Below are 42,543 nucleotides of genomic sequence, written 5' to 3'. Positions count from 1 at the left end.
GGCTGGAACGCCCTGAACTATCTCTGACCTCGGTAGACCGGTCAGCTCTTCCCGGTCCCTTGGTCTTCGACAGCTCCGGCCGGCGGCGTTTCGACCACGAAGTCCTTGTCATGCTCACTGAAGTCGATGCGCATGGAGAACTTCGCATTCTCGTCGTCCGGATCGAATACCAGAGTGACAGGCCGACCCTCGTCGTCCGTCCAGAAGTACACTTCCAGGAACTCCGGCAGCTCAGCCTTCCCCATCTCAGCGACACCAACGAACGACTCACCCAGTGCGCTACTAGGGAGCTTCACTCGATACCTGGGACCGACGGGAGCAGCTTTCCACGGATCGTCGTCCTCGTAGACGGCGCTCTCGACACCCTCTGCAATGTCCTCCACCAGGCCCAACGGGTAGACGAACCCGTCACGCAACCCGAGCCCCTCGACGTCGGCAGACCTGACCCACGTCCCCTCGCTTCCGTAATCGGCCAGATTGAGGTAGGCATCACCACGACCGGGGAGCCTGACTTCGATCGTCTTTGCACCGATGCCGTGGCCGGCGATGCTCCACGCTGCTTGCGAGGAAGTGCGAGATCCGGTTCTGCTGTCAGCCTCGACATCGATCTTGACCATGTCTGACGTCGTGCCGGCCGTCATCGAAAGCTCCATGTGGGTCGACTCGATCCGGTCCAGCGAGGCGGTGATGACATCACCAGAAACCTCGGCCCCCGGGCTCGGCACAGCGTACGGAGACGCGGCCATGTCGACGACCGGGTTCGTGGTTCCCTGGCCGCATCCTGTCAGGAATGCAGCGTAGGAAGGTACGAGCACAAGCATCGTCAGCTTGCGCACCGACCAGCATGAGGGGTTCACCTACGGACCTTTCTGACGAACCGGCGAGTCCCGGCTGAGAGGGCCGAATGGTCGCACACCACCGTCTGATGTTCTCGCTGAGTGTCTGAACCGTTGTCCGGCCAGCACCTCACCCCGAACGGCGTGCCCGGATCGCGTAGAGCAACGGGATCCGGGGCGCCTGCTCGGGCAGCCTGAACCATCCGTCCTCCCCCGCCACCATCGACGGGAAGCGGGGCCACGGCAGCCGCGCATCCTCGCGGACGACCTCGATCCGCAGGCCCGCGCCGGCGAGGGCGGTGACGACCTCGCCGACCCCGTGGCGCCATTCGTACGCCGTCGTGGCCCTGCTCAGCGCCGGGCCGTCGGTGTAGGTGTGGGTCGAGTCCTTGGTGATCGCGCCCCGGCCCGAGAGGTAGTCGTGGCGCAGCTCGAGGGAGTCCTCCAGCCCCGGCTCCGGCACCTCGCCCAGAGCGTCCAGGAGCGGATGGAACTCGGCCAGGTAGACAAACCCGCCGGGCTTGAGCAGATCGTGGACGACCCGCGCCCACAGGTCGATGTCGGGTAGGTAGCAGACCGCGCCCTTGCCGGTGTAGACGACGTCGAACCGGCCGGCGCCCAGGACCTCGACGGCGTCGTGGACGTCGGCCTCGTGGTAGTCGACGGCCAGCCCGCGCTCGGCGGCGATCCGGCGCGCTGCGGCCACCGCCTCGGCCGAGATGTCCAGTCCGTACGTCACCGCACCCCGCTGCGCGAACGCCACGGTCTCGGTGCCGAGATGACACTGCAGATGCACGACCTCGCGGCCGACGAGGTCGCCGAGGTCGGTCCACTCGTAGTCGGCGAACCACGACTCGGCCGGCCGGGACCCGTCGATGCCGTAGAACGCGCTGGCGACGTGGACGGGTGTCCGGGCGTCCCAGTTGGCTCGGTTGGCCTCGATCTGGCGGGTGCTTTCGGCGTCGAGAGTCATGCGACCACAGTGCCACGAACGATGCAGGGCCGGTCCCCGTTCGGGGACCGGCCCTGCTGCGTACGAACTGGCTGTCAGCCGGCCATGCTCGGCATGTCGGTGACCTGGTCCGCCGGCGGCGCCTCGATGGTCACGTCCTCGCCGTGCTTGGAGAGCACCATCTCGACGGTGCCCATGTCGCCCATGCCGACCTCGGCCTTGCGGAGCAGGCCGTCGCCGTCGACCCAGATGTCCTGGTCGATCGTCTCGGGCAGGCCGCTGGTGCTGTCGGAGCCGAGGCTCTTGGCGAGCCCGGCGGAGTCCACGGTGAAGCTGTAGTGCTTGGTGTCGACGCCGTCGACCGTCTCCTCGCCCTCGAACTTGGAGGACTTGATCGACTCCTCCATGCCTTCGAAGAACGCGAGCGGGTTGCTCATCGACTCCAGGCTGGTGCCGCCCATCTTGGCGAGATCATCGGCGCTCGCGGTCATCCACGAGTCGCCCATCATGCCCTTGATGTAGATCTTCTCGTCGACAAGGATCGTCTCCAGATCCATGTTCATCGAGCCGCCACTCATCTTCATGGTGGAGTGCTGCGCCGGCGGCTCCTTCTGGATGTCGCCCTCGCCGGTCATCGAGACCGTCTGACCCGACGCCTTCGCCTCCATCTTCGTGGTGAAGTGGGCGGTGTCGATGTCGGTCGCCTTCTTCATCACCTCGGTCATCTCCTCGGCCGAGACCGAGTCACCCTCGCTGGCGCCGCCGGCCCCACCACCGCCGCCGCAGGCCACCAGGCCCGAGAGCGATACGGCCAGCACGCCTGCCACAGCAGCACGGCGCCAGAGGCCACGCGGCCCGAGAGTACGGTTGAGCGTCATTGAGCTTCCCTTCGTGTTTGCCGCTGCTTGCGGCTGACCGGTCCAACCTACCCCTGGACGCCTATCAACCCACCCGGCGAAACACGTGTCGATAGGTCTGAAGCGTGACGGTCGCGGTGCCGGCCGCCAGGTCGTGCAGCCCGCGCCTGTCGGGGCGGAAGACGAGCGGCGGAACGACGAGGACGACCAGGATCTGACGGGCGATGCTCCGCAGCGGATCGAGCGGGCGCACGTCCGGCTCCCCCGGAGACACCCGCACCGTACGCAGTCGCGTGACGAGCTTGCCGAAGGAGCCTCCACCGAGCGTCGTGAAGACCGCCGTCTGCACGATGAAGACGACCAGGATCCACAGGTTGTCGGTCGGCCGTGGGTCGACACCGGCGAGGAGCGACCCGAACGGCAGCGCCCGTACGCCGAGGAAGACCGACGCCACCAGCGACGACGCGAGCCAGTCGATGAAGAGCGCCAGGACGCGCCTGCCCCAGCTCGCGGTGTCATAGGGCAGAGTGGGCGTCGCAGGAGTGGCGGAACTGGTCACGTCGGTAAGCCTAGGCGGCGACGTCTTGAGGAGTGAGATCCGGGATGGTTGCCGATCAAATCACACAACCTGTTACACGCCTGAAACATTTGCGACACTCCTGTGCAACCGTCCCTTCGTAATTTGCGTGGCACGGTCGGATCCATGAGGGTCCGGCCTCGATCGCGAGAGACCTATCTGGCTCTGCCCGACCGGGTGAGCCAAGGAGGATTGATGTTCAGCACTGACGACGAGCTCTTGAAGTTCATCTCTGACGAGGGGGTCGAGTTCGTCGACATCCGTTTCGTCGACCTGCCTGGCGTCCAGCAGCACTTCACGGTGCCGGTGTCGTCGTTCAACCTGGAGCCGATGGCCTTCGACGGTTCGTCGATCCGTGGTTTCCAGACGATCCACGAGTCCGACATGGCGCTCTACCCGGACGTCACGACTGCGTACATCGACCCGTTCCGCACCGCGAAGACCCTCGCGCTGATGTACTTCGTGCACGACCCGATCACCGGGGAGGCCTACTCTCGCGACCCGCGCAACATCGCGCGCAAGGCCCTGGCGTACCTCGCCTCGACCGGCATCGGCGACACCGCCTTCTTCGCCCCCGAGGCCGAGTTCTTCATCTTCGACAAGGTCGCCTACAACACCTCCGAGGGCGAGTCGTTCTACAAGATCGACTCCGTCGAGGCCTGGTGGAACTCGGGCGCCGACAAGAACCCCGACGGCTCGAACAACCTGGGCTACAAGACGCGCTACAAGGGCGGCTACTTCCCGGTCTCCCCCACCGACCACTTCGCCGACCTGCGCGACACGATGGTCAAGAACCTCGAGGCGTCGGGCCTGCTCGTCGAGCGCGCCCACCACGAGGTCGGCACCGCCGGCCAGGCCGAGATCAACTACAAGTTCGACACGCTGCTCAAGGCTGCCGACGATGTCATGAAGTTCAAGTACATCGTCAAGAACACCGCCTGGGAGGCCGGCAAGACAGTCACCTTCATGCCGAAGCCCGTCTTCGGTGACAACGGCTCGGGCATGCACGTCCACCAGTCGATCTGGAACGCCGGCGAGCCGCTGTTCTACGACGAGACCGGCTACGGCGGCCTCTCCGACATGGCCCGCTGGTACATCGGCGGCGTCCTCAAGCACGCCCCCGCGGTGCTCGCGTTCACCAACCCGACCGTGAACTCCTACCACCGCCTGGTGCCGGGCTTCGAGGCTCCGATCTCGCTGGTCTACTCCTCGCGCAACCGCTCCGCCGCGGTCCGCATCCCGATCACCGGCACCAACCCGAAGGCCAAGCGCGTCGAGACCCGGTTCCCGGACCCGTCCTCGAACCCGTACCTCGCCTTCTCGGCCCTGCTCCTGGCCGGCATCGACGGTATCCAGAACAAGATCGAGCCGCCGGCTCCGATCGACAAGGACATCTACGAGCTTCCGCCGGACGAGATGGCCGAGATCAACCAGGTGCCGACCTCCCTCGGCGCCGTCCTGTCGGCCCTGGAGAACGACCACGACTTCCTCACCGTGGGCGACGTCTTCACCCCCGACCTGATCGAGACCTGGATCGACTACAAGACCAACGACGAGATCCTCCCGATCCAGGTGCGCCCGCACCCGCACGAGTTCGAGCTCTACTACGACATCTAGGCCACAGAGCTCTGACCCGACCTGAGCCCCTCTTCCGTTTCATCGGGAGAGGGGCTCAGTCGCGTTGTTCGTCGAGCGCCTCGCGCGCCGCGTAGCCGCCACAGCGAGAAGTACCCATCGGCTAGCTCGAATATGGGCGAGCCAGCGCAACACATGTTCTCGTTGGCGCGTCTTGAAGACACACATCGCCCGGACTCGGAGGGTTCACATGAAGCAGCTCGTCGTCTTCTTTCTCATCGGCGCGCTCACGCCCGTGTTGGGGCCGGTCCTCAGCGCGCAGGCACTGCCGCCCGACCTCGTCTGCAACGGCAGCTACCACCACCGCACGTTCCGGCACGTAGTCATCCCGGACGACGCCCGCTGCGTGATCACCGATTCCAGGATCACCGGCAATGTTCGCACCACGGGTGCACCGACGGTGGTCAGCATCACCGACACGCACATCGGCCGGAACATCCACGTCCGCAATGTCGTCCAGCGCGTCACCATCGGGGCCGCGGGGTGCCGCGTGGACCCTGTGGCCGGGCGAAACCTCATGGTCCGTAACTCCCGCAACGTGGCGATCTGCGAGATGTCGATCGCCAACAATCTGGTGGTACGCAACAACCGGGGCACCTTGATGGTCCGGGACAACAAGGCGTGCAACAACCTCCGCGTCGTCCGCAATGACGTGCGGTCCATGCGAGTGGTCAGGAACTCCTACGCCGGCAACTTCTCGGTTGCCCGCAACACCTGGGTCGACCGCAGGATCGTGAGGGACAACGTGGGGCTGCGTCAGAACCCCTCGGCATGCCGTCGGGCTGGATGAGTGCTTTGGCCCTTCGCTTGAGGCGACATCTGAGAACGACGCCGACGGCGCAGCCCCGGACGAGGCAGCTCAGGCGACGCGGTCGATCGGGTTGTTGGTGAAGCGCTCAGAGAGGCGGACGCTTCGTTCGAGCTTGGCGAATGATCCCTTGGGCTGACGCTGAGCCTCATCCAGGTAGGCGGCACGCATCTGGCGGGCGAAGTCCAGCCGTGGGTAGGCCCGCAGAATGCCGGTGAGCGCTTGCTCGTCGAGCTTCTTCATGCCGCGGCCGGCTACATCGATCTGGGCGCCCAGCTGCACGACCCGCGCAGTGGGGCTGCCGTCAGGGATGAGCCTGGTGTGCCGGAGGATCGCCCGCTCCACCAGCTTGATGTGCTCCCGATCCCATCCGCGCTCCCCCAGGAACCTCGCGGCGAGCTCGGCGCCGACCTCTCCGAAGTCCGCGTCTCCGCGGTGGGCGTCGGTCAGGCCGAGGTCGTGGATCATCGCTGCGACGAATCCCGCTTCGTGGTCGACGTCCTTCTTGACGAGGGCGGCCCCGAACAGGTAGGTCCGGTAGCTGTGGTTCACCAGAAATGCCGGCGCTGCGTCACGGGCGAGCGCTGCAGCAGCCTGTGCCGTCGGAGTATCAGGGGTGGTAGGTGACATCGCGTTCCTTCCTCAGGGTGGAGAACCGATCGTCACCCAGCCGTACGATGTCTGCAATGACCTTCCTATCTCAGATTCGGACATGCCGGCCGGTCCTCGCCGGCCAGCAACGAAAGGCCGCTGCAGGTGAGTGACCGACGCAGCGCTGGGAAGCGCGTCGTGGCGATCGCCGTCTTCGACGGGGTCGAGATGCTCGATGTGGCAGGGCCCGTCCAGGTATTCAGCACCGCGTCACGAACAACGGAAGCCGTCGATTACGACGTGGTGATCGTTGCCGCCGAGCCCGGGCCGGTGCGAACGTCGAGCGGTGTGCCGCTCATCGCTGAGCGCGGCTGGGGTCAGCTCGGGGCCGACACCCACACGCTGGTGGTTCCCGGCGGCCTCCGCGATGACGGCCGAGGGCCACTGGTCGACCAGAAGCTCGTCGAATGGCTGCGCTCCGGTGCGCCGATGCCCGGTCGCGTCGTATCCGTCTGCACCGGCGCGCACACGCTCGCCGCCGCCGGACTGCTCGCCGGACGGTCGGCCACCACACACTGGTCGACCGCCGACCTGCTCGCCGCCGAGCATCCCGACATCACGGTCGCTTCCGATGCCATCTTCGTCAACGACGGGCCGGTGTGGACGTCAGCCGGCGTCTCCGCCGGTATCGATCTCGCTCTCGCACTCGTCGCCGCCGACAACGGCGAAGCGGTCGCGCGGCTTGTCGCACAATGGCTCGTGGTCCACCTGCGACGCACGGGCGGCCAGCACCAGTTCAGCGCACTGCTCGGACCCAGGCGGTCGACCTCCGAGCGCATAGCGCAGCTGCTCGCCTGGATTCCCGAGCACCTCCGTGGTGACCTGTCCGTCGACGCGCTCGCCATGCGCATCAACGTCAGCCCTCGTCACCTGTCCCGCCTGCTCCGCGACGAGCTCGACACCACGCCGGCCGCCCTCGTGGAACGTATGCGGGTCCAGGCCGCCGTCGACCAGCTCCTGCACACCGACGCCCCGATCGCTACGGTCGCGACGCAGGCTGGATTCGGCTCCGTCGCATCCCTGCACCGCGCTTTCGCCCGGGTCTACAAGGTCACCCCAGGGCAGTATCGTCGCCAGTTCTCCACCCGCGTCGACCTCGACGAGAGCACCGCGCGCTAGCGCCCTCTGCCCGGCACCGCAACCGACGGCCGCTCCACCCGTGTCCGCGTCATCTGGTCAACAACCGGGCAACATCGCCTGCCCGGAGCGCGGGGGTCGCATAGCCTCGGCCGGTGCCAATCTTCGCGACCCTGGCCGGCGCATCTCGGGCACGCCGCTCCACCCTCGTCCTCGTTCTCCCCCTCGTCGCCGCTGTCGCAGTAGCGGCGGCTGTCGTCATGGTCAGCCCCGGCAACGCCGCCACCGCCACGACGATCAAGCGGTGGGAGACCCGGCTGGCCGGCCTCGGCTGCAACGTCGGCCGCGTCGACGGGCGCGTGGACGACCACACCCGCACGGCCGTCGTACGCTTCCAGACCCGCCACCGCCTGAGCCCGAGCGGTCGCTTCACGACCACCACGCGGACACGGCTGATGTCGGCGACGGCGAAGCAGTGTGACGTACGGCCGGTGCCGGCGAGCACGGGGACCGGACGCCGCATCGTGATCAGCCAGCGTCAGGACTGGGTCTGGTTGGTGCGCGCCGACGGGTCCATCCGCGCGCAGGGCGGGATGATCGACGCGGAATGGCTGGACAAGCAGTGGTACAGAACCGGCTCCTACTGCGGCCGACCGGCACGCGGCAACCCGCGTACGAACTACAGCGGCACGCAGTGGCTCTACCACTTCGTCCGGTTCGCGCCCTGCGGCGTTGCCTTCCACCGGGTGCCGGTGAGCATGCGGACGGGTCGTCAGATCCACCCGAACTGGTATCTCGGCACCGACGAGAAGACCTCCGACGGCTGCATCCGCCTCAGCGCCACGATGGCGGCCGAGGTCTGGGACTTCACGAAGGTCAAGACCCGCGTACGCGTGGTGTGAGCCCAGGCCCCTCCCCGACGTCACTCACAAGGCCGTCGTAGGGCTGTCAGCCGAATAGAGCCACTCCGTCAGGACACAGGGTCGGCGCACGCGCCGACCGAGCAGTAGGTCAGCCATACTGGACCTCATGACCGGCGTCGAGCGGGGTGTGCTTTGACCGGTGCGCTCATCTGGGGACTTGTCGCCAGCTCCTCGCTGATCTTGGGCGGCGGGCTCGCCTACGTGGTCACACTGCCCCGGCGGGCAGTCGGGATCATCATGGCCTTCGGTGCCGGGGTGTTGATGAGCGCCATCGCCTACGAGCTCGTCGAGGTGGCCTTCGAGACAGCACACGGCACGGGCGCGCTCGCGATCGGGCTGCTTGCCGGCTCGTTGACGTTCTTCGGGGGCGACTGGTTGATCGATCGACTCGGGGGCGACGGCCGTAAGAGCACCTCGGGGATGCAGGCCACCGGTGTCGGCCTCGCGATCGTGCTGGGCATCGTGCTCGATGGGATCCCGGAGTCGATGACGCTCGGGCTCACCGTACTCTCGGAAGGCACGGTGAGCCTCGCGCTGCTCGCCGCCGTCTTCCTGTCCAACCTGCCCGAGGCGATCGCCGCCACCGTCGGCCTGTCGCAGGCAGGCTGGTCGCGCGCTCAGGTGATGGGGCTCTGGGTGCTCGTCACCGTGGTCAGCGGCATCGCCGCGCAGGTGGGCGCGACCGCGTTCGCCGACGCATCCGACACGGCGGTCGCCTTCGTGCTCGCCTTCGCGGCGGGGGCGATCCTGACCATGCTGGCGGACACGATGATGCCGGAGGCGTTCGAGCACGGTGGCAAGGTGGTCGGTCTCGTGACGACGGTGGGCTTCGCGGTGGCCTTCGCGATCAGTGCCCTGGAGTGACCAGGTGAGCGAGCGCCAGGAGCGAGCCACCCGAGTGCGCCAGGTGCCGCACTGCTGGATGGCCCGGTGACCTCGCCACGACGGTCTTATCCGCCGGTCTCGTCGAGTCGCTGCGTGAGGGTGGCTCTGATCTCGAGGTCGGCGTTGCCGACGACGGCGATGGCCTGCTGCCAGGCGCCGCGGGCGCGCGAGCGGTCGCCGAGGTCCTCGGACAGGTCGCCTGCTTGCAGACCGCTGCGGGCAGCGCTGACATGGTCGCCGAGGGCCTCGTACTGTTCCGCTGCCCGCTCGGCCGCCGCGAGCGCGTTCTCGAGCCGGCCGAGCCGCTGGTAGGCCAGCGCGAGGCTGTCCCAGGTGTCGGCCTCGCCCGGGAGGTCGCCACTGGCCTGCGCGTGCTCGAGCGCGTCCAGGCAGGTGGCGAGTGCCCGGTCGAGGTCGCCGAGGTGAACGAGATACCAGCCCATGGAGTTCATCGCGCGGCCCAGGCCGGCCTCGTCGCCGGTGCCGGTGAACAGCTCCAGGAGCTTCTCCATCCTGGTCACCGCCTCGGCGAACCGGCCTTCCCGGGCACAGGTCCAGGTGTCGTTGCGCAGCACGTACGACCGACCGACGTCGTCGCCGATCCGCTCGAAGCCCTCGGAGGCGAGAGCGAAGTGCTCGTGGGCGCGGTCGTACTCCCCCAGTCGCGCGAGTGCCTGACCTGCGAGCCGGTGACACTGAGCCACCCCAGCGCGGTCGCCCTCGGCGGTCAGGACGACGACCGCGTGCTCGGCGAGATTCACCCATGGCCACCACAGGGCCGCTCGTCGGTCGGCGTAGTCGACCAGGCACCACACCAGCCGCCAGCCGTACGCCGGATACCCCGTCGTCAGGGCGACCCAGGCGACCTCCAGCAGGCTCTCGTGCATCGCGGTGAACCAGGCCAGTGCCTCGTCATAGCTGGTGACCCGGTCGAGGACCACCTGGTCGACCATCGGCAGCAGCGAGATCGGGTATTGCTGCGGGTCCATCAGCATCGACGCCTCGCGAGCCGTGGCCAGGTAGTGCCCGAGCAGCCCGAGCGCCGCGCGCCGCTTCGCCTCCGGCGACTCCGAGGCGCGGAGCAGGTCCACGGCGAGCAATCGGACCAGGTCGTGCTGGACATAGCGCTGCGGCCGACGCTCCTCGACCAGGCTGGCCGCCGCCAGCCGGGCCATCGTCGAGCTCGCCTCGGTCAGCGTCACACCGGCGAGGCTGGCCGTCGCCGCGAGCGAGATCTCCGCCACCCGGTGCAGGCCGAGCAACCGGAAGACACGGGCATCCTCGGGCCCCAGCGCGAGATAGGAGGAGCGGATGGCCGCGCGTACGCTGCTGTGCTCATCCGGCCCGCTCAGATTGTCGAGACGGCCGCTCTCGGGCCGCAGCTCGTCGGCCAGTTCGGAGAGCCGGAAGGCCGGGTTGGTGGCCGCTCTGGCGGCGACCAGACTCAGTGCCATCGGCAGTCGGTCGCAGGCCTCGACGATCTCAGCGACCGCACCGTCCTCGGCCCCGACCCGGCGCGCGCCCAGCCGGCGTCTGAGCAGATCACGAGCCTCATCACCGCTCAGCGGGCCCAGCCGCACCGTCGAGGCACCCTCCCGGGAGACCACGCCGAAGAGCTGGTCCCGACTGGTCACCAGAGCCGCGGCAGTACGTGGCGGAAGCAGCGGTCGGACCTGATCGGCGTCACGCGCGTTGTCGAGCACCACGAGCAGGCGCCGCTCGGCGATCGTCGAGCGGTAGAGCGTGAGCTGGCGGTGCACGTCGCTGGGCACCTGCTGGGCATCGACGCCGAGCTCGGCCAGCACCAGCCGCAGCGCCTCGCCGAGCGCCATCGGCCGACGGTTGGGATCGAAGCCGCGGAGGTCGATGTAGACGACGCCGTCGGGGAACTTGTCGAAATGCAGATGCGCCCAGTGCAGCACCAACGCGGTCTTGCCGACCCCTGCGGCGCCCGAGACCACGACGACCGGCGCCTGCTCCCCGGAGGCGATCAGCTCGTCGATACCCGCCAGCGCATCGGTGCGGCCCACGAAGGTCGAGGGTGCCGACGGTGGGACCGGCCTGGTCGCCGCCCCGGAGCGGGGGCCGGCGGCCGCGGGGTCCTCGGGCTCGCCGAGCAGATCGGTGAAGACCGCGCTCAGCTCCGCCCCCGGGCCGATCCCGAGCTCGTCGGCGAGCGAGCGGCGTACGTCCTCGTACGCAGCCAGTGCCTCCGCCCGGCGGCCGGTCAGATCCAGCAACCTCAGATGCCTGACCCAGAGCGACTCTCGCAGTGGGTGGTGCTCGAGAGCGGCACGGATCCGCTGAGTCAGCTCGGTGATCTCGATCGGATCGGGGAACGGAGTTCCGACCACGGACAGGTCAGCGACCCGTTCCAGGGCGGACAGGTAGCGGTCGGCCAGAGCCGGTACCTCGGCGGCGTAGAGGTCGTCGGAGTCGACGCCTGTGAAGGCGACGCCTCGCCAGAGCCGGACCGCGGACCACAGCTTCTCCGCACACGAAGGATCGCTGGGTTCGGCCTCCGCCAACCTACGGAACCTGGCCACGTCGACCTGCTCCGCAGTCACCTTCAGCACGTAGCCGCCCGCGCTGAAACCGATCGACTCAGGTGGCAGCCGGCTGCGCAGGCGGCGTACGACCGTGTGGACCGAGGCGCGCACGTGCTGCGGCGGCTGAGCACCCCAGACCCGCTGAGCGAGCGTCTCGACGGTCACCGGCATACCGGGATCGATCGCAAGGACTGCAAGCAGCGCACGGCCACGACCACGGGGAAGCAGAACCGGTCGGCCCGCGACGGTGACCTCGAAGGACCCGAGAAGGCCGACCTGTAGGTCGGACGCAGTGCGGTCGACCACCACGCTCCTTCGCCATCGAGCCGATCCATCGTGACTGTAGCCAGCCGTGGTCAGAGCGCAACCACAATTTGGGGCTGAATAGGCGCGAACCGGGCCGCGGTGGTGAGTAATCTGGTCGACATGACCGGCCTACAGGGAGTCAATGCCACTGTTCGACCGTCCGGCACCGGGTGTGCGGAGTGCCTTGCGAGCGAAGCCGGGTGGTGGTTGCACCTTCGCAGATGTGCCGAGTGTGGGCACGTGGGCTGCTGCGACAGCTCGCCGGGGCAGCACGCGAGCCACCACTACCGCGAAACCGGCCACCGTTACATGCAGAGCTTCGAGCCCGGCGAGGAGTGGTTCTGGGACTTCGAGAACCAGGAGGCCGCTCGCGGGGTCGTTCTGGCGGGCCCCACCAGTCGACCGGAGTCTCAACCCTCACCGGCTCCGGCAGACCGTGTCCCCGAGGACTGGCAGCAGCACCTGCACTGAGTCCACTCCTGCCCACGGGCCTCAGCGTCGCGGCGGTTGCTGGTGGGCGTACGCCCACATCGCGATCTCGACGCGGTTGCGGGTGCCGAGCTTGGTCATCAGCGAGGCGACGTGGGTCTTGACCGTGCTCAGGCCGACGAAGAGCTCGGTGGCGATCTCGGCGTTGGTCCGGCCCCGTGCCACCAAGGCGAGCACCTCCTCCTCGCGCTCGGTGAGCGGGTCGATGGGCTGGGCCGGTGCCATCGGCGCTTGGCCGGCGAAGGTCGCCAGCAGCCGGCGGGTGACGTTGGGGGCGATCAGCGCGTCCCCGTCGGCCGCCGCATGGATGGCCTGCACGAGGAGCTCCGGCCCGGCGTCCTTGAGCAGGAAGCCGCGGGCGCCTGCGCGCAGGGCGCCCAGGACGTACTCGTCGAGGTCGAAGGTCGTGATCACCACGACAGCCATCGGGTCCCTCACGTCCGGCCCGGCCAGGCGCCGCGTCACCTCGACGCCGTCGAGCCCGGGCATCCGGATGTCGACGAGGAGGACGTCGGGACGCAGCCGGGTCGCCAGGTCGAGCGCTGCGAGCCCGTCTGCCGCCTCCCCCACGACCTCGAGGTCGGGTTGGGCACCGAGGATCATCACCAGCCCGGTCCGGACCAGGTCCTGGTCGTCGGCCACGACTACACGGATGGTCATGCCCGCACCTCGGCCGGCAGCACGGCCTCGACCACCCAGCCACCCTCGGGCCCCGGCCCCGCGGAGAGCGATCCGCCGAGGAGCTGGGCGCGTTCGGTCATGCCCAGCAGGCCGAACCCGGGCTCCGGGACCGGCTCCGGCTCGGTCTGTCCATCGTCGCTGACGCGCAGCCTGACGACGTCGCCCTCGCGGCGTACGTCGATCCCGACGCGGGTCGCGCCCCGGGCATGCCGTACCGCGTTGGTCAGCGACTCCTGCGCGAGCCGGTAGAGCGCGGCGTCCACCGGTCGCGCCAGCCGGGTCAACGACCCGACCAGCGAGACCTCGACGACGGGCTTCGCCTCGGCGTGCGCGAGCGCTGACAGGTCCGCGACACCCAGCTGCGGTGAGAAGGCGACGGCCTCCTCCTCACGCAGCACCCGCACCATGGATCTCATCTCCGCCAGGGTTCGCGACGCCTCGGACTCGATCGCGGCCAGGACCTCGACGGCCTTCTCCGGCTGGATGCCGGCGACAACGCCACCGGCCTGCGCCTGCACCGCGATCGCCGAGACATGGTGAGCCACGGTGTCGTGCAGCTCGCGCGCCAGCGCCACCCGCTCCTGAGTGCGGATCTCGCGCTGCTGGCGTTGCCAGAGAGCCGCGCGGTAGCGGAACACCGCCGCGAGGGCGACGACCAACAGCAGGAGGACGACGCCGCCGAAGAGGTCGGCCCAGCCCGCGGAGGAGACGTACATGCCCAGCGCGACGACGACCGTCACGAACGCCGTCCCCACGACGATCTCCCGTCCCGAGCCCCACCGCACCAGGGAGTAGAGCAGGATCAGGACGGCCATCATGGAGTAGAGGCCGAGGTCGCCGGCGCGCGCAGCCGGTTGGAGGACCGAGAGCAGCCCGGCGACGCCCCACCCGATCAGGACGGCCACCAGCGGCCGGCCCCGCCGCCCGAGCAGGGCGGGCACCAGGGTCAGAGCCAGCACCGTCACCAGGGGTCGCCAGGCCACGTCCGGCCGAACGATGCCCTCGACCACGACCGCGACCGCGAACGCACCCACCAGCAGCCGGTCGAGACGACCGATGGGTGGGGCGTCTGCGGGCCGCGGCTCGTGCCAGATGGAGCGCCGGACAGGTATCACGGCACCAGCCTAGGGATCGGCGAGCCGCTGCGTACCGACCGAAAGTACGAGAGGAAGACCGTTCCATCGGCCCGCGACTCCGGCCTCCGGTCCGATGTGCCCGCTGCCGGGGTCGGCGAGCGTGGACTCAACGATCCTCACCACCACAACGGAGCCCATGATGAGAACACCTCAGACCACCACCACGCTGGACGAGCAGCCGATCTCGGTGAGAGTCAAGCTCGCCGCAGCCTGGACGAGCTTGATGTTCCTGTACGCCTACGTCGACATCCTCAACTTCTTCACACCCGGCGTCATCGACGACATCCTCGCCGGCAAGGTCTTCGAGTTCGACCTCTCCCAGACCTTCTCGACCGCGGCCCTGACCCTCATGTCCGTCCCGATCCTCATGGTCCTGCTGTCCACGACCATGCCCGCCCCGGCAGCCCGCATCACCAACGTCGTCGTGGCCTCGCTCTACGTCCCCGTCACGGCGTTCAACCTGCTGGGCGAGTCCTGGCTGGCGTTCTACGGCCTCGGCGTCGTGCTGGAGCTGATCCTTCTCGCGTTCATCGTGCGGTACGCCTGGACCTGGCCGCGCGCCGTCTCGGCGACGGCTTCGGACCGCGAGTCCGTACGCACCCACCAGCGAGCGTGACTCCACGAGCGAGCCAGCCCGCTTCGGCGGGCTGGCTCGTCACGAGCTGCGAGCCAGCCCGAGGAAGTCGTCGGCGCGATCGACGAACAGGTACGCCTGCTGGGCGATCGCGGTCGCTCGGGCTCGTCCCGCGGCCTCGTGCACGGCATCCATCGGCTCCCCGAGCGCGCTTCTCAGCTTCGCGTGCATCAGCTGCACGAAGGCGGCGGCATAGCGTTGCCCGTGAGCCGCGATCGAGGAGTCAGCACGCCTGAGAGCGTCCGCCGCCTCCTGGACGCGCCCGCTCGCGAGATACATCTCGCTGAGCAGCGCCAGCCAGGTCGTCAGGCCGGATCGTGGCGGGTCGGCCAGGTTCGACTCGATGAGTTCCTCCGCCTGAGCCAGCGACCGATCGACGTTCCGGCCAGTGACCGCGTGGGCCCAGCACCGTCCCAGCCGCTGGTAGGCCCCGAGGAAGCGGAACGAGTACTCCGGATCCGCAGCGATCCCCCTCTCGGCTGCGCGAAGAGTCCATGACGGATCCGCCATCAGCGCCGCGGCCGTGACCGCGAACGCGGACCACACGGTCACGTCGTAGGAGTGGTTTCCGGCGTCGCTCTCGATCTGCCCGAACATGCCACGTGCCTCCTCGTCCTTGCCGTGCAGCGCGGTGTTGAGCGCGAGCATCGCCGGCGACAGCAGCTGCAGGTCGTGCCGCAGCTGATCCTGGTCCAGGGACTTCGCCCGTTCGGCGACGACGGCGTTCGACTCGCTGAGGTGCCGGTAGGCCGCACCGATGTTTCCGACGTCCCACTGGTGAATCCCCCAGGCGTGTCGTCCGTACGCCTGCACCACCGGATCCTCGGATCGTTCGCTGTCCGCGAGGAGCCGGTGAGCGAGCTGACCACTGCGGTCGAGCTGGATGGCTTGGGAGTGAGCGGCCCAGTGGGAGAAGAGGAAGTCGGCGGCCTCTCGCTCCCGGCCGAGACCTCGGGCGGCCCGCTCGGCGCGTTCGAGCAGCTCGAAGGTCGCGTCGGCGCTGCCCATGTAGCCCGTCTGCATCCCGATGACCGCCACGAGCTGTGACAGCGCGGACAGCTCGAGCTCGAGCAGACCGGCCGAGTGCGCGATGTCGGCAGCAGCCTCGAGATGCGGGACGGCTGCGTCGAAGGCGGACTGGGCAACCGCTCTGCGACCGCCGCGGACGAGCGCGGTCGTGGTTCGTGTCGGGTCCGCGAAGGGCCCGGCGAGCCATAGGTGGTGGGCGAGTCGCTCGGTGACCGCCTCGTCGTCTCCGTGGATCCCCTCCAACGCATCGGCGATCTGCAGGTGCAACCGACCGGTCGCGAGCAGCCGCGAGGTCGTCTGGTGCACCGCCTCACGCACCAGGTCATGCACGAACCGCACGGAGAGCGGTCGGTCCTCGGCCGGCTCCAGCAAGCCCTGCGAGTCGGCGGTGGCGAGCAGCGCCGAGCAGGCCGACATCCCGACTCCGGCGGCACGAGCGAGCAGACGGACGTCCACCTCCCGCCCGATGAGCGCCGCGATCTCCACGAGCCTCCTCGTCTGGTGGTCGAGGCCGGCGAGACGGTCTCGCACGATGTCGCGCACCGTGGACGGGACACCGGTGCGGGCCAGGGCGTCCTCACCGGCCGTGGCATCCAGATCGCTGTCGGCGAGGAGGCGGGCGAGCTCACGTACGAAGAACGGGTTGCCCTCGGTGCGCGCCTGGATGCAGCGAGCGACGTACGGACTCGGTGCCCGTCCCGTCTCGCGCCGGACGAGCTCGCCCACCTCGGTGGGCTGGAGCGGGCCGATCCGGATGCGCTGGTGATGGGGCAGGCGCCCGACCGCCGCGAGCATGCCGCCGAGCCCGTCGCCCGGGGCGGGAGCCCGATCGCGGAGGAGGCCGGCGAGGACGACGCCAGCCGGCTGCTGGGTCGCCACGTGCCGGAACAGCTGCAGCGACGCGGCATCAGCCCATTGCAGGTCGTCGATGACCAGCACGACCGGACGCTCGGTGGCCGCTCTCCTGATGAGGTCGACGGCCTGCTCGAAGAGACGGAACTGAGCACCGCTGTCGGGTAGCACCGCGCCACCGAGGAGGTTGTCCGGGCGCGGGTCGATGAGGCGTCGGATCTCGCCGCTGGCCAGGCCTGCGCGGACGGGCTCCGGCTGGCTCGCCAACAGGTCGGAGATGAGACGGGTCCATGGCCACAGCGCCGGGGTGCCCTCGTGGTTCAAGGACCGTCCCCACACGACGAGCGCGCCCCGGCGCTCTGCGTCCTGGCCGAACTCGGCGAAGAGAGACGTCTTGCCCGCCCCTGGTTCGCCTTCGGCCATGATCAGGGCCGCGTTCCCCGCCACCGCCGACTCGAGCGATCGAGCCAGCAGCGCGCGTTCCTCGCCACGGCCGACGAGTGGTGCGCTCCCACCCTGCTCGCTCTGGTGGTCGCTGCGGGCGCGGGAGTGCTGCACGACGCGGGTTCGGGCGGCCTGCAGCGCCTCGCCGGGGGTCACCCCGAGGTCGTCGGCCAGCCGTGCCCGGACGGTCTCGAAGACGGAGAGTGCTTCGGCCTGCTTGCCGGCGATGGCGAGGGCCGTCATCAGGCCGGCCTGTACGGGCTCGTTCAGCGGCGCCATCCAGGCGGCCAGGCGCAGCGGCTGAAGGATCCGGGTCGAGGGCCGCCGGGTCCGGGCCAGCTCCCCCACCGCGACGCAGGCGTCGAAGAACTCCTCGTTGATGCTCGCGAACAGTGGTGAGGTGGTCACGCTCGGCCCGAGACCGTCGCCGGCCGGGCCGTGCCAGAGACCGAGTGCGTGGGCGTACTCGTCGACGGCCTCGTCGTGACGGCCTGAGGCAAGGTGGGTCTTGGCGCTCTCGACATGCGACCTGAACTCGATCAGGTCCACCGTGGCGGTCCGTCCGACGAAGGCGTACCCGCCACCTCTGCGGGCGATGAAGCTCCCTGCCTCGCGTGCCGGAAGATCGGGTTCGAGCATGCGGCGGATGGTCCCGACGTACTTCTGGACGGTGTTGACCGCCGACATCGGGACGTTCTCCTCCCAGAGGAGATCGACGAGCTCGGACATGCTCGTCGGTCGGCCGGCCCTCGCCAGGAGCAGGGCCAGCAGGTATCCCTGCTGCGGCGGACCGGTCTCCAGCTCGATGTCGTCGCGGTAGGCCCGCAACGGGCCGAGGAGCTGCAGGCGCACGGAGCTCCGCGGATCCGATCTCTCGGTGATCGAGGAGTCTTCCATCGTGGGTCCTAAGGGCGCAGGAGGTTGGCCCGCACCCCGACACGTACCGGGCCTCGGCATCAGCCTAGGCGTACGTCGAGCCCACCGCAGCCGTCTGCGACGAGCCGTGCTCCACAAAATCTCCACGGACCGTCCAGTGGGACTTCGTAGGTTCCGTTCGACCGGGACCTACGCGTAGACGAGGACAGACGATGCACGAACAGGCCTACCACGCGCAGTGCCGAGCCGCGGAGAGCCGACATCCGGCACAGGGCCCGCAACAGCGCGACGCGCTCATCCTCTTCGCGCTGGCGCTCGGCACCTTCGCGATCGGGACCGGCGAGTTCGGGAGCAACGGCATCGTCCAGCTCTTCGCCGCCGATCTCGGTGTCTCGGTACCGACCGCGACGAACGCGATCACCGCCTACGCCCTCGGCGTGGTCATCGGATCGCCCGTGCTCACCATCGCGGCGGCCAGACTCAACCGGCGCTCGCTCCTCCTCGGCCTGGTCGTGCTCTTCATCGTTGGAAACCTGCTGTCCGCCGCGGCCTCCGGCCTCGGTGTCCTCATCCTGGCCCGGTTCATCACGGGCACGGTCCAGGGCGCGTTCTTCGGCGCCGGCGCGGTGGTGGCGGCGTACGCCTATGGCCCGGGCAAGAGCGGCAAGGCGTTCGCGACGGTGATGGCGGGTCTGACGGTCGCGACGATCTTCGGCTCTCCCCTGGGCACCTTCCTCGGACAGCAGGTCGGATGGCAGGCGCTGTACGTCGTCGTCTCGGTGATCGGCCTGCTGGCCGGAGTCGCCATCTGGGTCTTCGTTCCCCGGACCAGCGCACTCGCCGGCGGATCTGTCAGGCAGGAGCTCGGCGCCTTGAGACGGCCGATGGTGTGGGCGACGATGGCCGTCGCCGCACTGGGTATCTCCAGCATCTTCGCCGTCTACACCTTCATCGGCCCGTACATCACCGACGCTGTCGGGGCCGAGGAGTCCTGGATCCCGGTGGCGTTGGCGGTCTTCGGGGTCGGGATGGCTCTGGGGAACTGGATCGGTGGCCGTCTCGCCGACCAGTACGAGTTTCGGGGCCTGATCCTGGGCTATGCCGTCGTGATGGTCTTCCTGGCCGTCATCGCGGTCGGCGGCGAGAACCTTGCCGTCCTGCTGCCGTGCCTGCTCGGAGTCGGTGCCTCGTCGATGATGGCGATCCCGACGATCCAGGTCCTCCTGACCCGGTACGCACCCGAGGCGCCGACCCTGATGGGGGCGGTGAACCTCGCCTCGCTCAACCTCGCCAACGCGCTCGGCGCGGTCGCCGGCGCCCTCGTCCTCGACGCCGGATGGGGTGCTCTCTCGACCGCATGGGCCGGTCTGGCGCTCACCGCGGCCGGCCTCCTCCTCTTCGCGGTCACCGTGACTCGGGTGGCTCCACCGCAGCCATTGGCCGCCTCCTTGTCCGCGACGGCCTGAGGGGCCACCGGCATGTTGTCCTTCCGCTCCGAGAACTCGTTCCTCTCGATCTGCTCGCAGGGATCCATCCTGTCGATCGGCAGCATCGGCTCGATCGCGTCGGTGGGATCCATCGGCGCCGTCCTCTCCGTCGGCTCGATCGGATCCTGGATGTCGGCGATGTCGATGCTCAGCTCGCAGAGCAACTGCTCGATCCTCAGCCACCAGAGCAACTGCTCCATCCTCAGCCGGCGCTCCAACTGCTCCATCCTCAGCCGCCTCGCCACCCGGGCCATCCTCGGCCGCGGCGTCCGACGACCTCTCACCCATGCCGAAACCAAGGAGAACAGATGAGCAACGACAACCCGACCGTCGTCCTGGTCCACGGAGCGTTCGTGGACGGGTCCGGATGGCAGCCGATCCACGACATCCTCACCCGCGACGGTCTCGACGTCGTGGTCACCCAGCACTCGACCCGGTCTCTCGCCGACGACGTGACCGAGGTCCACCAGGTCGTCGAGGCCCAGGACGGGCTCGTCCTGCTCGTGGGCCACTCCTACGGCGGTGTCGTGATCACGGAGGCGGGCACGCACCCGCAGGTGGCCGGTCTGGTCTATGTCGCGGCGTTCGCGCCCGACGCGGGAGAGTCGGTCGCCTCCATGCTCGCCGAGCCCGTCCCGGACGCGCCGGCGCCGCCGATCCTCCCCCGCAAGGACGGGTCGCTCGTCCTCGATCGCGACCGCTTCCAGGAGGCGTTCGCCGCCGACCTGCCGGCCGGGCAGGCACGGTTCATGGCCGACTCCCAGGCCCCGTGGGGCGGGGCCGCCCTCAGCACCGCCGTCACCGAACCGGCATGGCGCTCCAAGCCCAGCTGGTACGTCGTCGCCACCGATGACCGGATGATCCCGCCCGCTGCCCAGGAGGGCATGGCCGCACGGGCCGGCGCCTCCGTCGAGACGGTCGCCGCCAGCCACTCCGTCTACGTCTCACGGCCCGACGTGGTCGCGGACCTGATCCGGCGTGCCGCCAAGGCGATCGAGCTGTAGGCGTCGGGCCGGAGCTTCTCGAAGACCGAAAGGAACATTAGACATGAAGTTCACTCTCCGCCGCAGTCGCGCCCTCGCGGCGATACTCGTGGCCCTCCTCTTCACCGGCTCGATGCTCGCGACGACGAGCAACGGCGCCTCGGCGACCGGAAACACCCTCCCCGAGCGGGCACAGCACGGCTCGAGCACGGGAGCCAAGCCCACGATCGTCATGGTCCACGGGGCATGGGCCGACGCCTCCGGTTGGCAGAGTGAGGTCAAGGAGCTCACCGACGACGGCTACCCGGTCATCGCCCCCGCGAACCCGCTGCGTGGGCTCTCCTCCGATGCGGCGTACCTGCGCAGCATCCTCGAGACGATCCCAGGTCCCGTCGTCCTCGTCGGACACTCCTACGGCGGCGCTGTGATGACCAACGCGGCCACCGGCCTTCCGAACGTCAAGGCCCTCGTCTTCATCGCTGCCTTCGCGCCCGACGCCCACGAACCGGTCGCCCAGCTCGTCCAGCAGTTTCCCGGCACCATGGTCACCGAGGACGCGTTGGACGCCCGTCCCTACCCGCTGCCCGGCGGCGAGGTCGGCGTCGATCTCTACCTGAAGGCGAGCATCTTCCGCGAGGCCTTCGCCGGCGACCTCCCCCGCAGCACCACCACGGTGATGCAGGCCTCCCAGCGTCCGTTCTCGCTGGCGGCGTTCACCGAACCGTCCGGGGAGCCCGCGTGGAAGACCGTTCCGTCCTGGTATCTCCTGGCGACGGCCGACAAGACCATCCCTCCCGCCGCGCAGGAGTTCATGGCCAAGCGGGCCGGCGCCAAGATCGTGAAGGTGCGGTCATCGCACGTCGCACACCAGTCACACCCGCGCGAGACCCTCGCCCTCATCGAGAACGCGGTCCGCTCGGTCCGCTGAGCGGCTCGTCCGAGTCGGCTTCTCCGAGGAGGGTCCCTTGCTTCCCGCCGCGTGCTGACCGGAGACTTGCAGCATGACGCACGAAGGTGGAGACCAAGGGCGCAACCAGGCTTCCCCATGAGCGCCGAGGAGGTGGTGATCGGAATCATCTCGGCTCCGGGGTCGGCCACCGAGCTCTCCTCGGCGCTCGCCGAGGACCTGCACGCCGAGCTGAGCCTTCACCTGCCGACCGTCCGATGGCGGGAGTCCATCGTGGTCGACGCCCTCGTGCATCCGCCTTCCGACGACGCAGCCATCGTCGCGGCGGCGAGGGACCGGCTCCTGAAGGAGGACTGGGACCTGGTCGTCTGTCTCACCGATCTGCCGCTGCAGGCTCAACGGCGACCGGTGGTGGCTCACGCGAGTCCCCTGCACGGCGTGGCTGTGGTGTGCCTGCCGGCGCTCGGCGCCGTCGGACTGCGCCGACGCACCCGGGACACGGTCGTCGGGCTCGTGCGCACCTTGCTCGGGGACACGGCGGATCGCGCCATCTCGGGCCGTGTCGCCGGGCTCGGACGCCGCGCCAGCCAGCTCGGCAGGAGCCAGGAGCCGGACGAGGACGGCGGCGTGATGTTCACCGCGAGAGTCCTCAGCGGCAACCTGCGGCTCCTGACCGGGATGATCCGGGCCAACCAGCCGTGGAGACTCGCGATCGGACTGTCGAGAGCGCTGACCGCGGCCCTGGCGACGGCGGTGCTGGCCCTCGTCACCCCCGACATCTGGCAGCTGAGCGCCGCGCTCGGCTGGGTCCGGCTCTCGGTGATCGGGGTCGGTTCGCTCGCCGGGATCACGATCGCGCTGATCGCGGGGGCCGGTCTGTGGGAGCGTACGTCGCATCCGGCCGGTCGCAAGCAGGTGACCCTCTTCAATCTGGCCACCACGGCGACGGTCGTTCTGGGTGTGCTCTTCCTCTACGTCGCGCTGCTCATCCTCGCGCTCGCGACCTCACCGGTCCTGGTGCCTGCCCAGCTGCTCGAGGAGGGCATCGGGCATGGCGTACGAGCCGGCGACTATCTGAAGCTGGCGTGGCTCACCAGCTCTCTCGCCACCCTGGGCGGCGCTCTCGGGGCGGGTCTGGAGAGCGACGAGGTGGTCCGGGCCGCCGCCTACACCTACCGCCAGGAGTCGCCTAAGCGCGCACGGCAGGGGTGACCGGCGCCCGTCAACCTCGTCGGCGTGGCAGGACGGTGAGGACCATGTCGATGTAGGTGCGGAACTCGGCCATGTAGCCGCGGAGGAACTCTTCGGTGGAGTCGACGGTGATCTCGCCGTCATCCCGGAAGACGTCGGGAGAGTACTGGATGTACGCCTCGGGCGAGGTCATCTGGCGAGCGTTGCAGAAGCTGAGCACGCCGCGCAGGGTCTGCTGACCCATGGCGGTGCCGATCTGGCCGATGGAGGCTCCGATCACCGCGGCCGGGATGTGGTCGAAGGAGTTCTGTCCCCAGGGTCGGGACGCCCAGTCGATCGCGTTCTTCAACGCCCCGGGGATGGACCGGTTGTACTCGGGGGTGACGAAGAGCACCGCGTCGACGGCCGCGATCGACTCCTTGAGCGATCGGGCCGCGGGCGGGTAGTCGTCGTCGAAATCCGGGCTGTACAGCGGCAGGTTGCCGATCGGGATCTCGCTGAACTCCAGGTCGTCCGGGGCCACCCGGATGAGGGCCCTGGACAGGATGCGGTTGATCGACGTCGACGACAGGCTTCCGACGAAGTAGCCGACCTTGTAGGTGGTCATCTGTTCCTCCTGATCTGGTGTCTTCTCGGCGGGCGGCATGCCTCACCGACGTCCCTCGGCTTCCAGGAACTCATGGACGTGGCGGATCGAGACCGAGCCCTCGCCGACGGCAGACGCGACGCGCTTGACCGAGCCGCTGCGTACGTCGCCCACGGCGAACACGCCCGGGCGGCGGGTCTCGAACATGCCGTCGCAGCCGTCGGCCCCGGCTCCGGACTCGGACCCGGTGAGGATGAAACCCTTCGCGTCCAGCGGGATCGCTCCCTGGAGCCACCCGGTGTGCGGGGCCGCTCCGATCATCACGAACAGGGCTGTCGTCGCGACGCGGTGCTCCTGCCCCGAGTGGAGGTGGCGGACCAGCACCTGTTCGAGCGTGTTCTCCCCGATGAGCTCACCCACCTCGCTGTTGCGCCAGACCTTGATGCGGGGCGACTGCTCGACGCGGTCGGCCAGATAGCGGGACATGTCCCTGCCGAGGTCGTCGTGGCGGATGACCAGGTTGACCACCGGAGACTGGCGGGCCAGGAAGCAGGCCGCCTGGCCGGCCGAGTTCCCGCCGCCCACGACGGTGACCGGGTCCTGTCGGCACAGCCGCGCCTCGAACTCGGTGGCCGCGTAGTAGACGCTGCCGCCCTCGAGGCGGTCGGCACCCGGGACGTCGAGACGCCGGTAGCGCACACCCGTGGCGACGAGCACGGCGTGTGCGATGAGGGGGTCCCCCTCCGCCAGGCCGACCAGGTGATAGCCGTCGGCCCGGGTGAGCGAGGTCGCCTCGCCGGGGATGCTGAAGACGGCGCCGAACTTTCGTGCCTGGACCACGGCGCGGTCGGCCAGCTCGGCTCCGCTGATCCCGGCTGGGAAGCCCAGGTAGTTCTCTATCTGGGACGACGTGGCCGCCTGCCCGCCGGTGGCGAGCGCGTCCAGGACGACCGTCGAGAGTCCTTCGGAGGCGGCGTAGACCGCCGCGGCCAGGCCGCCCGGGCCGGCACCGACCACGACGAGGTCGTACGCCGCCCGGTGCGGCGCCGCTCGTAGCCCGATGAGGTCGGCCAGCTCGGTGGTGCTGGGGTTGCGCAGCACCGTATGCCCCTTCCAGATCACGACGGGGGTCTGGTCAGGTGGGATGCCGAACGCCCGCAGGGTCTCCTCTGCCTCGGGGTCCTCCTCCACGTCCTCCCAGCGGCACGGGATGCGGTTGCGGCTCGCGAAGTCCCGCAGCAGACGGGTGTTGGCCGAGTAGCGGGAGCCGATGATCCGGAGGCCGGCGCCGAGGTCGGCATGGATGGTACGTCGCAGGATGAACGCCCGCAGGATCAGATCTCCGAGCGCCTGATCCTGGGTGACCGCCTCCTTGAGCCGGTCGTAGGGCACCTCGAGGACCTCCACGTCGGTCTGGGCGACGGCGGTGACGTAGACCGCCTGCCCGGTCAGGATCGACAGGTCACCCACGAAGCGACCCCGGCCATGGACGGCGATCACCCGCGGCTCTCCCTCGGGGCCGTCCTCCTGGACGACTCGGACCCTGCCGTCGAGCACGACGAACAGGCCGCAGTCGCGGTCGCCCGCACAGAACAGCATCGTGCCCTTGGTCAGCGTCCGCCGCTTTCCGAACTGCGAGAGCAGCATGATCTGTTCGTCGCTGAGCCGGGGGTAGGCACCGGTGGTGTCGGGGGACTCGGGAAGGTCCGCGAGCTCGCTCTCAGACGAACTGCTCGTCGACATAGCACCATCTCCAGTTCTCCCCGGGCTCGATCGAACGCACGATGACGTGGCCCGTCCCGGCCGCGTGAGCGCGCGCGTGTCGCATGGGTGAGGAGTCGCAGCAGCCGACCTGGCCACAGGTCAGGCAATGGCGCAGGTGCACCCACGGAGTGCCGAGCCGCACACACTCGGCACAGACGTGCTGGGCGGGTGGCGAGACGGGCTGGATGATGCCCAGGTGCGGGTCGGCGGTCATCACGGCCTCCCCGGGAGCTTGGACTCGAGCCAGGAACGCAGCTGGTGCACCGGGAGGGCGCCGATCTGTGTGTCGACGACCTCGCCGTGGTCGAGGAGGACCAGCGTCGGGATCGACCGGACCTCGAACCTCTGGCTCACGGCAGGGTTGTCATCGGCGTTGACCTTGACCAGCTTGAGCTTGCCGGCCAGCTCTGCGGCCAGCTTCTCCAGGGCCGGGCTCACCATCCGGCAGGGGCCGCACCACGGAGCCCACACGTCGACCAGCACGGGCAGGCTCGACTCCTCGACGACGGCGTGGAACTCCTCGTCGCCGGCATCGACCACCCAGGGCAGCGGCGTACCGCACCTCCCGCAGCGCGGCGTACCCTCGGCGACCGCCGGAACCCGGTTCTTGGCTCCGCAGCTGACGCACTCGACCTTCGTCGACTTCTCGGTGGTCGCGCTCATGCCACGGCCCGCTCTTCTGCGGCGGCGCCGGCCGCGGTCACCGCGATCTTCCCGTCGACGACGTCGACCGAGATCACGCCGCCGTCAGCCGCGTCGCCGCGCAGCAACGCCCGGCCGACCTGCGTCTCCACCTCACGGGAGATGAGCCGTCGCAGCGGGCGCGCGCCGTACGCCGGGTCGAATCCCTGGTCGGCGATGAAGCGCCGTGCCGCCGCCGTGACCTCGAGCGTGATCCGCATGTCGGCCAGCCGCTCGCGCAGCTCCTCGAGCTGGAGGTCGACGATGCGCTCGATCTCGGCGAGCGTCAGCGGCTTGAACATCACGATCTCGTCGACGCGGTTGAGGAACTCCGGGCGGAAGTGTGACTGCAACGTGCGCATCACCATCGAGCGCGATTCGTCCTTGATCTCGCCGTCGGCGGTGACCCCCTCGAGCAGGTGCTCCGACCCGATGTTGGAGGTCATGATCAGGACGGTGTTGCGGAAGTCGACGGTCCGGCCCTGGGAGTCGGTCAGCCGGCCGTCGTCGAGCACCTGGAGCAGCGTGTTGAAGACGTCGACGTGGGCCTTCTCGATCTCGTCGAGCAGCACCACCGAGTAGGGCTTGCGACGTACGGCCTCGGTGAGCTGACCACCCTCCTCGTAGCCGACGTAGCCTGGAGGCGCTCCGACCAGCCGGCTGACGGTGTGCCGCTCCTGATACTCGCTCATGTCGATCCGGACCATGTTCTCTTCGGTGTCGAACAACGCGGCCGCCAGCGTCTTGGCCAGCTCCGTCTTACCGACCCCGGTGGGGCCCAGGAAGATGAACGACCCGATGGGCCGCTGGGGGTTCTTGATGCCGGAGCGGGCCCGGACGACGGCGTCGGCCACCACCTGGACGGCCTCGTCCTGGCCGATGACACGTTCGTGGAGCACCTCGTCGAGGCGGAGCAGCTTGTCGCGCTCCCCTTCCTGCAGACGCGAGACCGGGATGCCGGTCCAGCGCGAGACGACGTCGGCGATCTCGTCGGCGGTCACCACCTCGCGCAGCAGCCGGCGGCCGCCCTGCTTGCCGGCGAGCCGGGACTCGGCCGCCTCCAGCCGCCGCTGAATCTCCGGCAGCCGGCCGTGCCGCAGGGACGCCGCCCGGTTGAGGTCGTACTCCCGCTCGGCCCGCTCGCTCTCCAGCCGCACCTGCTCCAGCTCCTGGCGGAGCGACTGCACCTCACGAAGGGCCGAGCGTTCGGCCTCCCACTGTGCGCGCAGGGCATCGGCTTCGGCCCGCGCGTCGGCCAGCTCCTTGCGCAGCTCCTCGAGGCGGGCCCTGCTCGCGGCGTCCTCCTCCTGCGAGAGCGCGGCCTCCTCGATCTCCATCCGGGTCACCCGCCTGGTGAGCTCGTCGAGCTCGGCAGGCATCGAGTCGATCTCGGTGCGCAGCATCGCGCAGGCCTCGTCGACGAGGTCGATGGCCTTGTCGGGCAGGAAGCGGTCGGAGATGTAGCGGTGGCTCAGGGTCACCGCTGCCACCAGGGCGCCGTCGTGGATCTTCACGCCGTGGAAGACCTCGAGGCGCTCGCGGAGCCCGCGCAGGATCGAGATGGCGTCCTCCTCGTCGGGCTCGTCGACCATGACCGGCTGGAACCGGCGCTCGAGGGCGGCGTCCTTCTCGATATGGGTGCGGTACTCGTCGAGGGTGGTCGCGCCGATCATGTGCAGCTCGCCGCGGGCGAGCAGCGGCTTGAGCATGTTGCCGGCGTCCATCGCCCCCTCACCGGCGCCGGCACCGACGACGGTGTGCAGCTCGTCGACGAAGAGCAGGATGTGGCCCTCGGCGCTCTGCACCTCGTTGAGGACGGCCTTCAGCCTCTCCTCGAACTCGCCGCGATACTTCGCCCCAGCGATGAGAGCCCCCATGTCCAGGGCGAACACGGTCTTGTCCCGCAGACCCTCGGGGACGTCGCCGTCGGCGATCCGCTGCGCCAGACCCTCGACGATCGCCGTCTTGCCCACGCCGGGCTCACCGATGAGCACCGGGTTGTTCTTGGTCTTGCGCGACAGGATCTGCACGGTCCGGCGGATCTCGGAGTCGCGGCCGATCACCGGCTCGAGCTTGCCCGACTCCGCCGCTGCGACGAGGTCGCGGCCGTACTTCTCCAGCGCCTCGTACGTCCCCTCGGGGGTCGCCGACGTCACCCGCTGGTGACCGCGTACCTCGGTCAGTGCGGCCAGGAAGCCGTCCCGGGTCAGTCCGTGAGCGTGGAGAAGCCGCCCGGCGGCTGATCCCGAGCCCTCCTCAACCAGAGCGATCACGAGGTGCTCGACCGAGACGTACTCGTCCTTGAGCCTGCGGGCCTCGCGGTCAGCCGTGTCGAGCAGCCGCGAGAGCCGCTGGGTGATGTGCACCTGCCCGGGAGTCACGCCCGGCCCGCTGACCCGCGGGCGGCGGCCGAGCTCGGCCTCGAGTTCCTCGCGCAGCCGGTCCGGATCGGCCCCCGCCCGGGCGAGCAGCGGCGCAACGAGGCCCTCGGCCTGGTCGAGCAGGGCGAGCAACAGGTGCTCGCCGTCCACCTCGACGTGGCCGAAGCGCAGCGCCTTGGTCTGGGCGTCGTGCAGAGCCTCCTGCGACTTCTGGGTCAGTCTGTTCATGTCCATGGAGCGTCTCCTCGTCGTGCCGTGCGTTGTTGTGCCTTCTCGAGCTCGGCGATCCTGTCGAGCAGCTCGACGACCAGCCCGATGGCGCAGTAGCTGAGGTTCAGGCTCATCCGCAGCCGCTGGATCCTGGCCATCTCCCTCACCTGGGAGGGGTGGAACCACAACCGGCCCTGCGCGTCCCGGGTGACCTCCAGCAGCCCGAGGGCGACCAGGCGCCGGACGAGCTCCGGATGTACGCCGGTGACCTGGGCATAGCTCTCGAGGCTGAGCCGGTAGGGCCGGGCGAGAGCGAAGTGCGTGATCGCTGTCATCGTCTGCTCCTCGCGTCGAAACGGGACACCTTCGCGAGCTCCTCGAAGAGGCGTTGCTCCTCGTCGGAGAGGGTCTTCGGCAGGCGGACCTGGAGCTCGGCGTAGAAGTTGCCCGGCTCGCCTCGTCGGTGGGGAAGGCCGCGGCCCTTGAGCCGTAACCGACGGTGGCTGGACGAGCCCGCCGGGACCTTCACCGTGGCGGTTCCTCCGGGAGTGTCGATGGACACCGACGCCCCCAGCGCGGCCTCCCAGGGAGCGACCGGCAGGAGGGCGTGCAGGTCGCGACCCTCGACCCGGTAGCGCGGGTGGTCGGCGATCCGGACCACCAGATAGAGGTCTCCGGCCGCCGCCGAGCCGCTGCCGGGGCCGCCCTGGCCGCGCAGCCGGATCCGCTGACCGTCGACCACGCCCGCCGGGATCGTGACGTCGAGCGTGCGGGGCCCGTCGGGACCGGTGATCGTGAGGCTGCGCTCGGTGCCGTGGTAGGCCTCCTCGACCGAGACCTCCACCTCGGCTTCGTGGTCGGAGCCCGGGACCGGGCCCGGCCCCCAGCCGCCGCGGGCCCGACCCCCGCCACCTCGCCCGCCGAAGATCCCCCCGAGCAGGTCCTCGATGTCGATCTCGTCACCGAAGTCGCCGGCTCCGAAACCTCCCGACGGGCCGGTCGTGGACGACCAGCGTCCGCGCGCCCCCGCCCCGGCGTCGGCGTAGGTCCGGGCCTGGCGCCAGGCGGCCGGATCCGTGTCGGGCGGGACCCGCCGGAAGTCCTCACCGAAGGCGTCGTAGCGCCGGCGCTGCTCGGGATCCGACAGTACGTCGTAGGCCTCGGCGATGTCCTTGAACCGCTCCTCGGCCTCGGCGCTCTTGTTGACGTCCGGGTGGTTCTGGCGCGCCAGCCTGCGGTAGGCGCGCTGGATGTCGGCCGGGTCGGCGTCGCGGGAGACCCCGAGGACCTCGTAGAAGTCCTTGGCCATCAGGATGTCCTGGTGGCCACCACGACCGCGGCCGGACGCAGGAGCCTGTCATCGGGGCCGTAGCCGGGGCGTACGACCTGCGCCACGGTGCCGGGCACCAGCCCTTCACCGGACACGGTGCTGACCGCCTCGTGCACGGCGGGGTCGAAGGCCCGGCCGTTGTCGTCGCGACGCGGGTAGCCGAGGTCGGCCAGGACGGCGAGCGCCTGCGCGAGCACGGCCCGGACGCCCTCCACCACCGAGTCGGGGTCGGACGATGCGTGCTCGAGCGCCCGCTCCAGGTTGTCCAGGACGGGCAACCAGCTGGTGGCCACGGCCGCCCGTTCCTGCTCGCGGGCACGGGCCACGTCGCGCGCGCAGCGCTTGCGGAAGTTGTCGAGCTCGGCAGCCGTACGCCGCCAGGAATCCTCCAGCTCGGCGATCTGGCGCGCCTGGTCGCCGGGCTCGGTCGCGTCGTCCGCCGCGACCTCGTCGCCCAGGGCCTCGGTCGTCGGTGCCTCGTGATCAGACATGGCGGTCAGTTCGAGGTGAACTCGGCGTCGATGACATCGTCGTCATCGCTGTCGGCCGCCGCCCCGGAGGCGCTCGCCGGCCCGGTCGACGGTCCGCCGCCACCGCGGGCTGCGGAACTCAGCACCTGACGCAGCTGGTGGAGCTCGCCCGTCAGGGCACGGAGGCGGTCCACGGGCTCGTCGCCCTCGACCGCCTGCCTGGCCTCCTCGACGAGCAGCTCGGCACGAGCGCGGTCGTGCTCGGCCACGGACGTACCGGCCTCCTCGAGGGACCTGCGCACCTGGTAGGCCACGGAGTCGAGCTCGTTGCGGGCATCGACCCGCTCGCGCAGAGCGGCATCCTCGCCACGGTGGGTCTCGGCGTCCTTGATCATCCGGTCGACCTCCTCCTGGCTGAGGGTGGAGGTCTCGCTGATGGTCACCTGCTGCTCGGCACCGGTGTCCTTGTCACGCGCCGAGACGTGCAGGATGCCGTTGGCGTCGATGTCGAAGGTCACCTCGATCTGGGGCACCCCACGCGGCGCGGGACGGATGTCCTCGAGCCGGAACCTGGCCAGCACGCGGTTGTCGGCCGCTCTCTCCCGCTCGCCCTGGAGCACGACGACGTCGACAGCGGACTGGTTGTCCTCCGCGGTGCTGAAGACCTCGGTCCGCCGAGCCGGGATGGTGGTGTTGCGGTCGATGACCCTGGTCATCACCCCACCCATCGTCTCCAGACCCAGCGACAGCGGCGTGACGTCGAGCAGCAGCACGTCCTTGACATCGCCCTTGATGATCGCCGCCTGGACCGCCGCGCCGATGGCCACGACCTCGTCCGGGTTGACGGTCATGTTGGGATCCTTGCCGCCGGTCAGCCGGCGTACCAGCGCCTGCACGGCCGGGATCCTGGTGGACCCGCCCACGAGGATGACCTCGTCGATGTCGTCGGAGGTGACCTTGGCGTCCTCCATGGCCTGCTTGACCGGGCCGAGGCAGCGCTCGACGAGGTCGGCGGTGAGCTGCTCGAAGGTCGACCTCATCAGGTTGACGTTGAGGTGCTTGGGCCCGGAGGCGTCGGCGGTCACGAAGGGCAGGTTGACGGCGGTCTGGGTGACCGCCGACAGCTCCACCTTGGCCTTCTCGGCCGCCTCGAAGAGACGCTGGAGAGCCTGGGAGTCGTCGCGGAGATCGATGCCGTTGGACTTCTTGAACTCGTCGGCCAGGTAGTCGACGATGCGTCGGTCGAAGTCGTCGCCGCCGAGGTGCGTGTCTCCGGCCGTGGACCGGACCTCGACCACGCCGTCCCCGACGGTCAGGATACTCACGTCGAACGTGCCACCACCGAGGTCGAAGACCAGCACGGTCTCGTTCTCGAGCTTGTCCATCCCGTACGCGAGGGCGGCGGCCGTGGGCTCGTTGATGATCCGGAGGACCTCGAGCCCGGCGATCCTGCCGGCGTCCTTGGTGGCCTGACGCTGCGCGTCGTTGAAGTGGGCGGGGACGGTGATGACCGCCTCGGTGACCCGCTCGCCGAGGAACTTCCCGGCGTCGTCGACCAGCTTGCGAAGCACCTGCGCCGAGATCTCCTCGGGTGCGTAGAGCTTGCCGTCGACCTGGAACCGGGCCGTGCCCTCGGGGCCTTCGACGACGTCGAAGGAGACCGTGTTCATCTCGCTGCTGACCTCGTCGTACTTGTGGCCGATGAAGCGCTTCGCGGAATAGATCGTTCCCTTCGGGTTCAGGATCGCCTGTCGCCGGGCCATCTGGCCGACCAGGCGCTCTCCGTTCTCCAAGAAGGCGACCACGGACGGCGTCGTCCGGTTGCCCTCCGCGTTGGGGATGACCTGCGGCTGCCCATTTTCGGTCGCCGCGATCACCGAGTTCGTCGTTCCCAGGTCGATGCCGACTGCCCTGCCCATGACCACTCCATTCGCCGGAAGCATGTGTGTCGGCCATGCTTCTCGCGCGCCGGGATCGTCTGCATCCCGTGAACGGGTGTTTCTTGGCGGACCGGGCCGCCCCCGGCTAGCCGCCGGGGTGGTGGTGCTGCAGCGCCAGCACGGTCAGCTCGACCCGGGAGTGGACGTCGAGCTTGAGGTAGATGTGCTTGAGGTGGGCGTCCACGGTGTGGCGGGAGACGCAGAGCTCCTCCGCGACCGCACGGTTCGACTTCCCCTGGGAGACCTGGGAGACGATCCGCATCTCGGCGCCGGTGAGCGACGCCCACCCGTGGTCGGCCCCGTCCTCGTCGCCGGCGTCTACCTTGACCAAGGGATACCGGGGCCTCTCGGCGGCTCTGGCAGCCGCCTGATACTCGGTCGGATCGACGTAGTGCGGGTTGTCGATCACCGTGCCGTCCAGCAGGACCGTGGGGTGGGTCTGGAGCACCTCGACGAGCATCTCGGCCCCGAACTTCTTCAGGTCGTAGAGACACATGAGGATGGCGGGCACCTCCTCGACGACGTGGTTCAGGGACGACTCGTAGACGAACAGGTCGTCCCAACCAGGGGCGCCGGACAGCACCCACGACATCTCGCCGGCAGCTCTGAGCAGGTCGAAGTCGTCTGCGACCGCCGCGTCCACGCTCTCGGAGAGGAAGCTCACCATGCCGTCGACGCTGAACTCCCCCGACCTGAGATAGACGTCCGATGATCGTTCGACGTCGAGCTGAGCCGATCGTCGCGAGTAGTCCGGGCCGGGCTGTCCCACGGCCCGGTCCCTGACCAGCGCCGGCTCGACATCATCGATCAGGCACAGACACTTGTCGCCCTGCCGCAGCCCCTCCTCGAGGAAGGGGTACAACAATCGGTCACGCTCGGCCGGACCCGAGTAGAGCGCACAGAAGTGCATTCCTGGACTAACAACGCCGACCCCGGGGATCCCGAGGCTCAGATCAGACATCGTGGCCACCGTTCACCGGATCCGAAGGGAGGTTCCCCACCCTACGCGCACTCGCTACGGGTCGCCATCCCACTTCGCAGGCGCCAGGAAACGACCCCTGACCTGTGCAGACATCGTCCGATGTCTCCCAACGTCAGGGGTCGTTGCCCAGTCTCCTGCGGGGACCGCTGTCTCGGCGGCTACTCCGGGACCTTGTCGGCGAGGATGTCGATCTTCTCGATCTGCGGCTCCGAGAATAGGACACCGGTGTTCGGCCCGAGCGCCTGACCTACGCCGCCGGCGAGGTGCGCGTCTCTGGCTTCGTCGTCGGGGAACACGTCGTACACCCCGAAGGTCGAGGGGCCGAACTGGATGGCGAACCAGGCGATGGTGCCGGGCTCAGCCATCACGATCGAGCGCGCCTTCGTGAGGAAATCTGCGAGGTCTGCTTCCTTGCCCGGTAGCGCCTCGAGACGCACCAGGAGAGCTTTGGTCAACACCGGTCGGACTCCTTCGCTGGGAGGGTGCACCACTGCGGCACGGTCGGCGGCGAACCGCGCCACACCCGAGGATGCTTGTCACCGGTCATGATCCTCAGGAGCGAAGCTGACCAGCATCCCGTGAACGGGTGCTTTTCCCAGCTCGGCCGCACCGGCCCTGGGCCGGCCGGTGGGAACGAGGTGCTGAGGGCCAGGACGAGCGGCTGATATTCTCCGCTGTCGCGCTGGGCTCGAGGACCCCGCCGCCCTGTCGTTCTCCGGCAAGCTGCTCCAGCCTGAGGAGGTCGTGGCGGCGGTCGGCACGGTGCTCGACAGGCCACGACCGGTCAAGACGGTGCCCGGCTGGCGCGGGATCCAGGCGCGAGTGGCCGACGCGATCCCCCGGCTCGGGCTGAGCGCGGCACCGGTGGTCGTGGCGCAGGGGCGCCGCGCCCAGCGACGGCTCCTCGCGGACGCAGCGCGACCAGGACGTGAGCCGAGGCTAGGTCCTATTCCGCGGGATAGGGCGACTCGGCGAGCAGCCCGGCGAGGTGGGCCAGGTGCCGGGCCATGGTCTTCGTGGTTCCCGCGGTCGTCTCCGGGGTCGGCACCTTGTCCTTGTAGTCGACGCCCTGCATGGCCTCCCCGACCCAGTACGTCGACCCGCCGGCGGGAATGGTGAAGCCGACGTCGCTGAGCGCCTGGCAGAGCTCGGCGGTGACATGGTGGGCGCCGTCCTCGTTGCCGACCACGCCGATGCCGGCGACCTTGTCGTAGGTCAGCATCCGGCCGTCGTCGTCGGTCTCGCTCAGCTCGGCGTCGAGTCGCTCGAGCACCATCTTGCACACCGACGACGGCTGGCCCAGCCAGATCGGGGTGACCAGCACGAGCACGTCCGCGGCGAGCATCCGCTCGCGGAGCTGCGGCCACGCATCGCCGTCACCCTCGTCGGTGCTCACTCCGAAGCTGACGTCGTGGTCGACGACCCGAACCATCTCACCCTTCACCCCGTGGTCCAGGAGCGCCGAGAGGATCTGGGATCCGAGCAGCTCCGAGCTGGACTCGCCGGGTGAGCGTTTCAGGGTGCAGTTCAGGATCAGGCAGGTCGGTGACGTCATGCCATCAGGTAACCCACGGGCCGTACCGTCATGCACTGATCACGGTACGGCCCACCCGCAGGTGCAGATCCTCGAGCCGGGCGAGCTGGTCGTCGGCGCGGCGGATGAGCTCATCGAGCTGCAGCGCGTCGACACGGGCGTCGTCCTCGGTGGCCGTACGCAGCAGCTGCCACCCGGCGCGCTTGCCGGCCACCGCGTCTCGCAGCGCCTCCAGCTCGAACAGGTCCGAGAGCGGTGAGCGCCGCACCAGCCGGCCGTTCGGCTTGAACCGTCCCGCGAACTCCAGCGCCCGCCCCGTCGCCGCGGCGATGCGTGAGGGATCCGCTCCGGTCGCCATGATGATCTGTCGCAGCTGCTCGCGTTCCTCGTTCACCTCGGTCGCCAGCTGTCGCACCCGAGCGGCCACGTCAGGATCGGAGTGCGTGCGACCGACGCGCTCGAACATCGCGGTTCCGGCGCTGGAACCGGCCCAGTGGTGCTGCAGGTAGGCGTGCAACAGGTCGTCGTTCATGGCTGCTCCTTCTCCAGAGGTCAGGGTCGCAAAGGCGGGAGCCCGCTGCCCGCCTTCTCCGGGATGCCGGAGAGGACGGCCTCGAGCGCATCCATGGCCGTGTGGCGCGGTTGCCAGCCGAGCTCCAGCTCGGCGCGGGCCGTCGACATCAGCGGCAGCTGCATGACCGCGTCCAGCAGACTGCCGGGGACGGGCACCAGCCGTGCATGCCAGGCGCCGTCCAGACCGTGACGTGCCAGACCCGGCGGGACCTCGACCGTCCGAGCGCCCATCAGCTCGCCGAGCTCGTCGCGGCCGATCACGCCGTCACCGGCCAGGTTGAACGCGCCCGCCACGTCGCTGGTCGCGGCAGTGGCCAGGGCCCGGCCGACATCGCCTGCGTGCACGGCTTGAAACCTCAGGCCGGCCGGCACCGGCACCATCGGGATGCGCCGACGGTCCAGGAGCGCGGGCCGGGCCAAGGCGCCGCCGAAGATGCGCCGTTGCTCGCTGGCCGCCGAGCGCTGGAAGACGAACGCGGGCCGAACTCTCACCACGCGGACCTCGGGGTGGTCGCAGGCGAAGGCGTCCAGGGCCCGTTCGACGTACGCCTTCTCCCGGCAGTACGCGGCAGCCGACGCCCCGTCGGTCTCCCAGGTCTCGTCGACGGGATCGTCGTGGTGCACCGGAGAGTAGGCCGCCACCGAGGATGCGCACACGAGCGCCGGGACGCCTGCGCGGGCCACGGCCGCGAGGACTCTGCGCGTGCCGACGGCGTTGGTGGCCCAGGTCTCCTCGGGGCGGTGCGTGGGCTGGAACTTCCAGGCGAGGTGCACGACCGCGTCGGCACCTTCCACCACCGGCTCCAGGTTGGCCGTCGACACGTCGGCCACCCGCCACTCGACGGAGGCATGGGCATAGGCCCGAGGGCCATCCGGAGCGCGGCGCGCGACGGCGACGACCTCCGCGGCGCCGTCTGCGGTGAGTGCCCGGATGGTGGCGCTGCCGAGGTTTCCCGACGCACCGATGACGACCACCTTCATGTTGTCCACGCCCTCCCTGCGGCCGATCTGTTCTGCGGTGTGAGTCTCACCGGTACCCACCGCGACCGGGTTCAGCACTGCCGCGCGCCGGGCTCGAATCCCCGGATCGGGGTACCGCAGAGGTGACTCGATCCAAGGAGGAGCACCCATGAAGGCAGTTACCTGGCAAGGAAGACGCGACATCCGGGTGGACGACGTCCCTGATCCGCGCATCCTCGACGACGAGGACATCATCGTCGAGATCACCTCGACCGGGCTGTGTGGTTCCGACCTGCACCTCTATGAGGTGCTCACCGGGTTCATGACACCGGGCGACGTGGTCGGGCACGAGCCGATGGGGATCGTGGCCGAGGTCGGCCCCGGGGTCCGTGAGGTGAGCGTCGGCGACCGCGTGGTGGTGCCGTTCAACATCAGCTGCGGCACCTGCTGGATGTGTCGGCACAGCCTGCACTCGCAGTGCGAGACCACCCAGAACCGCGACCAGGGCACCGGCGCCAGCCTCTTCGGCTACAGCTCCCTCTACGGCCAGGTCCCGGGCGGCCAGGCCGAGTACCTGCGCGTTCCCTTCGGCAACCAGCTGCCGATCAAGGTCCCGCAAGGTCCCACTGACGACCGGTTCCTCTTCCTCTCCGACGTCCTGCCGACCGCCTGGCAGGCACTGCAGTACGCCGACCCCGACCCGGAGAGCACCCTGCTGGTCCTCGGCGCCGGTCCCATCGGCGACATGGTGACCCGCTTCGCGCTCGACGCCGGCCACCGGGTCATCAGCGTGGATCGCGAGCGCGAGCGGCTCGCCCGGGTCCGGCAGCGTGGGGCCGAGACGATCGTCCTCGACTCCGGCGACATCGCCGAGCAGGTGCGCGATCGGACCGATGGACGCGGAGCCGACGCCGTGGTCGACGCCGTGGGGATGGAGGCTCACGGCTCGCCGATCGTCGAGGGGATGACGAAGCTGCTGGCCACGATGCCGGGAGCCGTGAACCGCCCGGTGATGCAGGCCGCCGGCGTCGACCGGATGGCCGCGCTCCACACCGCCTTCGACGCCGTACGCCGCGGGGGCACCGTCTCGATCGCCGGCGTCTACGGCGGCGCGATGGACCCGTTCCCGATGATGCAGCTCTTCGACAAGCAGGTCGGCATCCGCATGGGGCAGGCCAACGTACGCGCCTGGACGGATGACCTGATGCCGTTCCTCGAGGGCGACAACGACCCGCTCGGCGTCGACACGTTCGCCACCCATCACCTCCCCCTGAACGAGGCGCCGGAGGCGTACAAGTCCTTCCAGGAGAAGGCCGACGAGATGGTGAAGGTCGTCTTCAAGCCCTGAGCGGCCGCCGGCGCGCTAGTCGTTCAGGTCCGGGAACATCGCGGCGACAGCGAAGCCAGGGGTGACCACGGCGCGCTCGGTCCGCTGAGGTCGTTCGACGGCTTGTCCTGGTGATCGGGACAGCGCGCGTCCGAGGGTCGCTCCCGTGTCGATCCTCGGACGTCGCTTCCCAGACCTGGAGGTCCCATGAATCGCCGTACCCGACTGTGCGCCCTCGGCGCCTCGCTCGCTGTTCTCGCCACGCTGCCGCTCGCGGTCGCCCGCGAAGCCGGTGCCGACCCGAACCCTCGGGCCGGTGGCCCGGGCTACGAGATCCTGTTCGTACGCCACGCCCACTCCACCTACCCGGCACCGGAGGAGGAGCTCTCACCGACGGGCATCGCGCAGGCCGCGAAGCTCGTCGACTTCCTCGACGAGGAGAGGATCTCGTCGGTCGACTCCTCGATCATGGTGCGTACGTACCAGACCGCCGACGGGGTCGCCGCGGACCACGACGTACCGGTCCTGGCAGACGAGGACATCCGCGAGGTCGAGCTGCCGTCGAAGGATCCCGCGGTCGCCGGCCGCATCATGGCCGGCTGGGTCATGGACCCGAGCACCCGCGACGACTCGTTCGGCGGCGAGGAGGACTACTACGACGTGCAGGAGCGGTGGCAGCCGTGGTGGGCGCGGTACGTACGCGAGCACCGCGGCGACCGGGGAACCGGCGTCGTCGTGGCCCACGGCGGCATCTTCGGACTCATGCTGCCCGAGACCTGCGCCAACGAGCCGGAGCTGCCGTTCTCGGACCGGTTCCCGGCCAACACCGAGATGATCAAGGCCCGCCTCCAGCGCGACGGCACGCTGGTGTGCACGGCGTGGAAGGTGAGCCCGGACCCGCGGCCCGGCGACCCGACGTCGTACTACTACGAGATCGATCCCGTGACCGGTGAGGCCGTCAAGGTCCAGTACTGACCAAGACGCTAAGGGCGGGCGGCTGTGGCCGCCCGCCCTTCAGCGTTTTCAGGCAGTGAACGCGCAACGACCGCCGGCGATGGCGACGCCCCGGGCGGTGGAGACGCGGAAACCCCCGTTGGCCCACCCCTCGACCGTGACTGCCTCGCCCGGGAAGACCACCGAGCTGAACCGCCCCTCGAGCAGCACCATGTCGGCCGGGTGCCGCGAGGTCTGTTCGGCGACGGCGAGCGAGGCGAGTGCCAGCGTGGCCAGTCCGTGCAGGATCGGCCGCGGCTGACCGATCGCGGCCGCGGCCGCGGGATCGATGTGGATCTGGTGCCGGTCGCCGTTGAGGCGGTAGAGGGCGGCGGCGTTCGCGGGGATCTCCACGACCGTCGACCAGGCGGCCTCCTCGACCGGGTCGGGAGGACGTACGGGGCCACGATCTCCGCCGAAGCCGCCGCGGCCGAGGGCGAGGATCGACCAGGTCGCGACGAAGTGGTCGCTCGCCACCTCGACGTCGAAGACCGCGCCCGCGCTCTTGTCCCACACCCCGGTGACCCGGGCGGACATCTCCAGGTCGCCCGAGGCCGGCAACGGCGCCTTCATCTCCAGGCGCTGCGAGCCGTGTACGGCCCGGGTCGGGTCGAACGCGCCGGCCGCCCCCAGGGCGTCCGGGGCCCATTGCGCCAGGGTGAGGGCGAAGGCCGGCAGGACCCGGAGCCGTTCCTCGAACACCAGGTCCAGCCGGTCGGCGCAGGCACCCACCGAGAGCGCGTAGAGGATCGCGTCGCGGTCGGTCCAGCTCACCCGGCGCCGGCCGAGATCGTGCCCGATCCAGTCGTCCGGTCGCCTCATGCGGTGGTGTAGCCGCCGTCGGCGACGAACTCCGACCCGGTGGAGAAGCTGGACTCGTCCGAGAGCAGGAAGAGCACCAGGGCCGCGATCTCGTCGGCGTCCGCCTCCCGCCCCAGCGGCTGGTGGTCCACCATCCCGTGGGAGCGGTCGGAGTCGGCGGTCATCTCCGAGGACACCACGCCGGGGTGGACCGAGTTGACCCGCACCCCGTGGGGGCCGAACTCCTGGGCCGCGGCCTTCGTCATGCCGCGTACGGCCCACTTGGACGCGACGTAGCCGAGGATCCGCGGGAACGCGATGATCCCGCCGATCGAGGAGATGTTGACGATCGATCCGGTGCCGGCACGCTTCATCGAGCCGATGACGGCCTTCATGCCGAGGAAGACCCCGACCTGGTTGACGTCGATCACCTTGCGGTAGTCGGACTCGCTGAGCTCCTCGATCGGGTCGACGTGCACGACGCCCGCGTTGTTGACCAGGCCGGTGACCGGCCCGAAGATCTCCTCGGCCTGGCGTACGGCGTCCTGCCAGGCCGACTCGCTGGTCACGTCGAGCTCCACGAACAAAGCCGCGTCACCGAGCTCGGCGACGACCTGCTTGCCCTCCTCGACCAGCAGGTCGGCCACCACCACCCGGGCGCCCTCGGCGACCAGGCGCCGCGCGCACGCGGCCCCGATCCCCCGTGCCGCGCCGGTCACGATCACCGTCCGGCCGGCGACCCGGCCGCCCGTCTCGTACGTCGTCATCTGCTTCCCTCCTGCCGTTGGACGGAGCGCATACGGCTCCCCTGCCCGCAGGGTGCACCCGGGCGCCCACCTCGCGCCGAGCCAGGTCCTGCCCAGTGGGACGGAGCCGTTGCCCGCGACCGTTCTCGGGCGAGCCTGCGGGGGTAGGAAACAACCGCGACGTTTGGGAGCCGACATGTCCGTGCTGGAAACCACAGTGCTCGAAACCGATGGCGACCAGGTGCGCCGGATCGAGTACGAGGCGGCGCCGACCCGCTTCGCCCGGGGGTGGCACTGCATCGGCCTGGAGCGCACCTTCCGTGACGGGAAGCCGCACTCCATCACCGCCTTCGGCAAGAAGCTGGCCGTCTTCGCGGACAGCTCGGGCAGCCTGAAGGTCCTCGACGCCTACTGCCGGCACATGGGCGGAGACCTCTCCCAGGGCACGATCAAGGGCGACGAGATCGCCTGCCCCTTCCACGACTGGCGGTGGGGCGGCGACGGACGCTGCAAGCAGATCCCGTACTCCCGTCGAGTGCCGATGCGGGCCCGCACGCAGGCGTGGCCGACGATGCTGCAGGACGGTCTGGTGTTCGTCTGGAACGACCCCGAGGGCAACCCGCCGATCCCGGAGCAGGTGATCCCGCCCATCGACGGCGGTCCGGGCACCCCGGGGTGGACCGACTGGGCCTGGTACGAGACCCGGGTGGAGACCAACTGCCGCGAGATCATCGACAACCTGGTCGACATGGCGCACTTCTTCTACGTGCACCACGGCTTCCCGACGTACTTCAAGAACGTCTTCGAGGCTCACACCGCCACCCAGCTCCAGAAGGGCATCAACCGCGACGACATGCGGCCCGCGGAGAAGAAGATCGGGGCGCCCAAGCGGCTCGGCAACACCTCGGCGGCGACCTACCACGGCCCGTCGTTCATGATCGACGACCTGCTCTACCACTACGCCGACGGCGACGTGAAGACCGTGCTGATCAACTGCCACTACCCGATCGACGAGAACTCCTTCGTCCTGATGTACGGCATCAGCATGGAGCGGCCCGACGGCGGCCCGGAGGACCCGGAGGAGGCCGAGCGGCTGACCCAGAAGATGGTCGACACGGTGCGGCTCGGGTTCGAGCAGGACGTCGAGATCTGGAAGAACAAGACCCGCATCGACAACCCGCTGCTGTGCGAGGAGGACGGGCCGGTCTACCAGCTGCGCCGCTGGTACGAGCAGTTCTACACCGACCTCGACGACATCGCCCCGGAGATGACCGAGCGCTTCGAGTTCGAGCTCGATACCGCCCGGCCGAACGAGGCGTGGCGCCGCGAGGTCGAGGAGAACCTGGCACGCCGGGCGCAGGAACAGGACGCCTGATGACCGTACGTCCCGACAACCGCCTCGCCGACGCCCCGATGCATCCGGTCAGCTGCCGGGCGTGCGGCGCGGCGGTGCTCGCCCGGAAGAGCAGCTGGCAGCAGACCTCGGTGCAGTGGTCGCAGCCGGCGATGGCCGCGTGCCGGTCCTGGGACCCCGGCGACCCCTTCCAGGGCCGCCACCCGGTGTGCGAGGAGCTGCGCGCCAGCATCGCGCAGGCAGCGACGGACGGCACCATCCCGGTGCTCGAGTGCGAAGGATGAGAGCGATGGCAGAACTGCAGGGCCGTACGGCCGTCATCACCGGTGCCGGCAGCGGCATCGGCCAAGGGCTCGCCGAGGAGGCGGCCGCGCGCGGCATGCGCGTGGTGCTCGCCGACGTGGACGCCGACCGGGTCGAGGAAATCGCCGAGGGGCTGCGCGCGAGCGGGGCCGAGGCGCTCGCGGTGCCGACCGACGTCACCGACGCCGACGCGGTCGACCGGCTGGCCGATGCCGCCGTGGAGGCGTACGGCCCGGTGGCGCTGCTCGTCAACAACGCCGGTGTCGAGACCGTCGGCCGGATCTGGGACCTGCCGCCCGAGCGGTGGCGGCGCCTGCTGGACGTCAACGTCACCGGCGTCTTCCACGGCCTGCGCTCGTTCGTGCCGCGGATGGGTGCCGACCCGGCACCGTCGTACGTGGTGAACGTGGCCTCGGTCGGCGCACTGGCGACCGCCCCGCTCAACTCGGCCTACCACGCCTCGAAGCACGCGGTGCTCGCGCTGACCGAGTGCGCCTACCTGGAGTGCCTCGAGCAGCACCCGCAGGTCGCGGTGTCGGTGGTGTGCCCCGGCGCGGTGCGTACCCGGATCTTCGAGGACGCGTACGTCGCCGACGGCTCCCCCGGCAGCGACATCTGGCAGCACACCATGCAGGGCTACCTGGAGCAGGGCGGGATCACGCCGAAGCAGGCCGCCGCCGCGGTCCTCGACGGCCTGGGGACCGGGTTCTGGATCAACACCCACCCCGACGAGTTCGCGTTCTTCGCGGGCCGGCGGGCCGAGATGCTCACCGCGCAGACGCCGCCACCGCCGCCGGCGATGTGACACCGGTGATGTGACACCGAGGTGACGCCGAGAGGGGC

General features: G+C 69.5%; 42 protein-coding genes. 17 read left to right on the top strand and 25 right to left on the bottom strand.

Annotated features, from left to right (window positions below; all coding sequences use genetic code 11):
• Positions 1 to 41: 41 nt before the first annotated feature.
• The 4 genes from ACFU7D_RS09690 to ACFU7D_RS09675 form a co-directional block, all read right to left on the bottom strand.
• Entirely contained in the window at positions 42 to 836 is a 795-nt protein-coding gene (locus ACFU7D_RS09690) for a hypothetical protein (RefSeq protein WP_378866264.1), read from the bottom strand.
• 130 nt (positions 837 to 966) lie between these two features.
• Positions 967 to 1,809: a class I SAM-dependent methyltransferase gene (locus ACFU7D_RS09685; protein ID WP_378866261.1), complete on the bottom strand. Its 843-nt coding sequence runs from the start codon at positions 1,807 to 1,809 to the stop codon at positions 967 to 969.
• 74 nt (positions 1,810 to 1,883) lie between these two features.
• Entirely contained in the window at positions 1,884 to 2,666 is a 783-nt protein-coding gene (locus ACFU7D_RS09680; protein ID WP_378866258.1) for a DUF6612 family protein, read from the bottom strand.
• A gap of 64 nt (positions 2,667 to 2,730) precedes the next feature.
• Complete coding sequence (locus ACFU7D_RS09675) at positions 2,731 to 3,204, bottom strand: RDD family protein (RefSeq protein WP_378729257.1); 474 nt, start codon at positions 3,202 to 3,204, stop codon at positions 2,731 to 2,733.
• Between the two features lie 213 nt (positions 3,205 to 3,417).
• On the opposite strand from ACFU7D_RS09675, the gene glnA reads away from it, so the two are divergent.
• Together glnA and ACFU7D_RS09665 are read left to right on the top strand one after the other, a co-directional pair.
• Positions 3,418 to 4,839: a type I glutamate--ammonia ligase gene (gene glnA / locus ACFU7D_RS09670; protein WP_378866254.1), complete on the top strand. Its 1,422-nt coding sequence runs from the start codon at positions 3,418 to 3,420 to the stop codon at positions 4,837 to 4,839.
• Positions 4,840 to 5,047: 208 nt separating this feature from the next.
• Entirely contained in the window at positions 5,048 to 5,647 is a 600-nt protein-coding gene (locus ACFU7D_RS09665; RefSeq protein ID WP_378866251.1) for a hypothetical protein, read from the top strand.
• A 69-nt stretch (positions 5,648 to 5,716) separates the two neighbouring features.
• Here ACFU7D_RS09665 and ACFU7D_RS09660 read toward each other — a convergent pair whose 3' ends face one another.
• Positions 5,717 to 6,295 (bottom strand): HD domain-containing protein, encoded by a 579-nt coding sequence (locus tag ACFU7D_RS09660; protein WP_378866248.1) that lies wholly within the window; start codon positions 6,293 to 6,295, stop codon positions 5,717 to 5,719.
• 126 nt (positions 6,296 to 6,421) lie between these two features.
• Between ACFU7D_RS09660 and ACFU7D_RS09655 the strand changes: the two genes are divergently transcribed.
• The 3 genes from ACFU7D_RS09655 (at position 6,422) to ACFU7D_RS09645 (ending at position 9,180) form a co-directional block, all read left to right on the top strand.
• Entirely contained in the window at positions 6,422 to 7,435 is a 1,014-nt protein-coding gene (locus tag ACFU7D_RS09655) for a GlxA family transcriptional regulator (RefSeq protein WP_378866245.1), read from the top strand.
• 113 nt (positions 7,436 to 7,548) lie between these two features.
• On the top strand, positions 7,549 to 8,295 hold the full coding sequence (locus tag ACFU7D_RS09650; RefSeq protein ID WP_378866242.1) for a peptidoglycan-binding protein: 747 nt from the start codon (positions 7,549 to 7,551) through the stop codon (positions 8,293 to 8,295).
• 153 nt (positions 8,296 to 8,448) lie between these two features.
• Positions 8,449 to 9,180, top strand: a complete 732-nt coding sequence (locus ACFU7D_RS09645) for a ZIP family metal transporter (protein ID WP_378866239.1) — start codon at positions 8,449 to 8,451, stop codon at positions 9,178 to 9,180.
• 86 nt (positions 9,181 to 9,266) lie between these two features.
• On the opposite strand, the gene ACFU7D_RS09640 is transcribed toward ACFU7D_RS09645, so the two are convergent.
• Entirely contained in the window at positions 9,267 to 12,056 is a 2,790-nt protein-coding gene (locus ACFU7D_RS09640; protein ID WP_378866236.1) for a BTAD domain-containing putative transcriptional regulator, read from the bottom strand.
• A 120-nt stretch (positions 12,057 to 12,176) separates the two neighbouring features.
• Between ACFU7D_RS09640 and ACFU7D_RS09635 the strand changes: the two genes are divergently transcribed.
• A complete protein-coding gene (locus ACFU7D_RS09635; protein ID WP_378729227.1) occupies positions 12,177 to 12,527 on the top strand; it encodes a UBP-type zinc finger domain-containing protein in 351 nt (116 codons plus the stop codon).
• Positions 12,528 to 12,548: 21 nt separating this feature from the next.
• Here ACFU7D_RS09635 and ACFU7D_RS09630 read toward each other — a convergent pair whose 3' ends face one another.
• Together ACFU7D_RS09630 and ACFU7D_RS09625 are read right to left on the bottom strand one after the other, a co-directional pair.
• A complete protein-coding gene (locus tag ACFU7D_RS09630; RefSeq protein WP_378866233.1) occupies positions 12,549 to 13,205 on the bottom strand; it encodes a response regulator in 657 nt (218 codons plus the stop codon).
• Positions 13,202 to 14,341 (bottom strand): sensor histidine kinase, encoded by a 1,140-nt coding sequence (locus tag ACFU7D_RS09625; RefSeq protein WP_378866230.1) that lies wholly within the window; start codon positions 14,339 to 14,341, stop codon positions 13,202 to 13,204. The genes ACFU7D_RS09630 and ACFU7D_RS09625 overlap by 4 nt, the downstream gene beginning before the upstream one ends.
• A 160-nt stretch (positions 14,342 to 14,501) precedes the next feature.
• On the opposite strand from ACFU7D_RS09625, the gene ACFU7D_RS09620 reads away from it, so the two are divergent.
• The gene (locus ACFU7D_RS09620; protein WP_378866227.1) at positions 14,502 to 14,978 is read left to right on the top strand and encodes a DUF6326 family protein; all 477 of its coding nucleotides are present in this window, start codon (positions 14,502 to 14,504) and stop codon (positions 14,976 to 14,978) included.
• Between the two features lie 39 nt (positions 14,979 to 15,017).
• Here ACFU7D_RS09620 and ACFU7D_RS09615 read toward each other — a convergent pair whose 3' ends face one another.
• Positions 15,018 to 18,218: a BTAD domain-containing putative transcriptional regulator gene (locus ACFU7D_RS09615; RefSeq protein ID WP_378866224.1), complete on the bottom strand. Its 3,201-nt coding sequence runs from the start codon at positions 18,216 to 18,218 to the stop codon at positions 15,018 to 15,020.
• Between the two features lie 191 nt (positions 18,219 to 18,409).
• On the opposite strand from ACFU7D_RS09615, the gene ACFU7D_RS09610 reads away from it, so the two are divergent.
• The 5 genes from ACFU7D_RS09610 to ACFU7D_RS09590 all read left to right on the top strand — a co-directional run bounded on the left by ACFU7D_RS09610 (position 18,410) and on the right by ACFU7D_RS09590 (position 22,786).
• Positions 18,410 to 19,663: an MFS transporter gene (locus ACFU7D_RS09610; protein WP_378866221.1), complete on the top strand. Its 1,254-nt coding sequence runs from the start codon at positions 18,410 to 18,412 to the stop codon at positions 19,661 to 19,663.
• Between the two features lie 12 nt (positions 19,664 to 19,675).
• The gene (locus ACFU7D_RS09605; RefSeq protein ID WP_378866218.1) at positions 19,676 to 19,996 is read left to right on the top strand and encodes a hypothetical protein; all 321 of its coding nucleotides are present in this window, start codon (positions 19,676 to 19,678) and stop codon (positions 19,994 to 19,996) included.
• Positions 19,993 to 20,688 (top strand): alpha/beta fold hydrolase, encoded by a 696-nt coding sequence (locus ACFU7D_RS09600; protein WP_378866215.1) that lies wholly within the window; start codon positions 19,993 to 19,995, stop codon positions 20,686 to 20,688. Before ACFU7D_RS09605 ends, ACFU7D_RS09600 begins: the two co-directional genes overlap by 4 nt.
• A 43-nt stretch (positions 20,689 to 20,731) precedes the next feature.
• Entirely contained in the window at positions 20,732 to 21,595 is an 864-nt protein-coding gene (locus ACFU7D_RS09595; RefSeq protein ID WP_378866212.1) for an alpha/beta fold hydrolase, read from the top strand.
• 117 nt (positions 21,596 to 21,712) lie between these two features.
• The gene (locus ACFU7D_RS09590) at positions 21,713 to 22,786 is read left to right on the top strand and encodes a hypothetical protein (RefSeq protein WP_378866210.1); all 1,074 of its coding nucleotides are present in this window, start codon (positions 21,713 to 21,715) and stop codon (positions 22,784 to 22,786) included.
• Between the two features lie 10 nt (positions 22,787 to 22,796).
• Here ACFU7D_RS09590 and ACFU7D_RS09585 read toward each other — a convergent pair whose 3' ends face one another.
• The 14 genes from ACFU7D_RS09585 to ACFU7D_RS09520 form a co-directional block, all read right to left on the bottom strand.
• On the bottom strand, positions 22,797 to 23,372 hold the full coding sequence (locus ACFU7D_RS09585) for an NADPH-dependent FMN reductase (RefSeq protein WP_378866207.1): 576 nt from the start codon (positions 23,370 to 23,372) through the stop codon (positions 22,797 to 22,799).
• A gap of 42 nt (positions 23,373 to 23,414) precedes the next feature.
• Positions 23,415 to 25,094 (bottom strand): FAD-dependent oxidoreductase, encoded by a 1,680-nt coding sequence (locus ACFU7D_RS09580; RefSeq protein ID WP_378866204.1) that lies wholly within the window; start codon positions 25,092 to 25,094, stop codon positions 23,415 to 23,417.
• Positions 25,072 to 25,329 (bottom strand): UBP-type zinc finger domain-containing protein, encoded by a 258-nt coding sequence (locus tag ACFU7D_RS09575; protein ID WP_378866201.1) that lies wholly within the window; start codon positions 25,327 to 25,329, stop codon positions 25,072 to 25,074. The genes ACFU7D_RS09580 and ACFU7D_RS09575 overlap by 23 nt, the downstream gene beginning before the upstream one ends.
• On the bottom strand, positions 25,329 to 25,778 hold the full coding sequence (trxC, locus tag ACFU7D_RS09570) for a thioredoxin TrxC (RefSeq protein WP_378866198.1): 450 nt from the start codon (positions 25,776 to 25,778) through the stop codon (positions 25,329 to 25,331). Before trxC ends, ACFU7D_RS09575 begins: the two co-directional genes overlap by 1 nt.
• Positions 25,775 to 28,411 (bottom strand): ATP-dependent chaperone ClpB, encoded by a 2,637-nt coding sequence (gene clpB / locus ACFU7D_RS09565; protein ID WP_378866196.1) that lies wholly within the window; start codon positions 28,409 to 28,411, stop codon positions 25,775 to 25,777. Before clpB ends, trxC begins: the two co-directional genes overlap by 4 nt.
• Positions 28,402 to 28,722 carry a chaperone modulator CbpM gene (locus tag ACFU7D_RS09560; protein WP_378866193.1) on the bottom strand — a complete coding sequence of 107 codons (321 nt, stop codon included), beginning with the start codon at positions 28,720 to 28,722 and terminating at the stop codon, positions 28,402 to 28,404. Before ACFU7D_RS09560 ends, clpB begins: the two co-directional genes overlap by 10 nt.
• A complete protein-coding gene (locus ACFU7D_RS09555; RefSeq protein WP_378866190.1) occupies positions 28,719 to 29,696 on the bottom strand; it encodes a DnaJ C-terminal domain-containing protein in 978 nt (325 codons plus the stop codon). Before ACFU7D_RS09555 ends, ACFU7D_RS09560 begins: the two co-directional genes overlap by 4 nt.
• Positions 29,696 to 30,208 (bottom strand): nucleotide exchange factor GrpE, encoded by a 513-nt coding sequence (locus ACFU7D_RS09550; RefSeq protein WP_378866187.1) that lies wholly within the window; start codon positions 30,206 to 30,208, stop codon positions 29,696 to 29,698. Before ACFU7D_RS09550 ends, ACFU7D_RS09555 begins: the two co-directional genes overlap by 1 nt.
• A 5-nt stretch (positions 30,209 to 30,213) precedes the next feature.
• The gene (dnaK, locus tag ACFU7D_RS09545; RefSeq protein ID WP_378866184.1) at positions 30,214 to 32,106 is read right to left on the bottom strand and encodes a molecular chaperone DnaK; all 1,893 of its coding nucleotides are present in this window, start codon (positions 32,104 to 32,106) and stop codon (positions 30,214 to 30,216) included.
• A 106-nt stretch (positions 32,107 to 32,212) separates the two neighbouring features.
• Positions 32,213 to 33,088: an MEDS domain-containing protein gene (locus ACFU7D_RS09540; RefSeq protein WP_378866181.1), complete on the bottom strand. Its 876-nt coding sequence runs from the start codon at positions 33,086 to 33,088 to the stop codon at positions 32,213 to 32,215.
• Positions 33,089 to 33,267: 179 nt separating this feature from the next.
• Entirely contained in the window at positions 33,268 to 33,567 is a 300-nt protein-coding gene (locus ACFU7D_RS09535) for a putative quinol monooxygenase (RefSeq protein ID WP_378866178.1), read from the bottom strand.
• 488 nt (positions 33,568 to 34,055) lie between these two features.
• Positions 34,056 to 34,664: a flavodoxin family protein gene (locus ACFU7D_RS09530; RefSeq protein WP_378866175.1), complete on the bottom strand. Its 609-nt coding sequence runs from the start codon at positions 34,662 to 34,664 to the stop codon at positions 34,056 to 34,058.
• A gap of 28 nt (positions 34,665 to 34,692) precedes the next feature.
• A complete protein-coding gene (locus ACFU7D_RS09525) occupies positions 34,693 to 35,175 on the bottom strand; it encodes a hypothetical protein (RefSeq protein WP_378866172.1) in 483 nt (160 codons plus the stop codon).
• 20 nt (positions 35,176 to 35,195) lie between these two features.
• A complete protein-coding gene (locus ACFU7D_RS09520; RefSeq protein WP_378866267.1) occupies positions 35,196 to 36,197 on the bottom strand; it encodes an NAD-dependent epimerase/dehydratase family protein in 1,002 nt (333 codons plus the stop codon).
• 148 nt (positions 36,198 to 36,345) lie between these two features.
• Between ACFU7D_RS09520 and ACFU7D_RS09515 the strand changes: the two genes are divergently transcribed.
• Both ACFU7D_RS09515 and ACFU7D_RS09510 read left to right on the top strand, forming a co-directional pair.
• Entirely contained in the window at positions 36,346 to 37,524 is a 1,179-nt protein-coding gene (locus ACFU7D_RS09515) for an alcohol dehydrogenase catalytic domain-containing protein (protein WP_378866170.1), read from the top strand.
• Positions 37,525 to 37,710: 186 nt separating this feature from the next.
• Positions 37,711 to 38,478 (top strand): histidine phosphatase family protein, encoded by a 768-nt coding sequence (locus tag ACFU7D_RS09510; RefSeq protein ID WP_378866167.1) that lies wholly within the window; start codon positions 37,711 to 37,713, stop codon positions 38,476 to 38,478.
• A gap of 48 nt (positions 38,479 to 38,526) precedes the next feature.
• Here the strand turns inward: ACFU7D_RS09510 and ACFU7D_RS09505 are convergent, their stop codons facing one another.
• Both ACFU7D_RS09505 and ACFU7D_RS09500 read right to left on the bottom strand, forming a co-directional pair.
• Positions 38,527 to 39,318, bottom strand: coding sequence for a MaoC/PaaZ C-terminal domain-containing protein (locus ACFU7D_RS09505; RefSeq protein ID WP_378866164.1), 792 nt, complete (start codon positions 39,316 to 39,318; stop codon positions 38,527 to 38,529).
• Positions 39,315 to 40,064, bottom strand: a complete 750-nt coding sequence (locus ACFU7D_RS09500; RefSeq protein WP_378866161.1) for a glucose 1-dehydrogenase — start codon at positions 40,062 to 40,064, stop codon at positions 39,315 to 39,317. The genes ACFU7D_RS09505 and ACFU7D_RS09500 overlap by 4 nt, the downstream gene beginning before the upstream one ends.
• A 175-nt stretch (positions 40,065 to 40,239) precedes the next feature.
• Here ACFU7D_RS09500 and ACFU7D_RS09495 point away from each other — a divergent pair, with 175 nt between their 5' ends.
• From ACFU7D_RS09495 to ACFU7D_RS09485, 3 genes are read left to right on the top strand one after another with little or no spacing between them, the layout of a single operon-like run.
• Positions 40,240 to 41,418: a Rieske 2Fe-2S domain-containing protein gene (locus ACFU7D_RS09495; RefSeq protein ID WP_378866158.1), complete on the top strand. Its 1,179-nt coding sequence runs from the start codon at positions 40,240 to 40,242 to the stop codon at positions 41,416 to 41,418.
• Entirely contained in the window at positions 41,418 to 41,681 is a 264-nt protein-coding gene (locus ACFU7D_RS09490; RefSeq protein WP_378866155.1) for a ferredoxin, read from the top strand. The genes ACFU7D_RS09495 and ACFU7D_RS09490 overlap by 1 nt, the downstream gene beginning before the upstream one ends.
• 5 nt (positions 41,682 to 41,686) lie before the next feature.
• A complete protein-coding gene (locus ACFU7D_RS09485; RefSeq protein WP_378866153.1) occupies positions 41,687 to 42,505 on the top strand; it encodes an SDR family NAD(P)-dependent oxidoreductase in 819 nt (272 codons plus the stop codon).
• Positions 42,506 to 42,543: the final 38 nt, after the last annotated feature.

Source organism: Nocardioides sp. NPDC057577 (assembly GCF_042801335.1).
In the GTDB taxonomy this organism is placed as follows: domain Bacteria; phylum Actinomycetota; class Actinomycetes; order Propionibacteriales; family Nocardioidaceae; genus Nocardioides.
Note: the sequence above shows the minus strand (reverse complement) of the source record. Positions and strands in the feature narration are given on the sequence as shown.

Excerpts from the sequence above, each read along its gene's own strand:
- ACFU7D_RS09685 (WP_378866261.1), bottom strand. The coding sequence starts at position 1,809 with ATGACTCTCGACGCCGAAAGCACCCGCCAGATCGAGGCCAACCGAGCC.
- ACFU7D_RS09680 (WP_378866258.1), bottom strand. The coding sequence starts at position 2,666 with ATGACGCTCAACCGTACTCTCGGGCCGCGTGGCCTCTGGCGCCGTGCT.
- glnA (WP_378866254.1), top strand. The coding sequence starts at position 3,418 with ATGTTCAGCACTGACGACGAGCTCTTGAAGTTCATCTCTGACGAGGGG.
- ACFU7D_RS09665 (WP_378866251.1), top strand. The coding sequence starts at position 5,048 with ATGAAGCAGCTCGTCGTCTTCTTTCTCATCGGCGCGCTCACGCCCGTG.
- ACFU7D_RS09660 (WP_378866248.1), bottom strand. The coding sequence starts at position 6,295 with ATGTCACCTACCACCCCTGATACTCCGACGGCACAGGCTGCTGCAGCG.
- ACFU7D_RS09635 (WP_378729227.1), top strand. The coding sequence starts at position 12,177 with ATGACCGGCCTACAGGGAGTCAATGCCACTGTTCGACCGTCCGGCACC.
- ACFU7D_RS09630 (WP_378866233.1), bottom strand. The coding sequence starts at position 13,205 with ATGACCATCCGTGTAGTCGTGGCCGACGACCAGGACCTGGTCCGGACC.
- ACFU7D_RS09620 (WP_378866227.1), top strand. The coding sequence starts at position 14,502 with ATGAGAACACCTCAGACCACCACCACGCTGGACGAGCAGCCGATCTCG.
- ACFU7D_RS09615 (WP_378866224.1), bottom strand. The coding sequence starts at position 18,218 with ATGGAAGACTCCTCGATCACCGAGAGATCGGATCCGCGGAGCTCCGTG.
- ACFU7D_RS09610 (WP_378866221.1), top strand. The coding sequence starts at position 18,410 with ATGCACGAACAGGCCTACCACGCGCAGTGCCGAGCCGCGGAGAGCCGA.
- ACFU7D_RS09605 (WP_378866218.1), top strand. The coding sequence starts at position 19,676 with ATGTTGTCCTTCCGCTCCGAGAACTCGTTCCTCTCGATCTGCTCGCAG.
- ACFU7D_RS09600 (WP_378866215.1), top strand. The coding sequence starts at position 19,993 with ATGAGCAACGACAACCCGACCGTCGTCCTGGTCCACGGAGCGTTCGTG.
- ACFU7D_RS09595 (WP_378866212.1), top strand. The coding sequence starts at position 20,732 with ATGAAGTTCACTCTCCGCCGCAGTCGCGCCCTCGCGGCGATACTCGTG.
- ACFU7D_RS09590 (WP_378866210.1), top strand. The coding sequence starts at position 21,713 with ATGAGCGCCGAGGAGGTGGTGATCGGAATCATCTCGGCTCCGGGGTCG.
- ACFU7D_RS09585 (WP_378866207.1), bottom strand. The coding sequence starts at position 23,372 with ATGACCACCTACAAGGTCGGCTACTTCGTCGGAAGCCTGTCGTCGACG.
- ACFU7D_RS09580 (WP_378866204.1), bottom strand. The coding sequence starts at position 25,094 with ATGTCGACGAGCAGTTCGTCTGAGAGCGAGCTCGCGGACCTTCCCGAG.
- ACFU7D_RS09575 (WP_378866201.1), bottom strand. The coding sequence starts at position 25,329 with ATGACCGCCGACCCGCACCTGGGCATCATCCAGCCCGTCTCGCCACCC.
- trxC (WP_378866198.1), bottom strand. The coding sequence starts at position 25,778 with ATGAGCGCGACCACCGAGAAGTCGACGAAGGTCGAGTGCGTCAGCTGC.
- clpB (WP_378866196.1), bottom strand. The coding sequence starts at position 28,411 with ATGGACATGAACAGACTGACCCAGAAGTCGCAGGAGGCTCTGCACGAC.
- ACFU7D_RS09560 (WP_378866193.1), bottom strand. The coding sequence starts at position 28,722 with ATGACAGCGATCACGCACTTCGCTCTCGCCCGGCCCTACCGGCTCAGC.
- ACFU7D_RS09555 (WP_378866190.1), bottom strand. The coding sequence starts at position 29,696 with ATGGCCAAGGACTTCTACGAGGTCCTCGGGGTCTCCCGCGACGCCGAC.
- ACFU7D_RS09550 (WP_378866187.1), bottom strand. The coding sequence starts at position 30,208 with ATGTCTGATCACGAGGCACCGACGACCGAGGCCCTGGGCGACGAGGTC.
- dnaK (WP_378866184.1), bottom strand. The coding sequence starts at position 32,106 with ATGGGCAGGGCAGTCGGCATCGACCTGGGAACGACGAACTCGGTGATC.
- ACFU7D_RS09540 (WP_378866181.1), bottom strand. The coding sequence starts at position 33,088 with ATGTCTGATCTGAGCCTCGGGATCCCCGGGGTCGGCGTTGTTAGTCCA.
- ACFU7D_RS09530 (WP_378866175.1), bottom strand. The coding sequence starts at position 34,664 with ATGACGTCACCGACCTGCCTGATCCTGAACTGCACCCTGAAACGCTCA.
- ACFU7D_RS09525 (WP_378866172.1), bottom strand. The coding sequence starts at position 35,175 with ATGAACGACGACCTGTTGCACGCCTACCTGCAGCACCACTGGGCCGGT.
- ACFU7D_RS09520 (WP_378866267.1), bottom strand. The coding sequence starts at position 36,197 with ATGAAGGTGGTCGTCATCGGTGCGTCGGGAAACCTCGGCAGCGCCACC.
- ACFU7D_RS09515 (WP_378866170.1), top strand. The coding sequence starts at position 36,346 with ATGAAGGCAGTTACCTGGCAAGGAAGACGCGACATCCGGGTGGACGAC.
- ACFU7D_RS09510 (WP_378866167.1), top strand. The coding sequence starts at position 37,711 with ATGAATCGCCGTACCCGACTGTGCGCCCTCGGCGCCTCGCTCGCTGTT.
- ACFU7D_RS09505 (WP_378866164.1), bottom strand. The coding sequence starts at position 39,318 with ATGAGGCGACCGGACGACTGGATCGGGCACGATCTCGGCCGGCGCCGG.
- ACFU7D_RS09500 (WP_378866161.1), bottom strand. The coding sequence starts at position 40,064 with ATGACGACGTACGAGACGGGCGGCCGGGTCGCCGGCCGGACGGTGATC.
- ACFU7D_RS09495 (WP_378866158.1), top strand. The coding sequence starts at position 40,240 with ATGTCCGTGCTGGAAACCACAGTGCTCGAAACCGATGGCGACCAGGTG.
- ACFU7D_RS09490 (WP_378866155.1), top strand. The coding sequence starts at position 41,418 with ATGACCGTACGTCCCGACAACCGCCTCGCCGACGCCCCGATGCATCCG.
- ACFU7D_RS09485 (WP_378866153.1), top strand. The coding sequence starts at position 41,687 with ATGGCAGAACTGCAGGGCCGTACGGCCGTCATCACCGGTGCCGGCAGC.